This is a genomic window from Streptococcus suis, from assembly GCA_022354845.1.
Lineage (GTDB): Bacteria > Bacillota > Bacilli > Lactobacillales > Streptococcaceae > Streptococcus > Streptococcus suis_AA.
The window spans coordinates 1,614,543-1,672,213 of the sequence record CP031970.1 but is presented as its reverse complement, the minus strand read 5'-3'; the positions used below and the strand labels follow the sequence as shown (position 1 = coordinate 1,672,213).

41 protein-coding genes and 7 pseudogenes (1 of these 48 only partly in view) are annotated in these 57,671 nt (G+C 38.0%); 35 read left to right on the top strand and 13 right to left on the bottom strand.

The annotated features are described in order from the left end of the window. The first annotated feature begins 160 nt into the window (after positions 1 to 160). The 4 genes and pseudogenes from D2A30_08660 (at position 161) to D2A30_08645 (ending at position 10,487) form a co-directional block, all read left to right on the top strand. Entirely contained in the window at positions 161 to 856 is a 696-nt protein-coding gene (locus D2A30_08660; protein ID ULL21634.1) for a methylase, read from the top strand. Between the two features lie 3 nt (positions 857 to 859). Further along, a complete protein-coding gene (locus tag D2A30_08655; protein ID ULL21633.1) occupies positions 860 to 5,242 on the top strand; it encodes a restriction endonuclease in 4,383 nt (1,460 codons plus the stop codon). A gap of 21 nt (positions 5,243 to 5,263) precedes the next feature. Continuing rightward, positions 5,264 to 9,019, top strand: coding sequence for a DNA-binding protein (locus D2A30_08650; protein ULL21632.1), 3,756 nt, complete (start codon positions 5,264 to 5,266; stop codon positions 9,017 to 9,019). A 15-nt stretch (positions 9,020 to 9,034) separates the two neighbouring features. Next, positions 9,035 to 10,487, top strand: a pseudogene (locus D2A30_08645) (ATP-dependent DNA helicase). 136 nt (positions 10,488 to 10,623) lie between these two features. Here D2A30_08645 and D2A30_08640 read toward each other — a convergent pair. The 3 genes and pseudogenes from D2A30_08640 to D2A30_08630 form a co-directional block, all read right to left on the bottom strand. Beyond that, a pseudogene (locus D2A30_08640) lies at positions 10,624 to 10,719 on the bottom strand (AbrB/MazE/SpoVT family DNA-binding domain-containing protein). A gap of 693 nt (positions 10,720 to 11,412) precedes the next feature. Continuing rightward, positions 11,413 to 11,637, bottom strand: a complete 225-nt coding sequence (locus D2A30_08635; GenBank protein ULL21631.1) for a transcriptional regulator — start codon at positions 11,635 to 11,637, stop codon at positions 11,413 to 11,415. 2 nt (positions 11,638 to 11,639) lie between these two features. After that, positions 11,640 to 12,236 (bottom strand): DUF3796 domain-containing protein, encoded by a 597-nt coding sequence (locus D2A30_08630; protein ID ULL21630.1) that lies wholly within the window; start codon positions 12,234 to 12,236, stop codon positions 11,640 to 11,642. Positions 12,237 to 12,914: 678 nt separating this feature from the next. Here D2A30_08630 and D2A30_08625 point away from each other — a divergent pair. After that, a pseudogene (locus tag D2A30_08625) lies at positions 12,915 to 13,930 on the top strand (ISL3 family transposase). Positions 13,931 to 14,100: 170 nt separating this feature from the next. Here the strand turns inward: D2A30_08625 and D2A30_08620 are convergent. Beyond that, positions 14,101 to 14,667, bottom strand: coding sequence for a dTDP-4-keto-6-deoxy-D-glucose epimerase (locus D2A30_08620; GenBank protein ID ULL21629.1), 567 nt, complete (start codon positions 14,665 to 14,667; stop codon positions 14,101 to 14,103). Between the two features lie 405 nt (positions 14,668 to 15,072). Between D2A30_08620 and D2A30_08615 the strand changes: the two genes are divergently transcribed. Both D2A30_08615 and D2A30_08610 read left to right on the top strand, forming a co-directional pair. Further along, positions 15,073 to 16,122 carry a DUF389 domain-containing protein gene (locus tag D2A30_08615; protein ULL21628.1) on the top strand — a complete coding sequence of 350 codons (1,050 nt, stop codon included), beginning with the start codon at positions 15,073 to 15,075 and terminating at the stop codon, positions 16,120 to 16,122. Positions 16,123 to 16,541: 419 nt separating this feature from the next. After that, a pseudogene (locus tag D2A30_08610) lies at positions 16,542 to 16,740 on the top strand (hypothetical protein). On the opposite strand, the pseudogene D2A30_08605 reads toward D2A30_08610, so the two are convergent. Beyond that, positions 16,727 to 16,855: pseudogene (locus D2A30_08605) on the bottom strand (site-specific integrase). The pseudogenes D2A30_08610 and D2A30_08605 overlap by 14 nt on opposite strands. Positions 16,856 to 16,916: 61 nt before the next feature. Here D2A30_08605 and D2A30_08600 point away from each other — a divergent pair. From D2A30_08600 to D2A30_08590, 3 genes and pseudogenes are all read left to right on the top strand, one after another. Continuing rightward, a pseudogene (locus D2A30_08600) lies at positions 16,917 to 17,348 on the top strand (ATP-dependent DNA helicase). A 708-nt stretch (positions 17,349 to 18,056) separates the two neighbouring features. Then, positions 18,057 to 18,506, top strand: a complete 450-nt coding sequence (locus D2A30_08595) for a pyridoxamine 5'-phosphate oxidase family protein (protein ULL21627.1) — start codon at positions 18,057 to 18,059, stop codon at positions 18,504 to 18,506. Between the two features lie 90 nt (positions 18,507 to 18,596). Then, positions 18,597 to 18,938, top strand: coding sequence for a DUF59 domain-containing protein (locus tag D2A30_08590; protein ULL21626.1), 342 nt, complete (start codon positions 18,597 to 18,599; stop codon positions 18,936 to 18,938). A gap of 18 nt (positions 18,939 to 18,956) precedes the next feature. Here D2A30_08590 and D2A30_08585 read toward each other — a convergent pair. From D2A30_08585 to D2A30_08565, 5 genes and pseudogenes are all read right to left on the bottom strand, one after another. Then, positions 18,957 to 19,352, bottom strand: a pseudogene (locus D2A30_08585) (hypothetical protein). 55 nt (positions 19,353 to 19,407) lie between these two features. Then, entirely contained in the window at positions 19,408 to 21,123 is a 1,716-nt protein-coding gene (gene ilvD, locus D2A30_08580) for a dihydroxy-acid dehydratase (protein ID ULL21625.1), read from the bottom strand. Positions 21,124 to 21,291: 168 nt separating this feature from the next. Beyond that, positions 21,292 to 21,705: a hypothetical protein gene (locus D2A30_08575; protein ID ULL21624.1), complete on the bottom strand. Its 414-nt coding sequence runs from the start codon at positions 21,703 to 21,705 to the stop codon at positions 21,292 to 21,294. Beyond that, positions 21,683 to 22,618 carry a phosphodiester glycosidase family protein gene (locus D2A30_08570; protein ID ULL21623.1) on the bottom strand — a complete coding sequence of 312 codons (936 nt, stop codon included), beginning with the start codon at positions 22,616 to 22,618 and terminating at the stop codon, positions 21,683 to 21,685. The genes D2A30_08575 and D2A30_08570 overlap by 23 nt, the downstream gene beginning before the upstream one ends. After that, the gene (locus D2A30_08565; protein ID ULL22023.1) at positions 22,605 to 23,657 is read right to left on the bottom strand and encodes a glycosyltransferase; all 1,053 of its coding nucleotides are present in this window, start codon (positions 23,655 to 23,657) and stop codon (positions 22,605 to 22,607) included. Before D2A30_08565 ends, D2A30_08570 begins: the two co-directional genes overlap by 14 nt. A 238-nt stretch (positions 23,658 to 23,895) precedes the next feature. Between D2A30_08565 and D2A30_08560 the strand changes: the two genes are divergently transcribed. From D2A30_08560 to D2A30_08535, 6 genes are all read left to right on the top strand, one after another. Further along, positions 23,896 to 25,599, top strand: a complete 1,704-nt coding sequence (locus D2A30_08560) for an acetolactate synthase large subunit (GenBank protein ULL21622.1) — start codon at positions 23,896 to 23,898, stop codon at positions 25,597 to 25,599. Then, entirely contained in the window at positions 25,592 to 26,068 is a 477-nt protein-coding gene (locus tag D2A30_08555) for an acetolactate synthase small subunit (protein ULL21621.1), read from the top strand. The genes D2A30_08560 and D2A30_08555 overlap by 8 nt, the downstream gene beginning before the upstream one ends. A gap of 141 nt (positions 26,069 to 26,209) precedes the next feature. After that, positions 26,210 to 27,232 carry a ketol-acid reductoisomerase gene (locus D2A30_08550; GenBank protein ULL21620.1) on the top strand — a complete coding sequence of 341 codons (1,023 nt, stop codon included), beginning with the start codon at positions 26,210 to 26,212 and terminating at the stop codon, positions 27,230 to 27,232. 771 nt (positions 27,233 to 28,003) lie between these two features. Further along, positions 28,004 to 29,254 (top strand): threonine dehydratase, encoded by a 1,251-nt coding sequence (locus D2A30_08545; GenBank protein ID ULL21619.1) that lies wholly within the window; start codon positions 28,004 to 28,006, stop codon positions 29,252 to 29,254. Positions 29,255 to 29,263: 9 nt separating this feature from the next. Next, positions 29,264 to 30,166: an SPFH domain-containing protein gene (locus tag D2A30_08540; GenBank protein ID ULL21618.1), complete on the top strand. Its 903-nt coding sequence runs from the start codon at positions 29,264 to 29,266 to the stop codon at positions 30,164 to 30,166. Between the two features lie 89 nt (positions 30,167 to 30,255). Further along, on the top strand, positions 30,256 to 30,465 hold the full coding sequence (locus D2A30_08535; protein ULL21617.1) for a hypothetical protein: 210 nt from the start codon (positions 30,256 to 30,258) through the stop codon (positions 30,463 to 30,465). A 108-nt stretch (positions 30,466 to 30,573) separates the two neighbouring features. On the opposite strand, the gene D2A30_08530 is transcribed toward D2A30_08535, so the two are convergent. After that, positions 30,574 to 31,317, bottom strand: coding sequence for an amino acid ABC transporter ATP-binding protein (locus D2A30_08530; protein ULL21616.1), 744 nt, complete (start codon positions 31,315 to 31,317; stop codon positions 30,574 to 30,576). Then, complete coding sequence (locus D2A30_08525) at positions 31,310 to 32,872, bottom strand: ABC transporter permease subunit (GenBank protein ULL21615.1); 1,563 nt, start codon at positions 32,870 to 32,872, stop codon at positions 31,310 to 31,312. The genes D2A30_08530 and D2A30_08525 overlap by 8 nt, the downstream gene beginning before the upstream one ends. Positions 32,873 to 33,150: 278 nt before the next feature. Here D2A30_08525 and D2A30_08520 point away from each other — a divergent pair, with 278 nt between their 5' ends. From D2A30_08520 to sufB, 8 genes are all read left to right on the top strand, one after another. Further along, positions 33,151 to 33,987 (top strand): undecaprenyl-diphosphate phosphatase, encoded by an 837-nt coding sequence (locus tag D2A30_08520; GenBank protein ID ULL21614.1) that lies wholly within the window; start codon positions 33,151 to 33,153, stop codon positions 33,985 to 33,987. A gap of 205 nt (positions 33,988 to 34,192) precedes the next feature. Continuing rightward, a complete protein-coding gene (gene mecA / locus D2A30_08515; GenBank protein ULL21613.1) occupies positions 34,193 to 34,909 on the top strand; it encodes an adaptor protein MecA in 717 nt (238 codons plus the stop codon). Continuing rightward, a complete protein-coding gene (locus tag D2A30_08510; GenBank protein ULL21612.1) occupies positions 34,906 to 36,090 on the top strand; it encodes an undecaprenyl/decaprenyl-phosphate alpha-N-acetylglucosaminyl 1-phosphate transferase in 1,185 nt (394 codons plus the stop codon). The genes mecA and D2A30_08510 overlap by 4 nt, the downstream gene beginning before the upstream one ends. 171 nt (positions 36,091 to 36,261) lie before the next feature. After that, positions 36,262 to 37,035, top strand: coding sequence for a Fe-S cluster assembly ATPase SufC (sufC, locus tag D2A30_08505; GenBank protein ULL21611.1), 774 nt, complete (start codon positions 36,262 to 36,264; stop codon positions 37,033 to 37,035). Between the two features lie 16 nt (positions 37,036 to 37,051). Further along, complete coding sequence (gene sufD / locus D2A30_08500) at positions 37,052 to 38,314, top strand: Fe-S cluster assembly protein SufD (GenBank protein ID ULL21610.1); 1,263 nt, start codon at positions 37,052 to 37,054, stop codon at positions 38,312 to 38,314. Between the two features lie 4 nt (positions 38,315 to 38,318). Further along, entirely contained in the window at positions 38,319 to 39,545 is a 1,227-nt protein-coding gene (locus D2A30_08495; GenBank protein ID ULL21609.1) for a cysteine desulfurase, read from the top strand. Further along, positions 39,532 to 39,972, top strand: coding sequence for an SUF system NifU family Fe-S cluster assembly protein (locus tag D2A30_08490; GenBank protein ULL21608.1), 441 nt, complete (start codon positions 39,532 to 39,534; stop codon positions 39,970 to 39,972). Before D2A30_08495 ends, D2A30_08490 begins: the two co-directional genes overlap by 14 nt. 401 nt (positions 39,973 to 40,373) lie before the next feature. Further along, positions 40,374 to 41,789 (top strand): Fe-S cluster assembly protein SufB, encoded by a 1,416-nt coding sequence (gene sufB, locus D2A30_08485; protein ULL21607.1) that lies wholly within the window; start codon positions 40,374 to 40,376, stop codon positions 41,787 to 41,789. Positions 41,790 to 42,366: 577 nt separating this feature from the next. Here sufB and D2A30_08480 read toward each other — a convergent pair. Continuing rightward, a complete protein-coding gene (locus tag D2A30_08480; protein ID ULL21606.1) occupies positions 42,367 to 43,608 on the bottom strand; it encodes a D-alanyl-D-alanine carboxypeptidase in 1,242 nt (413 codons plus the stop codon). A gap of 215 nt (positions 43,609 to 43,823) precedes the next feature. Between D2A30_08480 and D2A30_08475 the strand changes: the two genes are divergently transcribed. The 11 genes from D2A30_08475 to D2A30_08425 all read left to right on the top strand — a co-directional run. Then, positions 43,824 to 45,791 (top strand): peptide ABC transporter substrate-binding protein, encoded by a 1,968-nt coding sequence (locus tag D2A30_08475; protein ULL21605.1) that lies wholly within the window; start codon positions 43,824 to 43,826, stop codon positions 45,789 to 45,791. A 77-nt stretch (positions 45,792 to 45,868) separates the two neighbouring features. Further along, the gene (locus D2A30_08470) at positions 45,869 to 47,368 is read left to right on the top strand and encodes an ABC transporter permease (protein ID ULL21604.1); all 1,500 of its coding nucleotides are present in this window, start codon (positions 45,869 to 45,871) and stop codon (positions 47,366 to 47,368) included. Then, positions 47,368 to 48,294, top strand: a complete 927-nt coding sequence (locus tag D2A30_08465; GenBank protein ULL21603.1) for an ABC transporter permease — start codon at positions 47,368 to 47,370, stop codon at positions 48,292 to 48,294. Before D2A30_08470 ends, D2A30_08465 begins: the two co-directional genes overlap by 1 nt. 9 nt (positions 48,295 to 48,303) lie before the next feature. Then, on the top strand, positions 48,304 to 49,368 hold the full coding sequence (locus D2A30_08460; GenBank protein ID ULL21602.1) for an ABC transporter ATP-binding protein: 1,065 nt from the start codon (positions 48,304 to 48,306) through the stop codon (positions 49,366 to 49,368). A gap of 9 nt (positions 49,369 to 49,377) precedes the next feature. Beyond that, positions 49,378 to 50,301, top strand: a complete 924-nt coding sequence (locus D2A30_08455) for an ATP-binding cassette domain-containing protein (protein ID ULL21601.1) — start codon at positions 49,378 to 49,380, stop codon at positions 50,299 to 50,301. Positions 50,302 to 50,513: 212 nt separating this feature from the next. Continuing rightward, the gene (locus D2A30_08450; protein ULL21600.1) at positions 50,514 to 51,998 is read left to right on the top strand and encodes a threonine synthase; all 1,485 of its coding nucleotides are present in this window, start codon (positions 50,514 to 50,516) and stop codon (positions 51,996 to 51,998) included. A gap of 103 nt (positions 51,999 to 52,101) precedes the next feature. Next, positions 52,102 to 53,370: an MATE family efflux transporter gene (locus D2A30_08445; GenBank protein ID ULL21599.1), complete on the top strand. Its 1,269-nt coding sequence runs from the start codon at positions 52,102 to 52,104 to the stop codon at positions 53,368 to 53,370. Positions 53,371 to 53,856: 486 nt separating this feature from the next. Next, complete coding sequence (gene mvk, locus D2A30_08440) at positions 53,857 to 54,792, top strand: mevalonate kinase (protein ID ULL21598.1); 936 nt, start codon at positions 53,857 to 53,859, stop codon at positions 54,790 to 54,792. After that, positions 54,785 to 55,840, top strand: a complete 1,056-nt coding sequence (mvaD, locus tag D2A30_08435) for a diphosphomevalonate decarboxylase (protein ULL21597.1) — start codon at positions 54,785 to 54,787, stop codon at positions 55,838 to 55,840. Before mvk ends, mvaD begins: the two co-directional genes overlap by 8 nt. Then, positions 55,812 to 56,903, top strand: a complete 1,092-nt coding sequence (locus D2A30_08430) for a phosphomevalonate kinase (GenBank protein ID ULL21596.1) — start codon at positions 55,812 to 55,814, stop codon at positions 56,901 to 56,903. Before mvaD ends, D2A30_08430 begins: the two co-directional genes overlap by 29 nt. Beyond that, positions 56,900 to 57,671: the 5' portion of a type 2 isopentenyl-diphosphate Delta-isomerase gene (locus tag D2A30_08425; protein ID ULL21595.1), read on the top strand. It continues 320 nt past the right edge of the window; the window shows 772 of its 1,092 coding nt (coding positions 1-772); its start codon is at positions 56,900 to 56,902; the stop codon falls past the right edge of the window. The genes D2A30_08430 and D2A30_08425 overlap by 4 nt, the downstream gene beginning before the upstream one ends.

The following is a 57,671-nucleotide window of genomic DNA, read 5'->3' as shown; positions in this document are numbered from 1 at the left end:
TGTATTGTAAATGAAATTTAAGTTCTGTTCATGTTTTGCCTTTTTTTGAGAGCTAACTTACATTATTTCAGGGAACTTCAAACACTCTCAGAAATAGTTAAAGTTAGGCATAGAAAATGGTATAATAGGTGGAGATATAAACGTTTTCAAGGAGTAGGTTTTGGAAGAGAGCTTAATTAAATCAAAACAACGTGTTCAAAAACATGGAGAAGTCTTTACACCTGCTTGGATGGTTCAGAAAATGCTGGATACTCCTGGAGTGAAAGAAGCTTGTGAAAGTGTATATAAGACCTTTTTAGAGCCATCTGCAGGCGATGGAAATTTTTTGCAAGCAATTTTAGAGAGAAAGCTAGAGGCTGTGGTCAGACAGTATGACAAACGAAATTGGAAAACAAAGTCTTTATTCGCTCTCTCGTCCATCTATGGCATAGAGTTTTTAGAAGATAATTTGGAAGTGGCACGTTCACGGATGTTTCTTTGTTATTTAGACTGGTACGAGCAAGCTTTTGGAACTAGACTAAATAGCAAAAATGATATCTATCAATCAGCACACTATCTTATTCATAAAAATATTGTGAGAGGAAATACCTTGACTCAGCAGCATCCAGTTACAGGGGAGCCTATTAGGTTCAATGAGTGGCAACTGGTCAAAGGTCATCCAAGTTTGGTAAGAAAAATTCCTTTTGCACTTTCAGAACTTTTGGGTATGGAAGTAGAAGACGATCGGACAGTCGTGGAAGGACAACTGAGTTTTTTTGATATAGATGATGAATTTATTATTGAGAATGAATCTGTTAAAAAAGCAGATACGATAAAAGAGATAACTATTCAAAAAGTGTATTTACTAGGAGATTAGGCTATGATTTCAAATTTTGAATTTTTGGCAATTGATTTAGATACAGCCGAGCTTTTTAGAACCATAAATATGGCTGAAGAAAATTATACACATGGGGACTATGAAGGCACGCTGACTAAGGTGAGAAAAGTTGCTGAGAATACAGCGAGGTTGGTTGCCGATAGAGAATATTTAGATATTAGTGAGCGCGCCACCCTTAATGACGTACTAAGAGAGATAAGAGACTTTATTCCTAATAAAACAATCGTCGATCACTTTTATGATATCAAGGGGAAGGGGAATAATTCTGCCCATGTCCTTAATCCAGAAGATGCGACAAAAGAAAATGCCTTAAAATCACTAAAACAAGTCTTTGACATACTAGCTTGGGTCATGCTGACCTATATTGAACCGGATATTAAAGCCAGTGCAATCGGTCAGTTTTTAGAACCGAGAGCACAAGAAATGTACACTACGGCTGAGCGGAAGTTTATCTATATTCAAACAGTTAACAATGAAAGTGGACTATTTAATGCCTTCGAAGGAACTCAAAAAATTGGTGAGGGTAGCGTTTCTTCGGATGATATTGAGACAGATTGGTCACCAAATAGTGACTTTTTACGTACTGTTGCCCCAAAACGTATTAATCAATACATGAAAACATCTGGTCTGCCTTACACGCTTGGTTGGGTAGAGCTTGCTTACAAAAAGGCGACCAAGTCCTGGTTCCATGATTATGATGTGCATAATGTCTTGAAGCGTTCAGGGATTAAACAGGCTGAACAACTGGAAGGAACAGAGTGGTTCAAGACGGATTTAGAGACAGCTAAGGCTGCTATTAAAGCTGTTAAAGAAGGTAGAAATTATCTAAATATTACTGCCAAAGAATCATTTATTGAAGAACCAGTTATCACCCTTCGTCCAGAACAAGAGACAGCGGTCGAGCAGACGCAAAAAGTCTTTAAGAAAAAAGACCGAATGCTCTGGAATGCTAAAATGCGTTTTGGTAAAACCTTGACGTCCTTGCAATTGGTCAAGAATGAAGCCTTTCAAAGAGTGCTCATCATGACTCATCGTCCTGTTGTGGCGGATTCTTGGTTTGATGATTTCAAGAAAATGAAGATGAGCGCCGATGGGTATGATTATGGCTCAGTCTATCAAGGAGAAACGCTTGAAAACCTGAAGCGAGGAGAAAAACCTTTTGTGTATTTTGCTTCAATCCAATTGCTTCGGTACAATGGCGGACAAACCAATCTGAAAGATTTTGCAGATGTGGATTGGGATTTGATTATCATTGATGAGGCGCACGAGGGAACGCAAACCGAGCTCAGTGACACCGTTATGAAAGAATTGGTCAAAGAGCATACAAAGATACTTGAACTATCTGGGACACCTTTCAATCTTTTGGATCAATTTGACGAGGAGCAAGTCTATACTTGGGACTATGTCATGGAACAACAGGCTAAGAAGAAGTGGGAATTAGAACGACCAAGTGAGCCAAATCCTTATGAAACTTTGCCAAAAGTATCGATGTACACTTTTGAAATGAAGCATAAGGAACGTTTTTCTGATGAGAGTAAATCGTTCAACTTTAGGGAATTTTTCCGTGTGGCTGAGGATGGTCAACTTGTTTATAAGCAAGAGGTTCGCCAATTCTTAGATAATATCACACATCCAGATAGTCGTACGAACTACCCTTTTTCAACGAAGTCTTATCGTGAAGAGTTGCGTCATACGCTTTGGCTTATGCCAGGTGTTAAGGAAGCTAATGCTTTTGAGGACTTGCTTAAAGAACACCCTATTTTCGGGAAAGAATATAAAATTGTTAATGTTGTTCGAGGAGCAAGTAGCGATGATGGAATTGCTAATGATGCGGACATAGAGAAAGTTCGTTCTGCTATTGGTAAAGACCCTTCGCAGACAAAAACTATTACCCTGACGGTTCGTAAACTAACTACAGGTGTAAATATCCCAGAGTGGACAGCAGTCCTATTTTTGTCAAATACCAATAGTGCCATGAACTACCTACAAGCTGCCTTTCGTGCTCAGACGCCTTTTTCTCATGAGAAATTGGGAATGAAGACAAATTGTTATGTCTTTGATTTTGCTCCTGATAGAGCCTTGACTGTCATGGCGGAGAGTGCTCAGATTAACTCAGGTGTAGGGAAGAAAAATACGCAAGCGCAAAAGCAAGCTATGGCTCGTCTGTTAAACTTTATGCCAATTTTAGGGGCTTCTGAGCATGGGATGAAGACTTATGATGTCGATAGAATGTTGACACAGCTCAAGAAAGTTTATGCTGAAAAGGCAGTGCGGTCAGGTTTCGAAGACGACAGTCTCTATAATGATAATCTTCTAACTTTAACCGCTGATGATGCAAGTATGTTTACCAAACTCAATGCTATCGTTGGTAAGACGCAGAGTCAAAAAACACCTAAGAAAGTTGTGATTAACGAAAATGGTTTGACAGATGAAGAACATGAGCAAGCTGAAAAAGCTAAAAAGAAACCAAAAGCTAAACGAACAGCAGAAGATCTAGAGGTTATCGAAAAGCAAAAAGAAGCGAAGAAACAGCGGAAAAATATGATTTCTATTTTACGCGGGGTTTCTATCCGTATTCCGATGATGATTTACGGCATGGCGGTCGATTTATCAAAAGATATCACCATTCAAGACTTTATCAAGCAGGTGGATGATGAATCGTGGAAAGAGTTCATGCCAAAAGGTTTCACCAAGGGAATGTTTAGTGAGATTACCAAGTATTATGATGCTGAGGTCTTTATTGAAGCTGGACGCATCATCCGTCAACGTGCCAAATCTTTTGATGGTTTGGACTTTATCGAACGAGCAGAGAATATTGCAGAGTTGTTTAGTACCTTTAAAAACCCTGACAAGGAAACGATATTGACACCTTGGCGCGTTGTCAATATCCAAGTATCTAAGTCTGTCGGCGGTTTGAACTTCTATGATGATAACTTTGAGTCGGTGACAGATGGTGCGACGTCAAATCTTCACTGGGTGTCTAATGAAGTGACTTCATCAATCTATCAACGAGATACGAAAATCTTAGACATTAACTCAAAGACAGGTCTCTACCCTCTTCATAGTGCTATTAGCTTGTATTATCAAAGAGTGGCAGAAAATGATGACAACCATTTTGAAGCTGACCAAGTCTATCAAGAGATTTTAGCGAATAATATCTACGCTATTGCCAAAACACCAATGGCAAAAACCATTACTGAACGTACACTGACAGGCTATCGGAAGTACAAAACCAATGTGACTTATATAGAAAGCCTGACAGATACCCTAAAAACAGATAGTGAACAAGGTAAAAAACTAGTTGAGGAGGCATTTAACAAGGTGAAATTTGATGTAGTGATAGGAAATCCTCCGTATCAGGAGTCAGATAATCAATCAGGAAATGGAAGTGCTCGACCAATCTATGATAAGTTTATTAATTTGGCAGTAGATTTGAAACCAACCTATATTACATTAATAACTCCTAGTGTATGGTTTCTCGGCGGAAAAGGATTGGATGATTTTAGAAAGCGTGCTTTAGAAGATTCACATTTTAAAGAATTTCATAATTACGTAACTCCAAATGATGTCTTTGTAAATGTGAGTCTTAGAGGGGGCGTAAACTTCTTCTTGTGGGATGACAATTTTGATAATAGAAAAAATGATATATTAGTGAATACTTATAAGGATAATCAGTTAATTGATACTGGCTATCGACCATACAGACTAAAAAATATTAATATTTTTATTTCAGAAACAACATCATATAGATTACTTGAAAAATTAATTAACAAAGGATTTGTCGATGTTGAATACGAAAATAATCAACGTATGTTGTATAATCATGTTTCAGAGCGTAATCCATTTGGTTTTTCAACTACAACAAAATTGAATACTAATGAATTTAAAGGAGCAATTAAGATTTATGCAAGTAAGGGAAAGCTTGGATATTGTTTGCCAGGTGATATAAAGAGAAATTCAACTATTATTGATTGTTACAAGGTATTAACTGCGTTTGCTAATAATATTGGAACGGATTTAGCAGATGACAATTTAAACACAATAATTGCTTCTCCAGGAAGTATTTGTACGGAGACGTATTTAGTAGTTGGGGCGGATTTGCAACTTAATGAGAAGAGTGCTATTAATCTGTCAAACTATTTAAAAACAAAATTTGTAAGGTTTCTCATTAGTTTAGCAAAGGCAAATCAAAATGGAACTCGAAAAACATATAGGTTTGTCCCTCTCCAAAATTTTACATCCCACTCGGATATTGATTGGTCACAATCCATCGCTGAGTTAGACGCACAACTCTATCGAAAATATGGGCTTTCTGAGGACGAAATCGCCTTTATTGAAAGTAAAGTGAAGGAGATGGTGGAATGACATTGGTGTGTAGAGGTGTAGATGACAGAATTTAAATTCAATAAATTAACGCCATTAAACGACGTTAAAATCGACCCATCGCATGATGCAGCGATGAAATATGCGTTAGAAGATAAAGGTATTAAAAATGTAGCAATATCTGGGAATTATGGTTCAGGTAAAAGTAGTTTTATAGAAACTTATAAGAGTCAAAATAGCAACTTTAAACCATTACATATCTCGCTGGCTCACTTTTTTTCTCATAATAATTTTGAAAATGAAAAAAACGTTTTCTCAGATATGACTCAAGGCCAAACTGAAGAGAGGGATGCAAATGAACAAATTAATATCATTGAAGGAAAAATAATCAATCAATTGTTGCATCAGATTGATTCGAAATATATTCCAATGACCATTTTTAAGTCCAAGAAAAACCCAGAATTATCTGAAATTCTTAAATTATCTACTGCATTTCTGCTATTCTTATTGCCGATTATGTTTCTGTGGAATTATGCTCAATTAGCGATTTTGGTTAGAGGATTGTTCCCAGATTTTCCTCATATTGGAAAGTCTGTTCGTATTGTAGCTTATCTAATTTTGATGAGTAATCTTGTTTTTTCGGTGTACAGACTATCTGCATTACAGTTAAAAAGACGATTAATAAAAACTATTTCTTTTCGTGGGGCAAATATCTCTGGAGATGTTGAAGTGTTCCAAAATGAAGATGATTCATATTTTGATAAATACTTAGATGATGTTTTGTATCTTTTTGATAATTGTCAAAGTGATGTTATTATTTTTGAGGATATTGACCGATTTGAAACAAATCTTATCTTTGAAAAGTTAAAAGAAATAAATACGCTTGTTAACAATAAGAGAGATGCTGGGCAAAAACTTCTATTTATCTATCTGGTTAAAGATGACATGTTCATTTCGCAAGATAGAACTAAATTTTTTGATTTCATTATTCCGATTATTCCAGTCATTACGTCATCTAACTCAGGTGAAAAACTAGGAGAAATATTATCAAATTTAGGTGAAGCAAGCAGTGTTAGTAAATCATTGTTAAAACAAGTGGCAATTTACATTGATGATATGAGATTGACGTATAATATCTGTAATGAATTTGTTCTATATAAGCATAATTTATTTAGCCAAAAGGAAAATGATAATAATAAGCTAAATCTTTCATCAGATAAGATTTTTGCAATCATTGTGTATAAGAATACTTTTCCTAAAGATTTTTCATTACTCCAAAAAGATTCAGGATTCGTTCATCAACTATTTAGTAGAATTGATGATTTAAAACGGAGCAGTCTAGATAAAAAATCAGCAGAAATTGAGAAAATAGAAGAAAAGATAATTTCTTCTGAGCAAGAATTTTCTAGGAATAAACTTGAACTCTATTCAACGTATTTAAAGGTTCCTGAGGGAAGAGTGGCTATTCGAGTAAATGGTAAAACCGAGAGTCAATTTCCTCATAGATTGGATTTTATACGTGAGATTCTATCGGAAGATGCGAAAATTACTTCCATCGTACCAGATTATTATAACCGAGAGAGTAGCAGAGAAGAAACGATTAATAGTATTTTTGCTATAGATGATATTAATTTTCAGGAACGGATGAATGCTATAGAAAATAGAGACCGTCTTAAAGAGTTAAATTCTAGATTAGAAAAATTACGTGAAGAGTATGAAAGTGTTAAATCAGAAAGGCTGTCTGTCCTCATTAATCGTAATTTTTTCGATACTGTAATGGCAGAATATCCTTACCTAAAGAGAGATAAAAACTCTCTAATCATGTATTTATTGAGAAATGGTTATATAGATGAGAGTTATCCAGACTATATTACTTATTTTTATCCTAACAGCCTGAAGAAGCAAGATAAAGAGTTTTTAAATGCGGCTCAAGGAGAGATTGAACTTGGTTGGGATTACCAATTAGTAGAAATTGCAGAAGTTAATGATAGACTTAACGATTCTGATTTTACAAGAAGTTACGCTTTAAATTTTGATTTATTTGAATATCTTTTATTTGAGAACGATAAAAAGAGATTGGAAAGTTACCTATCAGAAAGGAATGTCGAATTTGTTAATCGGTTTTTACAACAAAGTTCACGACATCTTGCTGCAAAGATTACTGTACTTTTATATTTAATCGATTTAAATCAGAGAACATTGAGATTGCTTTTGACTGCTGATGATATTCTCAAAAAAGAAAAAATGCAGACGCTTGTTTTATTGATATCATTTGTCAATTTTGCTAGTTCTAATTGGCAAGAAGAACTTCAGGAGAACCTTCTCGATTTGATGAATGATAACTGGACAGCTATCCAAGAAATAATTGATAATTTTAATGACCCTATCAACATGACTCAGATTCAAGATAATTTGAAGTTTATGGAGGTTAAAATAAAAGATTTTAATTTCGAAGATAAACATAAAGAAATAAGTGATTTTGTTTATGACAATAATCTTTATGACGTTAATGTTAAAAACGTTCGAAGTTTATCTTTTTATTTGGATGGTAATTTTAAAGAAGACAGTTTGATAAAACAACCAATTACGACTGTTAGAAAGTTTGATAAGCTCTTTAGTTATATTGAAAAAAATATTGACCGATTTGTAACAGAGTTTATACTCTATATGAGCGATAATTTATGTGATAAGTGGCTAGATATGTATTATTTACTTAATCATAACGAAGTAACCAGTGATAATAGAATAGAGTATTTAAAGAGAGTCCAAAATAATATTTTGGATTTTGAACAATTGGATGATGTTATAATCAAGGACGCAGCTATTGCATTCAATAAAGCAAGATTTAGTACGAAAAATATTCTAGATTACTTCTGTGAATATCATAGTTGGAATGATCGATTGATTGAATTTGTAAATCATGGCGAGTGTTTAGAATTTTCACAGTCAGAGTTCAAGGGATTTTCAGATAAACTTCAAGAAGAATTTTTTGAAGAAACAGTTAAATGCAATCAGCTGGATAATGATAAATACAGAGAAATTATTTCTAAATTAGGATGGCATTACACTGAATTTGAATTGGAAAATATTGCAGATGAAAAAATGTCTATTCTAATTGGGACAAGATGTATATCGGAAAAATTTTCAGTAGACACATTGAATTTCCTCAGAGATAATTATCAAAATCATGTTATTGAATATTTGATAGAATATATCGATGGATACCTTTTAGAAAGCGGGGGGGATACGGAGATTTATCACGAACGTGAAATGATGAGTCTTCTTGATGAAGTGCTAACTGATGAAGATAAATTTAAAGTTATTGATAAATTTCCTAGTAGCATATCCCTATCGGATAAGAACTATTCTACAGCGGTGATTGACTATATCTTGCAAAATAAATTTGATGAAGAAGATTTGCAATTTTTTATCTCTAATTATAAAATTTTATCGATGAGTACGAAATCAATATTTAGAAAAATATTTGCTGATTATATTTCTGAGTTTTTAGAGGAAATCGATTCAGTTGATAAAAGTTTGCTCTATGAAGTCATCGAGGATACAGCCATAGATATTGAACACCGTCGACTTGTATTGGCGAACTATATTGATGATTTTAGTTATCCTGAACTTTTAACTTTATTGAATAGTGTCAGACTAACGGAAATTATTACCTCTTTAACTGATAATAAAAAACCGAAAGTAGAAATAACCGGCTATAATGAATTGATTCTTGAATACCTTAAGACAAACAAAAAAATTGCATCCTATCATCAAGAAGGAGATAGCTATAGAATTTATAGTCGGAAACATAGGTAAGGAGGTGCTTTTATATTGAAAGATAAAGATGAATTATTTTGTAAACTATCTCACTACCAATTTTTTCCAGAAAGTCAATATCTAGACAGAAAATCAGCCAGAAAGAAACCGTCGGAACTTCTCAAACACCTGATTGCTTTTGCTAATGCAGATGGCGGTCAGCTGGTTATTGGTATTGAAGATGAGAAGCAGGATAACATTATCACTGGTTTCAAGGACGGCAGAGCTTATCCCATAGACGATTTCAAAAAGATTGACCGTGAGATGCGTGAAACACCTTTAGATTTATCTTTTGAAGAAATCCCTGTGGTTAATCATAAGGGTGAAGAAGATCTCATTTTAGTTATCTCTGTGGAATTGTAGTCAAATCGTGTGATTGCAGCACCAAATGATGAGGTTTATCTTCGTCAGGGTGATGAAACAGTCAAGTTGAGCTACGAGCAACGCACTCAGCTCAGTTATGACAAGGGACAACGTTTCTTTGAGGATGAAGTTGCACCTGATGCGACCTTGGAAGATATTGATGACCACCTGGTTCAGGATTTTAAAAATCGTTTTGATATTTCAGATCGTTCTACAGAAGAAATTCTCAAAGCTCGGCGTTTTTTGGTCAATGGAAAATTAACCAAGGCAGCCATTTTACTTTTTGGTAAATATCCGTCAGCATTCTTTCCTCAATCCCGTGTTCGTTTTCAGCGATTTGATGGTACCGATATGGGGACTGGAAGTAGTTTTAATGTTATCAAGGAAGTGACCTTTGATGATGCTTTGCCTACCTTGATTATCAAGGTTCGAGATTTTATTCGTACTCAGCTTCGCGAGTTTCAATATCTTGATAATGATGGTCAATTTCAGATTTTGCCTGAATATCCTGAATTTGCTTGGTTTGAAGGTGTTGTCAATGCCGTAACTCACCGTGATTATTCTGTCTATGGAGATCATATTCGTGTATTGATGTTTGATGATCGTTTAGAAATTCACAGTCCAGGGAAATTACCTAATATTGTAACAGTTGAAAACATCAAATATGAACGTTTTTCAAGAACCCCCCCGCATTGCCAGAACTCTGACAGAGTTTGGCTGGGTACGCGAGATGAATGAAGGTGTTAAACGGATCTACTCGGAAATGGAATCTGCTTTTCTCCATGAACCTAAGTATTCAGAACCTGGGAATAAGGTTGTCCTGACGCTTGAGAATAATATTGTCAGCCGTCATTTGCGCACACGAGACAGCTTGGAAAAACAGTTCTCTGATTTTGGTGAGTTAACAGCAGACGAGCAATTAATTGTCCACTATATATATAATTCAGGCGAGAGAATGACAACGGCAAAAGCTGTTGAATTGACTGGTAGAAGCAGACGTCATATAGGAAAAGTGTTGCAAAAATTGACGGATCAAGGACTCTTGAAATGGTATGGCAATAGTAAAAATGACAAAAATCAATACTACACTCTTGCTTCAAAATAGATTTTACTTTATACTGAGAACGCAGTAGAATACAGAAAAGTGGCTATCAACAATCAAGTCGATAACCACTTTTTTCATTTTAGGCTTTATTTCAAGGCTCGGCTGTGAATCTGTCAAATGTGCTTAGGTGGAAATATTATTTATCCACCAATTCTTTCAATAGTTCATCATATTGGTTCATAGCAGTTTCTAATTCTTTGTCAAAGTCAAAAGTTGGCTCAGTTTTGAGAATGCTAGTTTCTTCATTAAGTTCCCCTTTAAAAACTTGGTTGGTACTGATATTCAGTGTAAAATTCATTGGATATGCCTCCCAATTTTGTAACTATATTATACATGGTATGTGTGAAAATTAAAAGCGAATACTTCTATTTGACACATTTTCTAGAATCAAGAATAAGGTAAACTTTTATATTTTCTGGTCCGATTTTGCTTATTTTGATTGAAAATTTACCTTATTTTGATGAAATTAGTTGAAATTGGATGAAATTTCTAGTTTTGAAAATCCGTAAAAACATTGATTCTAAAGGATTTTGAAATTAGTTGAAATAAACGATGCTCCAACCAGGTCTTACGAAAAAAGGTAGAGAAAAAGGTAGAGTTTGAATTGAAATATAATGCAATATACTGCATTTTGCAAAAAGAAAAAACGCTTGAAATCAGCGTTTTTCTTATGTATTGATTCGTATTGAATGCTTACTTCACTTCAGTAAAAATGAAGTTTGAATGCTTAATTTAATAGGCTTTTACAGATATTTGATTTTTGTTACCCAAAACCAGGCTTGAAAAAAGCTCGTAAAGCATCACAATTAGTAAACGCTACTTCGAAAGAATTACTATATTTTAAAAGAGTACATTTTCAAAGGATTTTTCCTTTGGCTTCAATTCCTAATTAATCAATGAACTTAATACTAGGTCTCGAAAAGAATTATGCTTCCTCTTTCTGTCTGAGTTCAAAGAGGTCTTCTATTTTCAGATTAAAAACTTGAGCAATTTTAAGAGCCATTTCCAGCGAAGGATTGTAACGGTTATTTTCCAAGTGCAGAATTGTCTCGCGTCGCATGCCGATGATGTCGGCTAACTCCTGCTGGGTCATGCCTGTGGACTCACGAACAGATTTTAGATTAGTAATAATCTTGCTTTCTTTGGCCATGCTTATCCTCTCCGTTCCAAGATAAGATAGACAACCGAAAAGATGAAAATCAAGGCAGCTATGCTAATAAAGATCTGGCCCATGTAAAGAGTGAGAGACCCCATATACCCAATGATAACTGCTAGGATCATCAGTGCGCCTAGTATAAAAACAAACATCAAGCTAGCTGCCTTTGCTAAATTAGCATAAAAGCGTTCGTCCGGAGTTTCCTTGACATTTTTCAAACAGAAAAAACCAAATACAATCACTTCAATAACTATGCCAATCCCCAAAATCCATTCTTTAATACCAGAACTTTCGCTTGGGGTCGCAACCCAAATCCCTACTGTATAAAAAATGCTTGCTGCAAACAAAAGTATCGTGTAAAGCTTAGCAGACAAGTCAAAAATAATCTTTCCTTTACCTTTCTGACTCTTATGAGGCCATGATTTCATATGTAGCCAGCCCCAAATAGCTGCAATCTGTCCTAACACTGAAATACCAACAATAACTAACTTGGGTCCCAAACTAAGATTAGAACCAAATAAAACAGTAAAATCAATAAAGAGAGCTAAGGCAACCATTGCAATGAGGAAACCCATTTTTTGACTTTTTTCCATGATAGACTCCTTCTTTATGTTATAAATATATAACAATTAAATTTTATGTTATAAATATATCACACTTAAATTTGGAAAGCAAGAATTTATGTGCCAAAGTGGCAATTATTTGAAATAATTTTTAATTAAAGACCTCGCTAGTCAAACAACTAAAGAATTCTTTGAAGCAATGCAACATATTTGGTTTGGATAGTTTTGAATAATATTTGATGATAAAGAATTTTTGGAAAATCTAGATACTGTATGAATCTTTACTTTTTTCTTAGACAGTTATAAAGTCGATCAGAATGAACCTTGTAAATGTATAAGTTAATTCTTACAGACCTAAACTATTCCCCTGTTTAAAAAATACTGATTCAAATTTTATGAAATTAATCAGTAGATCCCGTTCTGAAAAGCCTTGATACTACGCTATTTTTAATCCAACTGAAACCCAAACTTTCCAAACCAGGTCTTACGAAAAAAGGTAGGGAAAAAGGTAGAGTTTGAATTGAAATATAGTGCTATATACTGCATTTGATAAAAAGAAAAAACGCTTAAAATCAGCGTTTTTTGGCTCTATAATTTCTGTATTGGGTAAATCCACTGTAGAGATTATGGAGCCTTTTTTAGTGTAGAAAAAAAGTCCCATATGACCTATAATGAAAAGCGACGAAACTCACATTAGAAAGGGTTCATATGGAACAACTAAATCTTATCACAAATTTTCTCAGAATTAAAGACAAAAATATCACTATCACTGATGAATATGATATGGGAACTCACTTAGAACTCCACGGTCACTTGGATTACACAGCCCCTAAATGTCCTTCTTGTAAGGGACTAATGGCTAAATATGATTTCCAGAAAGCCTCTAAGATCCCCTACCTAGAAACAGCTGGCTATCCCTTACTTATCCGCCTTAGAAAGCGTCGGTTCAAGTGTAAAGAATGTGGGGAAATGGCGGTCGCTGAAACTCCTCTTGTCAAGAAAAACCACCAAATCTCTGTCGCTGTTAACCAGAAAATCGCACAATTACTCATTGAAAATCAAGCAATGCAACATATTGCACACAGGCTATCTATCTCAACATCGTCAGTTATGAGAAAGCTCAGTGAGTTCAAGTTTGAAACGGATTGGAATATCCTACCTGAGGTGATGAGTTGGGACGAGTATGCCTTCAAGAAGGGGAAAATGAGCTTCATCGCTCAAGATTTCGACTCCCTAAATGTCATCGCCATTCTCGACGGAAGAACTCAAGCAACCATCCGAAACCACTTTCTTCGCTATCCTAGAAAGGTTAGAAATCGGGTCAAAGTGATTACCATGGATATGTTTAGTCCCTATTATCAACTTGCTAAACAGCTTTTTCCGAATGCAAAAATTGTACTCGATCGCTTTCATATCGTGCAACACCTTAGTTGTGCTATGAACCGTGTCCGTATTCAAATTTTGACCTCATCGAACAGGAAATGGCCACCGTTAATCCTGTTTTCCAGACGGTATTGAAGACATTTCTAAAGGATAAAGATAAGGTTGTAAACGCCATGGAATTGCCTTATTCCAACGCCAAACTGGAAGCTACCAATAATCTCATCAAAGTCATTAAGAGAAATGCCTTTGGTTTCAGGAACTTTGAAAACTTTAAAAAACGGATTTTGATTGCATTGAACATAAAGAAAGAGAGGACGAAGTTCGTCCTCTCTAGGTGTTAGCTTTTCATCTACCCACTACAGTTGACAAAGAGCCGAAAAAAATCTCAAATCCGATACAATGTGTTTGTAGTGAACGACATTATAACAGATTTGGGACGCAAGATCATTATCCTCAAAAGGAAATATAGTATAGTAAGTCAAATAAAATACAGTAAATAATTTAAGGTAGATTAATTATTTTGGTCAATAATATCCTGTAAGGTAGGAGCCTTTAAGTCCTTCTCAGAAATTTGTTCAAGGTTATTTGGATTAATTGGTATTGGCCACTCAATTTTCAGGTCAGATGCTAAAGGAGAAAGTGCTTGCCCTGACATACCAGGAATCCATTCACTATCAAAAAAGTAAAGGTATTCTGTATTGTTTTCTAAAGCTTGAAAACCGTTACAAACGCCGTTAGGAACAAAAACTTGAACTCCAGGATATAAATCTACTGTTACAATTTTACCAAAACTGGTACTGTCATTTCTGATATCAACATAGACACCGAAAGCTGCTCCTTTGGCTACAGTTACTAATTTAGACATTGACTCAGCATGTAACCCTCTTACAGCACCTTTTTTCGTTTGAGTCAGATTAATCTGAGACCAAGTTGTAGAGGATAAAATATCAGAATAAGCACTAAAACGAAACAGTTCGCGTACTGTTCCTCTCTCGTCTGTCACTGTCTTTGGATGGATAATATAGAGTCCATCAATCTCAGAAGTCGAAGTTAACATATTATTATTTTTTAAAATCATAAAGCCCCCTCATTCACATTGAATTGTATCATAATATTCAAATTTGCACCAGTTGCAACTTTTGCTTTTACGTGTTTTGCCATCTCCAGTTCATAGAAGAGAACTGCAAAAATCAATCTACAATCTGATATTATTACTATTTTTATAGTATAAAATATAGACTTTTTAAACCAGGTCTTAAGAAAGCACGTAAAGCATCACAATTCTCTATCATTTAAATTAATTGATTTCTTCAGAGAAAGACTGTAAAATTTTTGATATAATGTCAAGGATGGTCTGATAGATATTTAAAAGATAATGTTCAAAAGAATTACAGGTGAAAATTAAAAATATGTAAGATTGGACAGAAGTCTTTCTACGATCATCCATGTGGAAACAAATTATATGAAATAAAAGGAATAACCAATGACCGGAAACTATTCAACACGTGAATACCGAGAGAAATTATATGATGACCTTCATGTTCGATTAAGTGATACAGTGATTTTGATGTGTGCGATTTTTATTGCCTCTATAGGTCTAAATATGAATTCAACAGCTGTCATTGTTGGAGCCATGCTGATTTCCCCTCTTATGACACCGATTGTTGGACTGGGATTCGGTTTAGCAATTTTTGATACACGTTTAATCAAACAATCTCTAGAGGTTTTATTTACTGAAGTATTGGTCAGTTTGCTTGTATCGACTCTGTATTTCTGGATTTCTCCCTTATCTTACGCAAGTAGCGAGTTGATTGCACGAACCTCTCCAACCATTTGGGATGTTGTCATTGCTATTGCTGGTGGGATAGCAGGTGTCATTGGTTCAAGGAAAAAAGAAGCAAACAATATCGTGCCAGGAGTAGCCATCGCAACAGCTCTAATGCCACCTATCTGTACTGCGGGGTATGGTTTAGCTAATGGAAATGTACGATATTTATTTGGGGCTCTCTATCTTTTCTTGATCAACTGTGTCTTTATCATGCTAACCAATATTATTGGAACAAGAATTTTGATGAGAAAATCTCCCTTAAGTTCATTTAAAGAGCTAAACATTAAAATGAGAATTGGGTTGATATTCTTGATTGTATTATTGGTCCTTCCAGCAAGCTATTCAGCAGTCACTCTGACGATGGATCAAGCGCGAAAAGAAGGGATCAAACAGTTTGTAGGAAAAGAGTTCGCCAATTATACGGTCATTAATCAAGTCTACAAGTCAAGGAATAATGAATTGGTCTTGACGGTTGTTGGAGATCCAATTTCAAAAGAAGAATTAGAAACAATTCGCCAAAAACAAGCCTCTTACGGTATTCAATCTGTTCAATTGAAAGTCAATCAAATCCATAATTCGACAAAATTAGATAGTGAGACGACCAAGGAATTTTACGAAAACATTGACAAGTATATCGATCAAAAACTCTCTGAAAAAAATTCACAAAACGATCTCGTAAAAGAAATTGAAGCAGACAAGGATTGAGGACGATGAACTGAATAGGTTTTTATGCCGTGTTTTTCTTGTTTGTTCTTCTTTCTTACCTATAACAAAATAAAATTGATGAATACGAGATTTTTCTTTAGATGAAAGAAAGTACATTAAAGTATTTTACTGCAAATTCAATTTATAAAATAACAACAAGAAAGAAAATATAAATTTTGCAGTTTTTCTTTCTGGTTGTTTTCTGATAACGGAGGTTTGCTCAAATGCTATAAGAAATAAATTAGGAGGTCTATCATCTAAAAAAATGTATGTAACAAAAAATAATTTAACTAATGGTGTGAACTTTTAGTATTTATCAGCTCAATTCGTGTATTTTTAGGATAAAGTTCACACCATTCAGATGAAATTAGTTGGAATTGGATGAATTGTGAGTTTTGAAAACTTGTGGAAACATTGATATTACAAGCTTTTGAAATTTATTCAAAGAAATATCTTTCCAACCAGGTCTTAAGAAAGCACGTAAAGCTTCACAATTCAGTAAACGTTAATATACCGCTATATATCAACGTTTCAAGGCATTCAAGAGTTATCTCTTGGGTGTCTTTTTTTGTTCAAAAATCAAAAGTTTCCACCAAAATTTCCCTCAACGTTTTTTGACAATTCGAAATGCTGTTTCTCTAGCAGTTTGTTTAAGTGTGTTTTTGGTATTGATATAGATCTTAGTGATGGATTGGTCACTATGTGTCAGAGCTTCTGAAATGGCTTCTAAGCTCATCATCAAAGAGATTGATTTTAAATTTTTGGCAAATGGTCAATGAAAATGCTTTGACTGCTTTTCACGAAACCCTCGCATTGCCCGAACCTTGACAGAGTTGGGTTGGGTACGTGAGATGAATGAAGGTGTTAAACGTATCTACTCGGAGATGGAATCTGCCTTTCTCCATGAACCTAAATTCTCAGAACCTGGGAATAAGGTTGTCCTGACGCTTGAGAACAACATTGTCAGCTGACATCTCCGTACAAGAGTCAGCTTGGAAAAACAGTTCCATGATTTTGATGAATTAACAGGAGATGAGCAATTAATTGTCCACTATATGTATAATTCTGGCGAGAGAATGACAACGGCAAAAGCCATTGAGCTTACAGGCAGGAGTCGATCATTTGTTGTTAAAATGTTACATAAACTTCGTGATTTAGAAATCATTACTTGGTTTGGTTCAAGTAAAAACGACCGCAATCAATATTATCTTTTAGTTGATAAATGATTGCAGTCAGGATACTTATTAGTAATAAGAATACAGTAGAATATAGAAAAGTGTCTATTAACAATCAGGTCGATAACCACTTTGTTTTTATTATAGACTTTATTTCAAGAATTAGTTGTGAATATGTCAAATTTGTTTAGATAGGGATTTCAATTATCTATCAATTCTTTCAATAATTCTTCGTATTTATTCTTGGCTTTTTCCAATTCTTTGTCAAAGTTAATTGTTGCCCCATCTTTGAGAATGCTAGTTTCTATACTCAATCCTTCTTTACTAACTTCTGTAATACTGATATTTAGTGGAGAATTCATTGGATACGCCTCCCATTTTGTTAAATATAGTTTTTCTGATAAGGACAAATAATACAAGTGACTAACTTTTTTGACTAACTTTTTAGAAAGATATCTATCCATCTCAGTTTGTGAAATCTGGCTATTTTACAAATATTAATTACAGACGTTTTTTATCTAGTTACCCAATGTATTATTCGAAGTGCTAGGTATAAGCAAGTTTATACTTTATTGACACAAAGGCTCATTTAGCCCTCCCTTTTTATCTTCATACTCATGGAAAGCTACCTTCTTAAATGGTTCTGTCAGTAAGGAGTTGTTCATGCAACACTTTCACCATTTCTATCAATATTCCACTTAACATTTTCGCTTGTTTTTGATATACTTTAGAAAACAGGTGTTTTCAAGGGGTGATACCATGGAACTAAAAGATATTATGCATATTTTGGAAGATATGAAGGTTGGGGTTTTTGCTACTATGGATGAGTATGGAAATCCACATGCTCGTCATGCTCATATCACTGCAGCAAACGAAGAAGGGATTTTCTTTATGACAAGCCCAGAAACGCATTTCTATGATCAATTGATGGGGGATCAAAGAGTTGCGATGACGGCTATTTCTGAGGAAGGGTACCTTATCCAGGTAGTGCGTGTAGAAGGGACTGCCAGACCTGTGGAGAACGACTATCTAAAGACAGTTTTTGCGGATAATCCTTATTATCAACATATCTATAAAGATGAGTCTAGTGATACAATGCAAGTATTTCAGATTTATGCTGGTCATGGCTTCTATCATAGCTTGACTCAAGGTCATAAGTATATCTTTTCTATTGGTCAAGGTGAGCATTCAGAGGTTCGTGCACTTTGAAAACTAGATGAAAACATTTGATAAGACAAGTATATTTCAAATAATTATGATACAATACTTTTTATAAATGTTTTAGGAGTGTTTGGATAAATGAGAGAAGATATTCAAGTCAATGAGCGAGCCCTTGTTTTGTCAGATCAATTGGTGGAGGTGTTGGAATCCATTTACGATCCCGAGATTGAGTTAGATATATACAATTTAGGACTTGTCTATGAAATTCATCTAGATGAAACCGGGTTTTGTAAAGTAGTGATGACCTTTACTGATGCAGGTTGCTCATGTGCAGATACGATGCCTGGAGAGTTAGTAGCAGCTTTAAAGACTATTGATGGAATAGAAGATGCTCAAGTCGAGATTGTTTGGTCTCCCGCTTGGAAAATGACAAGAATTAGTCGCTTAGGTCGAATTACTCTGGGGATAAGTCCAAAATAAAAGAGTTGCAGTTTTATTTTACTGCAGCTCTTTTTTAAATGTGTCATCGTATTGTCTGTCTAATTCTTCCATCGTTTCATAAATGGGCTTGGGAATCATAAGGACTTGAGGATCCAGATCGACCATGCCATAGCTTGGATCAATGCATTCTTCTCAGTATTCTAAATGTCTTTTGTCGATGTATGATTCCGAATCTGTGACTTCGATCCCTCCTTCGGCTTGAAAAGAATACCAGTAGAGGTATTCACATCCATCTAGTATTTCACGGAAAATTGTTTCGACATACATTTTTTCATTTTCGAGTCTCAATAATGTGTCTTTCATGTGATTGTTGAGAAAGGCCATCCATTCGTCTACTTTTGCAGTCTTACCCTCTTTTACACGAAAACGAGATAATTCAACATTTAATTTCAACTTCGTTTTCACCTTATAAAAGCCCAGTCGGTTAGACAAGGCTTTGTGATATGATTTATTGTTTACCAGTACGTTCAGGTCTCCAGAAGTCTGTAACAGCTCCTTTAGAGGCTGATGACACTGTATGGGCATATTTCCCGAGCACGCCACGAGAGTAGAGTGGTGGAATCACTGTTGTTTGCTTGCGTTCTTCAATTTCTTGATCAGATACATGCATGGTGATTTCTTTGGTATCCTGATCAACTGTTACCAAATCGCCAGTGCGGAGGAAGGCGATTGGGCCACCATCCTGAGCTTCAGGAGCGATATGACCAACAACCAGTCCATAGGTGCCGCCAGAGAAACGACCGTCTGTTAGTAGGGCTACCTTGTCACCTTGGCCTTTTCCGACAATCATAGAAGAAAGGGACAGCATTTCAGGCATACCAGGTCCACCTTTTGGACCAACAAAACGGACAACGACCACATCTCCGTCGACAATTTCATCGGTCAATACAGCCTCAATTGCTTCTTCTTCGGAATTAAAGACTTTCGCAGGTCCAGTATGATTACGTACTTTTACACCAGAAACTTTAGCGACAGCACCTTCAGGAGCTAGGTTTCCTTTGAGGATAATCAGTGGTCCATCAGCACGTTTTGGATTTTCAAGCGGCATGATGACATCTTGACCGGGTATCAAATCGGTAAAATTTTCCAAGTTTTCAGCCACTGTTTTACCAGTACATGTGATGCGGTCACCATGAAGGAAACCGTTCTTCAACAAGTATTTCATAACGGCAGGTACACCACCAACGTTATATAAATCTTGGAAGACATATTTTCCAGATGGTTTTAAGTCTGCCAAATGAGGTACTCGTTCTTGGAAATCGTTGAAATCTTCAAGAGTTAGATCGACATTTGCGGCATGAGCAATAGCAAGGAGATGGAGGGTGGCGTTAGTTGAGCCCCCTAGAGCCATCGTAACAGTTATCGCATCTTCAAAAGCTTCACGTGTCAGAATGTCAGATGGTTTGAGTCCGAGTTCTAACATACGAACAACTGCACGACCAGCTTCTTCGATGTCAGCCTTTTTCTCAGGAGATTCCGCTGGATGAGATGAGGAACCCGGGATAGACATACCTAAAACTTCGATGGCTGTTGCCATTGTATTAGCAGTGTACATACCGCCACAACCACCAGGTCCAGGACATGCATTGCATTCAATTTCGCGGACTTCCTCCGCGGTTAGATCTCCGTGGTTCCACTTACCAATTCCCTCAAAAACTGAAACGAGATCAATATCTTTGCCATTTAATTTTCCTGGAGCAATGGTTCCACCATAGGCGAATATTGCAGGAATATCCATATTGGCAATTGCAATCATAGAGCCAGGCATATTCTTATCGCATCCACCGATTGCTACAAAGGCATCTACGTTATGTCCACCCATTGCAGCTTCAATAGAGTCAGCAATGATATCACGTGACGTGAGTGAGTAGCGCATGCCGGGTGTTCCCATAGCAATCCCGTCAGCAACGGTAATGGTTCCATATTGGACAGGCCAAGCGCCAGCATCTTTTACACCTTTTTTAGCTAATTTTCCAAAGTCATGTAGATGGATATTACAGGGTGTATTTTCAGCCCAACTAGAAATAACCCCTATGATAGGTTTTTCAAAACTATCATCAGTCATTCCAGTTGCACGAAGCATAGCTCGGTTAGGTGATTTGACCATCGAATCGTAGACAGAACTACGGTGACGGAGATTTTTTAGTGTGTCTTTTTCGGTCATTTCTCTTCTCCCTATCTTATTTTACCCATTATATCACAGAAATAGCGGAATCGATAAGAGAATGGATAAAGAAATGTAAATTTCTGAATATTCTGTAAAAATAACCCTCGATGAAATACAAAAAAGACAGATGGTTTATACCAAATGTCTTAAAAGTCGGTGTGTCAGTTAAGCTGTCGATTTTTGACGAGTTCTTCTTGTGTCACTGATGAATAGTGTGATGAGTGAAAGTGCCAGGAAACCAGCACCAACATACCAGTAAGGTTGATCTAAGGTGGTTGAGCGACCGGATAGATTTATGATACCTCGGAGGAGACATCCGGCTGTAATGGTAGCAATGCCTGAGTTCCACAAGTTATAAGTTATTCGTGATAAGTTGGGCTTGACTTGCAGAAGGCCCAATAGCAGAATGCCTCCCACTAAAGTTGCGCAGAACATATAGTGCATAAAGACTGAAACTTCTCCATAACTTAGGCTTTCGTAAATACGACTGAAGATGAATAGGAAGGCTGTCATAGCTAAGTAGGAGATAAATGTTCTTGAGAATTTCGTTGTTGAATTAGTAACCGATGTAGACAATATCGCTCACCGCCCTTTCTGAATTAGTGTTTCCGTTTGTAGTTGGATTGTTAATAACTTGACCATTGAAGTAAAGAGTTGATGAGCCGCCACCATCAAGGTTATAGGCAGTAGTTGCGCCATACTCTTTCATAATTTCAGCCATTTGATAAAGTGACAATCCTTCGCTTTCGGTAGTTCGTCCATCTGCAACAACGATGATATAGTGATTTTCGTCAATGATTCCAATAGCAGTACGCGGGTTGGAGGCCATTGCTCGTCCGACCTCAGTTGATGTATCTACAACTATTTCACCATCTTCAACCAACGAAGGGCCAAAAGCTAGTAGGTTGACAACACCCTTGTCAATCAATTCTTGTGCAGTAACCTCGTCCTCGTAGACGATTTCAAATGAGCCGTCTGCATAGATTGCAAGGTCTCCATAAGAGGCATTGTCGCGGACTGCATCGCGGTAAAGGATACCATTTTTGATAACGTAACCTGTTGAATTTGCCCCGTAATAATCCCCGTTAATCGCCAAAATGGCATTGTTTGCTGCGGCTGTTTCAGAGGTTTTAGCCGTTATGTTGGTTCCATATGTATTTTGAGCAAGAGCTGTTTTCAAATATTCAGCAGAACTAACTTGAATATCTGCGACGTAAACGGTTGTGTTATTTGTAGTGATTGTCTCTAGATTAATCTGGATATTGTCATCTGAGTAGCTCGTATCGGTTGTAGATACATTGGTTGCAATTGTTGCAGCAGTAGATGATGATACGGTGGTAGTATTTTGACTACTCGTAGTAGTATTGCTTGCTGAGGCAGTTGAGATGGCTTCGGAAATCACAAAGGTTTTTAACATGGAATAAGTAAATCCTCCTGTTAAGAGCATTCCGAAGATTGTGGCGTAGGCAAAGGGCTTTTTAAGCAATTTCATGTGATAATGATTTCCTTTCTTTAAAAATAATATTCTTTTGAATAAACCAAGATACTAGAAATAGAAGGAGTCCAACTGCTAATTTAACCAGATAAAAATTTAGACCTAACAGTTGATTGAATAAGTAAAGGAGAGTAGTATCGCATAAGAAGAGAATGAATGCGAGTGTGAAATAGCCTACTCCCGTTCTTGTAACACTGTCCTTATTATGAAAAACCAATTTTTTATTCAAAGTAAAGTTACAAATGGCGCTACAAATTCGAGCGATGGTATTAGCTAAAAGTAACCGTAGGGCGGTCGGAAAAGTTGTAAAAACCAGTAAGGCTAAGGCATATACACCATAGTCAACTAGAAATCCCCCAAAGGATGCGAGGGCGAATTTAAATAAGTTTTTATAAATTAATAAACCATCTTTGATTGGTCGAAAGTGTGAGCTAGCATTATCATCAATGTAAATTGTTTGGATAGGAACTTCTGTAATCTGATAACGCTGACTCGCTTGCGTAAGCATGTTCATTTCATATTCATATCGATCACCTTCTATTTCTAACATAAAAGGAATTAGGTCGGAATGAAAACCACGTAAACCAGTTTGTGTATCGCTAACGGTAACACCGGTTTGGAGTTTGAATAAGACCCGGGTCAGCTTGTTTCCAAAGCGACTGCGCAAGGGAATATCATTTGTAAATTGGCGAACACCTAGTATTAATCGGCTTGGGAGATTCATTGCAGCGCGTTCAACTCGATCAATATCATTAATGGCATGCTGCCCATCAGCGTCCGCAGTGACAACCACTCCTGGTTTGTTTAATTCATAAATGTATTGGAAGGCAGTACGCAATGCCTGGCCTTTTCCTTTATTGACCTCATGATGGAGGACTGTTGCGTATTGTCTAGCTGCTTCTAGGATTTCTACAGATTCACCGCTACTCCCATCATCGACAACGATCACTTGACAATTTAGCCTGTTTTTTATCCCTTTTAGTAATTGGATTAATTTTTCATCTGGCTGATAAGCCGGTATCGTAACGTAATACATATCCATAAACCTCATTTATTTTCTTGATGGTTATACTATACGGGAGTTTTCTAAAACCAAGCTGAAAGCAAGCTAGTACTGGGTTTTGCTTAAGTTTTCCTTAAGAAAATATTAGGGAATCGTTAAGAATTCAGGCAAAAAGGTAGAACAAATGTAGGAATTTTCAGAATATTCCTTGACATTCTAACACTGTGTGTTATTATATTAGATACCACGTTTGTAGGGAGGAGGAATATTTGTGCAAGAAATTCAATTGAATCAACCGTGTTCGGGATCATTTCTAATCTTAGATACCTTGCATCAACTTGGAGTGGACCTTGTTTTTGGTTATCCAGGTGGAGCAGTATTGCCACTGTATGATGCTATACATCAGTATGATGGCATTCAGCATATTTTGGCTCGTCATGAGCAAGGTGCCGTTCACGAAGCAGAAGGCTACGCTAAATCATCAGGAAAGGTGGGCGTAGCGATTGTCACTTCAGGACCGGGGGCTACAAACGCCATTACAGGGATTGCTGATGCCATGGGCGATAGTGTGCCACTGTTGGTATTTAGTGGACAAGTAGCAACAAGAGGGATTGGTAAAGATGCCTTTCAGGAAGCGGATGTATTAGGTATGACCATGCCGATTACCAAGTATAATTATCAGATCCGTGACACGGCAGATATTCCTCGAGTGATTACAGAAGCGCTACATATTGCGACTACAGGTCGTCCTGGACCAGTTGTGATTGATGTTCCGAAAGATATTCAAGAGAAGATCGTAGAATCTTACCATGATCCTGCTCTGCATTTACCAAGTTACCAACCGACAGTTGAACCAAATGGTTTGCAGGTTAAGAAAATTTTGAAACAGCTTAGCCAAGCTCAGAAACCAGTTATATTGGCTGGTGGTGGTGTCAACTATGCAGATGCCAATAAAGAATTAGTTGCCTTTGCAGAACGTTACCGTATTCCAGTTGTTTCAACCCTTCTAGGGTTGGGGGCGATGCCAATTGAGCACGAACTGTCTTTAGCCATGGGTGGTATGCACGGTTCTTACGCTGCCAATATGGCTATGGATCAGGCTGATTACATTATCAATATTGGAGCGCGATTCGATGACCGCCTAACAGGCAATCCAACAACCTATGCGCCAAATGCGACGGTAGCACATATTGATATTGATCCCGCTGAAATTGGTAAAGTTGTCAAAACCGCTATTCCAGTAGTGGGCGATGCTAAGGCAACCTTGAAAGCTCTGCTTGCTTTAGAAACAGTTGAAACAGGCTATGCTGATTGGACGGCACAAGTATTGGAAAACAAACGTCGGGCGCCATTTTGGTATGATGAAGATGAAAAGGTTATTAAGCCACAGGCGGCAATTGAATTAATTGGTCAGTTGACGCAAGGGGATGCCATTGTCGTGACAGACGTTGGTCAGCATCAAATGTGGGCTGCCCAATTTTATCCTTACAAACATGCTCGACAGCTGATAACATCAGGTGGTATGGGTACCATGGGATTTGGTATTCCGGCAGCTATCGGTGCCAAATTAGCTAATCCAGATAAAGAAGTAATTGTCTTTGTTGGTGATGGAGGATTCCAAATGACCAACCAAGAATTGGCTATTTTGAATGGCTATGGCGTAACGATAAAGGTTGTATTGATCAATAACCATTCTCTTGGAATGGTTCGGCAATGGCAGGAATCATTCTATGAAAAACGCCGCAGTCAATCAGTCTTTGATGATGAACCAAATTTCCAATTGTTGGCAGAAGCTTATGGCATCAGTCATTATAGTTTTGACAATCCAGCGACACTGAGCGAAGATATGAAAGTTATTCTAGAAGATAAGCCAATGTTGATTGAAATACATATTTCCAATCAGGAGCATGTTCAACCGATGGTGCCAGCTGGTAAGGGTAATGCGGAAATGTTGGGGGTGAAGTTCAATGCGTAGAATGTTAACAGCTAAATTGCGAAATTCATCTGGTGTTCTTAACCGCTTTACAGGTGTTCTCTCTCGCCGTCAAATCAATATTGAGTCCATATCTGTTGGACCGACAGAGGTAAAAGATGTCTCCCGAGTGACGGTGATAGTGGATGTTGAAAATCTTGACGAAGTCGAACAAATTATTAAGCAATTGAATCGTTTAATTGATGTAGTCCGTGTCCGCGACTTGACCGAAATACCTCACCTAGAGCGCGAAGTGATACTTGTTAAGATTTCAGCTCCACCTACAAAACGAGCAGAAATTTTAGCAATTATTCAGCCTTTTAGAGCAAATGTTGTAGATGTAGCACCGCATTCTATTACCATCCAAATGACTGGTGATGGAGATAAGATAGAAGCACTCTTACGGGTGATTCAACCCTATGGAATCAAGAATATTGCACGGACCGGGGCAACTGGTTTCAGCAGAGACTGATGCTCACCGATAATAAACACTATACTTCGTTGACTTGGCTTGATGAACATTCGTTCTATCTTCTCCTTCGTCGCCTAATCTAGCGTTTATTTTCTTTGAGCATCCAAAACTTCAAATAAAATATAGAAAAGAGTAAGAATTATGACAGTAGAAATGCAATATGAAAAAGATGTAACAGTAGCAGCACTTGATGGCAAACGTATCGCGGTTATCGGTTATGGTTCGCAAGGTCATGCACATGCACAAAACTTGCGTGATACAGGCCATGATGTCATCATCGGTGTTCGTGCAGGTAAGTCATTTGACAAAGCAAAAGAAGATGGTTTTGAAACATTTGAAGTTGCAGAAGCAACAAAACAAGCTGATGTCATTATGATTTTGGCTCCAGACGAAATTCAAGCAGATTTGTATGCGAACGAAGTTGCTCCAAACTTGGAAGCTGGAAATGCGCTAGGTTTTGCTCATGGTTTTAATATTCATTTTGAATTTATCAAAGTACCTGCTGATGTCGACGTCTTTATGTGTGCACCGAAAGGTCCAGGTCACTTAGTTCGTCGTACATTTGAGGAAGGCTTTGGTGTGCCAGCGCTTTATGCAGTGTATCAAGATGCTACTGGAAACGCGAAACATATTGCGATGGACTGGGCAAAAGGAGTTGGTTCAGCACGTGTAGGTCTTTTGGAAACGACTTTCAAGGAAGAAACCGAAGAAGACTTGTTTGGTGAACAAGCTGTTCTCTGCGGTGGTTTAACTGCTTTGATGGAAGCAGGGTTTGAAGTATTGACAGAAGCTGGCTATGCACCAGAATTAGCTTACTTTGAAGTATTGCATGAAATGAAACTGATTGTTGACCTTGTTTATGAAGGTGGTTTCAAGAAAATGCGTCAATCTATTTCAAACACTGCTGAGTTTGGTGACTATGTATCAGGTCCGCGAGTGATTACTGATCAAGTGAAAGAAAACATGAAAGCTGTTCTTGCGGATATCCAGTCAGGTAAATTCGCAAATGACTTTGTAAACGACTATAAAGCAGGTCGCCCACGTATGGAAGCATATCGTAAAGAAGCAGAAAATCTTGAAATTGAAAAAGTTGGTGCAGAACTCCGCAAAGCAATGCCATTTGTCGGACGCAACGACGACGACGCCTTCAAGATTTATAACTAGAATAGCCTACGGATAGGCTATTCTAGCCCTCGCCCAGAAACTGAAAAGCGAGGAATAGCCTACGGATAGGCTATTCTAGCCCTCGCCTGAAAACGAGAGAGCGAGGAAGTCCAGTGGACTGTTTTAGCCCTCGCCCAGAAACTGAAAAGCGAGGAAGTCCAGTGGACTGTTTTAGCCCTCACCCAGAAATTGAAAAGCGAGGCAAGGGAAGGATATTATTTCAACCCTCGCCTGAAAATGAAAGAGCGAGGAAACCTATGGCTATGCAAAAGAGAGACTTGCCTATCGTCTAGCCCTATATCTCCCCTCTGACAGTTTCTCAAACTGTCAGATTCCAATCCTCTGTTTAATTGATAGAACTACAAGAGCTGGCTTGCCTGGCTCTTTTAGTCATTGTTGGAAAGTTGTTTAGAAAATTAAAAGAATGTTTTCAGTATATTTCCGAGACTTAACTCAACATTGTAATGAAAATAAATAAATGAAAAGTAGTTTGTATAGTTGAATGAATTAGTTTCCAGACAAGGAACTGAGGTGCAGGCAATACTAGATTAGGGCAAGCCGAAAGTGACGGTGTATCAAAGCTAATTCAAGTAACTAGGTCATTTATTGGATGCAATGTCATCCTCTCTATGGCGGTTCATTGATTTGGAAATTTATTTTTGAAGTGAATAAAAAACTGGTATAATAAAAATAGAATATTTAAGTATAAATACTATATTTATTTTTGTATTATTGGTACAATAGATATAAATAGAAAGAAAAAAGTGCATTATGATTTCAGCAAGAGATATTAAGCAAGCGTATTCAGTTCTGAAAGACGTTGTCGTCCGGACTCCATTGGATTTTAACCGCTATTTATCTGAAAGATATGGAGCAAGCATCTATATCAAGAGAGAAAATGAACAGCGGGTTCGCTCGTTTAAAATTCGCGGTGCTTATTATGCCATTTCACAATTGACAGATGCAGACAAAGCGAATGGAGTTGTTTGCGCATCTGCTGGTAACCATGCCCAAGGGGTAGCGTATACCTGTAAAGAAATGCAGATTCCAGCAACAATTTTTATGCCAATAACGACACCTCAACAAAAAATTGGACAAGTTAAGTTTTTTGGTGGAGAGTTTGTCGAGATTCGTTTGGTTGGGGATACCTTTGATGAGTCGGCTACAGCGGCGATGAAGTATACTAAGGAAACGGGAAAAACATTTATTGACCCCTTTGATGATCCAAATGTACAAGCAGGCCAAGGTACTGTTGCTTATGAAATTCTTGAGGAAGCTGAAGATCAGTCTGTGAGTTTTGATCAGCTACTTGTCCCAGTTGGTGGAGGAGGTCTAATTGCTGGGGTCTCTGCCTATCTGAAAGACCAAGCACCTGAGATTAAAATTGTTGGTGTAGAGGCGAGTGGTGCAAGGTCAATGAAGGCTGCTTTTGATAAAGGTCGCCCTGTTAAGTTGGAGCATATTGATAAATTCGCAGATGGTATTGCAGTTCAAAAAGTTGGAAAAACAACTTATGAGGTGGCTCGCAAAAATGTTGATCAACTGATTGCCGTTGACGAGGGTCGGATTTCGGAAACCATTTTGGATCTATATTCAAAATTGGGAATTGTTGCGGAACCTGCTGGCGCAGCAACCATTGCGGCACTTGAAGTTATCAAGGATCAAATAAAGGGTCAAACGATTTGCTGTATCATTTCTGGAGGAAATAATGATATTAACCGTATGCCAGAAATGGAAGAGCGTGCTCTAATTTATGAGGGGATTAAACATTATTTTGTGGTCAATTTTCCTCAAAGACCGGGAGCTCTTCGTGAATTTGTTAACCACATTTTAGGTCCGAATGATGATATTACACGGTTTGAATACATAAAACGTGCGAATAAAGGAACGGGTCCGGTTTTAATTGGGATTGCATTGGGTGATAAGAGGGATTACGCTGAGTTTATTGCACGACTAGAACAATTTGATCCTCAATATATCAATTTGCATGAGAATGATTCGCTTTATAAAATGCTAGTTTAGGAGGCTACTATGTCTACTGGTTTAATTATTTTTATTGTTGTGGTGCTGTTTGTATTATTTATCGCTTTGATTTTGATCTTTTCAGGTTTGTATGTGGTTAAGCAACAGACTGTCGCTATCATTGAACGATTCGGTAAGTATCAAAAAACATCAACATCTGGGATTAACTTTAAAATTCCATTTGGTGTAGATGTGATTGCGGCCCGAATTCAGTTACGGATGCTACAAAGTGAAATTATTGTTGAAACAAAAACACAGGACAATGTTTTTGTGACAATGAATGTAGCAACTCAGTACCGAGTTAATGAGAATAATGTGACGGATGCTTACTATAAACTCATGCATCCAGAGGCACAAATTAAATCGTATATTGAAGATGCCTTACGCTCATCAGTTCCTAAATTGACTTTGGATGAATTGTTTGAAAAGAAAGATGAAATTGCCCTAGAAGTTCAAAGGCAAGTAGCTGAAGAGATGTCAACCTATGGTTATGTTATTGTAAAAACCTTGATTACAAAGGTTGAACCGGATGCAGAAGTGAAACAATCAATGAATGAAATCAACGCAGCTCAGCGCAAACGGGTTGCAGCTCAGGAATTGGCGGAAGCAGATAAAATTAAAATTGTTACTGCTGCAGAGGCAGAAGCTGAAAAAGATCGCCTACATGGTGTGGGGATTGCTCATCAACGTAAAGCCATAGTGGATGGATTAGCAGATTCGATTCGTGAATTGAAGGAATCCAATGTCAGTTTGACGGAAGAACAAATCATGTCGATTCTGTTGACTAACCAATATTTGGACACTTTAAATAATTTTGCACAAGGGGGTAATAATACAATTTTCCTTCCTGGGAATCCAGAAGGAGTTGAGGACATTCGGACTCAGATACTATCCGCTCTGAAAGTGAAGTAATTTTTGGCAAAAGCCGAATATTTTGCTTGACAAAATGTGCAAGGCTGTATTATACTAAGTTGCACGAATAAAATGGAAAGGGGTTTCTCATGACAAGTTACGAAAAAGTTGCTGCAGTTGTTAACTGGGTACGTGAAAAGAAAATCACTGGCTACCGTATTAGTAAAGAAACTAATGCTCGTGAAATGTCAGTCATCGCTCTTGCACAAGGCCGTGCTAAGATTGATAACATCTCATTTGCAACTGCATTGGGTTTGATTGACTTTTACGATAAAAACCACAAAAAATTTGAAAACTAATCTATGTAGTTTTAAAAAAGAGGTTCCGATGAGGAGCCTCTTTTTTTCCATAAAAAAGATACCAGAGTGACCTGGTATCGTGAATGTGTTCCTATTCAAAAATCTCAATTATCCTAAGAAACGTTTGAGGAATTCTTTGGTACGCTCTTCTTGTGGATTCTCAAAAATTTGTTTTGGACTACCTTCTTCAGCAATAATCCCTTTATCCATGAAAATGACACGATCGGAAACCTCACGCGCAAATTCCATTTCATGAGTTACGATAATCATGGTTAGACCAGATTTTGCTAGGTCTTTCATCGTTTTGAGAACTTCACCAACCATTTCAGGATCGAGAGCAGAGGTTGGTTCGTCAAATAGAATCAATTCGGGATCAATAGAAAGAGCACGAGCAATAGCAACACGCTGTTTTTGACCGCCAGACAATTGACTTGGCTTAGCTGTCCAGTACTGCTCAGTCATCCCTACCTTGTTAAGGTTTTCCTTAGCAAGGCGTTCAGCTTCTGACCGTTCACGTTTTAGGACGGTTGTTTGAGCTACAATCGCATTTTCTAAGACATTCAAATTGTTGAAGAGGTTAAAGGATTGAAACACCATACCAAGTTTTTCTCGGTAATAAGGTAGGTTATAACCCTTTGCCAAAACATCTTGTCCGTGGTAAAGGATTTGTCCATCAGTTGGTGTTTCTAAGAGATTGATAGAACGTAAGAAAGTAGACTTTCCAGAACCAGAAGAGCCGATGATAGAGATAACTTCGCCCTTTTCAACTGTAATAGAAATATCTTTAAGTACTTGATTTTGTCCGTATGACTTTTTAAGATTTTTAATTTCCAAGATAGTATTATTAGTCATTGAGGACCCCCGTATGCATTTGATTTGCGCCTGTTGTATACTTATCCATGTCAAAGCTTTTTTCAAATATGCGTAGAATACGTGTTACAGTAAAGGTTAGAATAAAGTAGATAATAGCAATAACAGTAAATGTTTGGAAATATTGATAGGTTTGGGTTGCAACCGTGTTTCCAGAGAAGTATAATTCTACCACAGAGATTACATTTAAAACAGAAGTATCTTTGATATTGATAACGAACTCATTACCAGTAGCCGGTAAAATGTTACGAACAACTTGAGGGAGTACGATTTTACGCATGGTTTGATTATGGGTAAATCCAAGAGCTGTTGCCGCTTCAAATTGCCCCTTATCAACAGCAAAGATACCACCACGTACAATTTCACTCATGTAAGCACCGGTATTGATAGAAACGATAAAGATAGCCGCTAAGGTACGGTCAAGGTTGAGACCAAAAGCCTGGGCAGTACCATAGTAGATAACCATTGATTGTACAATCATTGGGGTGCCGCGGAACACTTCAATATATACATTGATAATCCAACCTAAGAGTTTCTGTCCGATTGCTAAAACTTTATTAGCTACTTTTGGTGCGGTACGGAATACACCGATGAGAAGACCAATAATTGTACCTATAATTGTACCAAGTATTGAGATTAGTAGGGTCATTCCTGTTCCGCGTAATAACTGTTGCCAGTTGTTAACAATAATTTTCCAAACTTGAGAAAAGAAATTTGGATTTTCAGCTGACGCTTCTTCAACAGGTTGGTTTTCAATCATGTTATCCATGAGTGCGATTTGATTTGCTTCAGAAAAAGCTGCTAACACTTCATTTACTTGTGTGATACGAGTATCATCTTTTCTCATACCAACTGCAATCGTAACGTCTTCGGCATTTGTTTCAAAGCCATCTGTCAATTCAACCATTTTGAAAGCTTTGTTAGCAGCCTCAGCGGTACGTCCTTCTGGTCGCTCAGAAACATAGGCATCAATCACACCAGCTTCAAGTGCTTGGCGAATTTGGGAGAAATCGCCCATCGCAGTTTGTTTATCAGCCCCTTCAATTTGATCAATCAAATCATAAAGATAGACACCCTGCTGAGCTGTAATTTTGGCACCAGCAAAATCTGATAAGCTAGTTGCATCTGCATATTGACTATCTGAACGGACAACAAGGGTTGGTATAGAAGTATAATAGCTATCTGAGAAGGCAATTTCTTTTTTTCGCTCTTCAGTTGGACTCATACCAGCGATAATCATGTCAATTTTTCCAGATGTTAAGGCAGGAACCAAGCCTTCCCATTTGGTTTTGACAACAAGCAATTCTTTATTCATCGATTCAGCAATCTTTTTCGCTACTTGGACATCGTATCCGTTGGCAAATTGATTGGTTCCTTCGATTGGAACTGCACCGTTGCTATCATCTTCCTGTGTCCAGTTAAAAGGAGCATATGCAGCTTCCATTCCGACACGAAGGTATTCATCTGCTTTTACTCCAGTTGTTATCGAAAAAACAGCTAATAAGCTTAGCAGGAGTATACTAATTTTATGTTTCATAAAATCTCCTTAGTAAAATGTATTATACTATTGTATAAAAAATTCTGAAAAATTTCAATATGCTTGTTTTTTTTATTCACTCAAAATGTATGAAAAATTCGTATGAAAATGTTTGAAATTAGCAAATTTGAATACTTATCTGATACTGACTCAGCTGGCTGTGAGAGATAGTTTTTTACAAATTTTTTACTAAGTGCATGATAATTTTTAATTGGGGATATTTATTTATATGGTATAATTTGTGGTATAATAAGTAGAATTTATCTTAAGGAGTTATCATGATAATAGAGATTTTGAAAGCCATCTTTTTGGGTATTATTGAGGGGATAACTGAGTGGTTGCCAGTTTCATCTACTGGCCATTTGATATTAGTGCAAGAATTTATTCAATTAAAACAAAGTGCTGGTTTTATTGAGATGTTTAATATTGTGATCCAATTGGGAGCAATACTAGCGGTTATTACAATTTACTTCCAAAGACTTAATCCATTTCAACCTGGAAAAACGCAGAAAGAAATTCGTTTAACTTGGCAATTGTGGGCAAAGGTAGTACTTGCTTGTATTCCGTCCATTATCATTGCAGTTCCCTTAGATAATTGGTTTGAAGCGCATTTCAATTTTATGGTGCCGATTGCGATTGCTCTGATTGTTTATGGTATTGCCTTTATTTGGATTGAGAAACGTAACAAAGATGTTGAGCCACAAGTGACGAATTTGGCAAAAATGTCCTATAAAACAGCTTTACTGATTGGATGTTTTCAAGTCTTAAGTATTGTACCGGGTACAAGTAGGTCTGGTGCAACTATTCTGGGCGCAATTATTCTTGGGACAAGTCGTTCTGTTGCCGCGGACTTTACTTTCTTTTTGGGAATTCCAACGATGTTTGGCTACAGTGGATTAAAAGCTGTAAAATACTTTTTAGATGGTAATAGTTTGTCACTTGAACAAGTTGTGATATTATTGGTAGCTAGTGTGACTGCTTACATAGTTTCATTAGTTGTCATTCGAATGTTGACAGATTTCGTGAAAAAACATGATTTTACAGTCTTTGGTTACTACCGGATTGTTTTGGGGGCTATCTTACTGATTTATTCATTTTTCACATTCATTTTATAAGATAATTTAGTTGTTAAATCGGCAAAAAAGTCTAGATTGTAGTTCTAGGCTTTTCTTGTGCCGTTTTTCTATAGTTGAGGCAGAAAGTTTAGAAACTTGCTTTTTTTTTGTTTTTCGAGAGGCATTTTAGTATAATGGGAAGAGATTTGTATGAGAATTAATATTATCTAGGCTAGAAGTATCGTACTAGATGAATGAGGTAGTTATGAAAGTAAAACAAATAAGTGATTCGACTCTAAAAATCACTATCCAATTAGAGGATTTAGAGGAGCGCGGGATGGAAATTGCGGATTTCCTTATCCCTCAAGAAAAGACGGAAGAGTTTTTTTATACAGTATTGGATGAATTGGATTTGCCAATGACTTTCCGAGAAAGTGGAATGCTTAGTTTTAGAGTTACTCCAAAACCGGATAAAGTGGATATTTTTGTCACAAAATCTGAAATGGATCAAAGTTTAAATTTTGATGAATTTACAGATTTATCGGAATTAGGCGATGTATCAAGAATGACTCCAGATGAATTGCTGAAAAGTTTGGAACGTACAGTTCGTGAACGAAGCACGCATGACTCAAAAGCAGTTCGTCAATTAGAAGATGCTGAAAAAGAAGATAGTGATGAATACCAAGAACCGTATATTTACTATATCTTAGAATTTCCTGCTTTGATTGATGCGGTAAATTTTGTTCAAACAGTGGATTATCCAGTTGAAGAATCTGAGCTCTACAAAGTGGAGCAAACCTATTATATGACAGTATTGATTAATGTTGCAGAGCGTTCAAAGCAGTATCCAGAGTATATTCTATCTCGCATGCTTGAATTTACAAACGATACCAAATTGACACGACCATTTCTTCAAGAGCACGGAATCTTGATGTTGGGAAATGGGGCCATTGATGAGTTGAAAAAGGTGCAAACGGTATGATTCCATTTGCGCTTAAGTATGTTATGGTCTTAATAGCGACAATCTTCATGGCTGTTGTGCTTACTCCCTTGGTTCGTTTCTTTGCATTACGAATTGGAGCTGTCGATAACCCGAATGCAAGACGAATCAACAAAGTTCCAATGCCATCTGCTGGTGGTCTAGCAATATTTATTTCTTTTGCAATATCCAGTTTGGTGTTCTTGCCCCTTATTGTTACACGCGTTCACTTTTTCGGAACCTATTTTGAATATGTATTTCCTATCGTGGTTGCGGGTGCTGTGATTATCCTGACGGGATTAATTGATGATGTCAGAGAACTAGCGCCGCTACCTAAACTTTTAGGTATCTTATTTGCTGCTCTTATCATTTGGTTTTTCACAGATTTTCATTTTGATAGTTTTAAAATTCCATTTGGGGGACCGTTACTCGTGTTCCCAACTTGGCTAGCATTTTGTTTAACTGTTTTATGGATTGTTGCGATTACAAATGCAATTAATCTGATAGATGGGCTGGATGGTTTGGTTGCAGGGGTATCCATTATTTCCCTCTTAACGATGGGGATAGTATCCTATTTCTTTTTGTATGATAGTAATATTTTTTTAAGTTTGACGATTTTTGTTTTGGTTGCGGCGATTGCAGGCTTTCTCCCCTATAATTACCATCCGGCTATTATTTATCTGGGAGACACAGGTGCGCTTTTTATTGGATTTATGATTGGCGTCTTCTCCTTGCAGGGATTAAAAAACTCAACAGCGGTTGCGGTTGTAACACCAATTATTATACTTGGAGTTCCAATCACTGATACTGTGGTGGCAATTATTCGTCGAAAATTGTCTGGACAAAAGATTTATGAAGCTGACCGGATGCATTTGCATCACCGATTACTCTCACTAGGGCTGACGCATCGTGGAACTGTGTTAGTCATTTATGCGATTTCATTTATTTTTTCCTTAACGTCCTTGCTTTTGAATATTTCCAGTCAAGCAGGGGGAGTCTTGTTGGTGGTTTCACTTGCCTTGGGCGTGGAAATTTTGTGTGAATTGATTGGAATTTTTGGTGAAAATAGGACACCTGTCCTAAATCTATTGCGTTTTATTGGAAACAGTTCATATCGGCAAGAAATGATTGCAAAGAGAAAAACAAAACGTTCAGATTCGCAGGATACTAAGGAAAAGAATTAATCTTCTGAAGACAAAGAAAGAGCCCTTTGGCTCTTTTTTTGATATAATGTAAAAGATATGATTTATTAAAATTGTCAGAAAAGACTATAAAAATAAATCCATGCCCGATAAAAACACAATGTAAAAATACGTATAGTTTTTAACGAGGATAAACAATATAAGGAGTGTAGTATGTCAGTATTAGAAATCAAAGACCTTCATGTGGAAATTGAAGGCAAAGAGATCCTAAAAGGTGTGAATTTGACCTTGAAAACAGGTGAAATTGCAGCTATCATGGGACCTAACGGAACAGGAAAATCCACCCTTTCAGCAGCGATTATGGGTAATCCAAGCTATGAAGTTACCCAAGGTGAGATTCTTTTTGATGGTGTAAACATTTTGGAATTAGAAGTTGATGAACGTGCCCGTATGGGACTCTTCTTGGCTATGCAATACCCATCAGAAATTCCAGGCATCACTAATGCAGAGTTCCTCCGAGCAGCTATGAATGCTGGTAAGGAAGATGAGGACAAGATTTCAGTTCGTGATTTCATCACTAAGCTGGATGAAAAAATGGAACTTTTAAACATGAAAGAAGAAATGGCAGAGCGTTACCTCAATGAAGGTTTCTCAGGTGGTGAAAAGAAACGTAACGAAATTTTGCAATTGCTTATGTTGGAACCGACTTTTGCACTTCTTGATGAGATTGACTCAGGGTTGGATATTGATGCGCTTAAAGTGGTTTCAAAAGGAATCAATGCTATGCGTGGCGAAGGCTTTGGTGCAATGATCATTACCCACTACCAACGATTGTTGAACTACATTACACCTGACGTTGTTCATGTCATGATGGAAGGACGTGTTGTTCTTTCAGGCGGACCAGAATTGGCACAACGTTTGGAAAATGAAGGTTACGTACAAGTAGCTGCCGAACTTGGCATTGACTACAAAGAAGATGACATTTAGGTCTTTGGAGGGATATATGACCAAAGATAGAATTCAAGAATTTTCATTAGAACAGGCAGAGCCAGTTTGGTTGACAGATCTCCGTCTCAAGGCCTTTGAAAAAGTATCCGAACTAGACTTGCCAGTTGTTGAGCGCGTTAAATTTCACCGTTGGAATTTAGGAGATGGACGTTTGGAAACCAATGATGCAATTGGTTCAGTTCCAGATTTTACAGAGCTTGGTGATAATCCAAAATTGGTGCAAGTTGGTAGTCAAACTGTTTTAGAGCAGTTACCGATGGATTTGGTGGAACAGGGCGTCGTCTTTACAGATTTTGCATCTGCCATGGATGTGATTCCAGATGTCATTGAGAAATACTTAGGTGCAGCTGCTGCCTATGATGAACACAAACTTTCAGCTTACAATACAGCCTATTTTAATGCAACTGCAATACTCTATGTTCCAGACCATGTTGAAATTGAGCAACCTGTTGAAGCTTTATTCTACCAAGACAGCACCAGTCCGGTTGCCTTTAACAAGCGGGTTTTAATCATTGCTGGGAAAAATACCAAGCTCAATTATTTAGAACGTTTTGAAAGTTTGGGCGATGGAAATGTGGCTAGTTCCGCCAACATTGTTGTTGAAATCATTGCACAAGCGGGGAGTCAAATTAAATTTGCTGCGATTGATCGCTTAGGAAAGCATTTAGATACCTATATCGCACGTCGCGGTTTACTTGGTAATGATGCAAGTATTGATTGGGCAATCGGCTTAATGAACCAAGGAAATGTCGTCGCCGATTTTGATAGTGACTTAAAAGGAAATGGAAGTCATGCGAACCTCAAAGTGGTAGCTTTATCATCTGGTCGTCAAGTGCAAGGTGTGGATACACGGGTAACCAACTTTGGCCATAATTCGGTGGGACATATTCTTCAACATGGTGTTATTTTAGAGAGTGGAACGTTAACCTTTAATGGGATTGGCCACATTATTCGTGGTGCCAAAGGTGCTGATGCTCAACAAGAAAGCCGTGTGTTGATGTTGTCGGATAAGGCGCGATCAGATGCTAATCCAATACTCCTTATTGATGAGAATGAAGTAACTGCGGGTCACGCGGCCTCCATTGGTCAGGTTGATCCAGAGGACATGTATTATCTCATGAGTCGCGGTTTGGATCGTGCAACAGCGGAGCGTTTAGTTGTTCGTGGTTTCCTTGGGTCTGTTATTACAGAAATTCCGGTGAAGGAAGTTCGTGATGAACTAGTCGCAGTAATTGATGAAATATTAACAAAGAGATAAGTTTATGAACGAATTGAATAGTATTAGCAAGGATTTTCCAATTTTAGACCAGTTTGTCAATGATGAGCCCTTGGTTTATTTGGATAATGCTGCGACCACCCAAAAACCTCAGCAGGTTCTAGATGTACTTGCTGACTACTATCAACAGGATAATGCCAATGTTCACCGAGGGGTGCATACCCTTTCAGAGCGGGCAACAGCTCGGTATGAAGCTGCTCGTCAAACGGTTGCAGATTTTATTCATGCAAAATCAAGCAAGGAAATTCTCTTTACTCGCGGAACAACAACGAGTTTAAACTGGGTTGCTCAGTTTGCTAGAGAAATTCTACAGCCAGACGATGAAGTAATCATTTCCGTCCAGGAGCATCATTCAAATATCATTCCTTGGCAACAAGCCTGTCAACAAACCGGTGCACATCTCCGATATGTTTATCTACGAGATGGTGAAATTGATGTAGAACACTTGAAATCACTTTTGTCTTCTAAAACTAAGTTTGTCTCCATTGCCCATATTTCCAATGTTTTGGGGGTAATTGCACCCATTAAGCAAATCGCAACTTTGGTACACGAAGTAGGAGCTTATGTGGTAGTGGATGGAGCACAATCAGCTCCACACATAGCTATTGATGTTCATGATTTAGATGTTGATTTCTTTGCTTTTTCAGGCCACAAGATGTTAGGGCCAACTGGAATAGGGGTACTTTATGGTAAGGAAGAGATTTTGAACCAGATGTCTCCTGTTAAATTTGGTGGTGAGATGATTGACTTTGTCTATGAGCAATCAGCTACGTGGAAAGAATTACCATGGAAGTTTGAGGCAGGAACTCCGAATATAGCAGGTGCGATTGGTCTTGCAGCAGCGATTGATTATTTGAATCAAATTGGTATGGATAGAGTTCGTGAGCATGAAGAAGAACTCATTACCTATCTTTGGCCGAAACTAAAGGCCATTCCTGGTTTAACAATATATGGAAGTCAGGATGTAGCCAAAAGAACTGGACTTGTTGCCTTTAACTTAGATCATCTACATCCTCACGATGTGGCTACGGCTCTGGATTATGAAGGAGTTGCCGTAAGAGCAGGACACCATTGTGCTCAGCCTCTCCTCAAGTATTTGCAGGTACCTGCTACAGTTCGAGCAAGTTTCTACATATACAATACAAAGGCTGATTGCGACAAGTTGGTCGAGGCTTTGATAAAGACGAAGGAGTATTTCAATGGCCTTATCTAGATTAGATTCTCTTTATATGGCAGTTGTTTCAGAACACTCTAAGTCGCCTCATCATCATGGAAGTTTGGACGGAGTGGAAAAGCTAGAACTTCACAATCCAACCTGTGGAGATGTGATCGAATTGTCTGTCAAAGTTGAAGATGGTGTTATAACAGACATTGCGTTTGATGGAGAAGGGTGCACTATTTCAACTGCATCGGCTTCAATGATGACGGATGCCGTTATTGGAAAAGAAAAGATACACGTGCAAGAATTAGCAGAAGTCTTTTCACAAATGGTCCAAGGTCAAAAAGATGAACGCCAAAAGGAACTGCAAGATGCCTCATTATTAGCTGGTGTCGCAAAATTCCCTCAACGCATCAAATGTGCTACTTTACCATGGAATGCCCTGGAGAAAGCACTGGAACGTAGTGAGAGTGCTGACTGAAGGGGGACTGCGACATGAGCGATTTTGGTCGATAATACCAAAATCAGCGAATTAGCTCCAAAGGTTCGGAGAACCTTTGGAAGTTGGAAATGAAGCGAACGTAGTTCGTGTCATTGATAAAACCTAACATTCTCTTTGCGAAACATGGATTCAAATAGCAAGTCCCAACCAAGTTTAGTGTCTTGAAGAAAGCACTGGAACGTAGTGAGAGTGCTGACTGAAAAACAATAAAATAACAAAAACGAAAATCATACAGAAAGGATTGTTCAGTTTCTGATTGGAAATGAAATTGAACTCGCCCTAAGAGCTCATGAAAAAAGATAAATCTCCTCGTGTGTTTGCACACGAAATCGATTCTCTATATTTCATTTGCTTTCTTAACGGGCTTAGTATCTTAAATTATGTCAGAAGAAAGAATTGAACCAACCCCGATTGATCTTGGGGAATACAAATTTGGATTCCATGATGAAAACGTGGAACTGGTGGCTTCGACTGGTAAGGGTTTGAACGAAGAAGTCATTCGTGAAATGTCCCGTATCAAAGACGAGCCTGAATGGATGTTGGAATTCCGTTTGAAATCCTATGAAACCTTCAAGAAAATGCCTATGCAGACTTGGGGAGCCGATCTATCCGAACTAGATTTTGATGATATTGTTTACTATCAAAAACCGTCGGATAAGCCAGCACGTAGCTGGGATGATGTGCCAGACAAAATCAAGGAAACCTTTGAACGCATTGGTATTCCAGAAGCTGAGCGCACTTACCTGGCAGGTGCTTCTGCCCAGTACGAATCAGAAGTAGTCTACCACAACATGAAGGAAGAGTACGACAAGCACGGCATTATCTTTACAGATACAGATACAGCGCTTAAGGAACACCCTGAACTCTTCAAAAAATACTTTGGAAAACTCGTTCCACCGTCAGACAATAAACTAGCCGCCCTCAACTCAGCGGTTTGGTCAGGCGGGACCTTCATCTATGTACCAAAAGGCGTTAAGTTAGATATTCCACTCCAAACCTACTTCCGTATTAACAATGAAGGAACAGGTCAGTTTGAACGTACCCTCATCATCGTAGATGAAGGTGCAAGCGTTCACTACGTAGAAGGCTGTACCGCTCCGACTTACTCAACGGCCAGCCTCCACGCTGCCATTGTGGAAATCATTGCCCATGAAGGTGCCTATATGCGGTACACGACCATTCAAAACTGGTCTGACAACGTTTATAATTTGGTAACCAAGCGTGCCCGTGCCGAAAAAAATGCCACAGTTGAGTGGATTGACGGTAACCTTGGTGCCAAGACGACCATGAAATACCCTGCGGTATACTTGGAAGGCGAAGGTGCCCGTGGAACTATGCTGTCAATAGCTTTTGCCAATAAAGGACAAGTCCAAGATACAGGTGCTAAGATGATTCACAACGCACCACGGACTTCATCTTCTATCGTATCTAAATCTATTGCCCGTGGCGGTGGCGAAGTAAATTATCGTGGTCAAGTAACTTTTGCTAAAAATTCAGCCAAGTCGATTAGCCACATTGAATGTGATACCATTATTATGGATGGAATTTCTAAATCAGATACAATCCCATTCAATGAAATTCACAACTCGCAGGTGGCCCTCGAACACGAAGCCAAAGTATCAAAAATCTCAGAAGAACAGCTTTACTACCTCATGAGCCGAGGTCTATCCGAATCCGAAGCCACAGAGATGATTGTCATGGGCTTTGTCGAACCATTCACCAAAGAACTCCCAATGGAATACGCAGTTGAACTCAACAGACTGATTGCCTATGAAATGGAGGGGTCGGTTGGTTAGATTTTTGGCAATTTAGCAAACATGAGTTTGCTAAAAGCCAAAAAATCTCCAACCGAGGTTGGAGATAAGGAGCGACGGAAGTCGCTCTTCTTTGTAATTCAGATAACCTTGTGACTCAAACAGCTTTAAAGCTGTTCAAGCCCGTCAAACTCCCCACTGAAGTAGGAAATAGGGAGCGACGGCAGTCGCTCTTCTTTATAAATTGACGAATGGAATTGTTACCTTCCACGCTCGTCGTTTTCTGTAAGAAAACGATATGTAGCTAGGAGTTTCGTAGAAACTCTCTCCAACCGAGGTGGGAGATAGGGAGCGATGGAAATCGCTCTTCTCTATAAATAACATAGTCTGGGAGACTATGTTATCCTACTGACGTCGCTTCCTGTAAGGAAGCGATATGTAATAATGAGTTCCGCAGGAACTCCCGCCAAGGAAGTAGGAAATATGGAGCGACGGGAGTCGCTCATAATAAAAAAACGCATAAAATCACCTGTTCTATGAAAGAACGATGGTTTATGCGTTTTTTTATACGAATTGTTTCAAAGTATGTTGAAAAATGAGCATCCCCATTTTAAAATGATTATAATTTTTCATTGACATATCTCACAAATTGATTCCACCAAGAGACTGGCCAAGGAGCTGTCTTGATTGTAGTTGGTATTGCCATATCAATTTGGGCTATGTTGTCAAGATAGCCTACACCTATTAAATCGTTATCAACAATTTTTAGTTGCCCCACAACAGTTCCAGACGTGATAGGTGCATCAAATTCAGTCTGATTAGAGGTGAAAGTGGCAGTAACAGGTTGTTCAGAGGTATTCTTTTGAATAGCAAGTAAGTCGGCGGTTGCAACGGCAGGACTGGATGCTTTAGTACCATTGAATAGTTTAACAGAGCTATTCTCAAAAGCTTCCCCTTTTTTTACGAGAGTAATAGCTGAGTAATTATTATAGACATAATTCATCAGGTTATTTGTTTCTACAAAGCGATTATCTGAATTTGTCAACCCATCAGTAGCATTTAGTACCACTGTAATAATTCTCATATTGGCTTGAGTTGTCGTGGCTACAAAACTTGATCCAGCTGAATTAGAAGTACCAGTTTTCAAACCATCAACACCACCACGAGCGTGAGTCCCCTCGCTAAGCATTTGATTTGTACTATAGTAGGTATATCCACCAAAATCGTAGGCATTCAATGAAGTGATATTTAAGACTTGGGGATAGTCCAGAATTAGACGTCTTGCAATAATTGCTACGTCTAAAGCTGAAAATTGATTGGAGTCATCAGGTTTTGAACCAGGGTAGATATTCTCCCCTAAGTCAGAATTGTCAAGACCAGAAGTATTGACTATCGTTGCATCAGTGATTCCCCATTCGGCAACTTTGGCTTTCATTTTATCAACAAACGCAGCTTCGCTACCAGCAATTTTCTCAGCTAAAGCAATAATCGCACTATTAGAAGAAGTAATCAGAGATGCATTCAGCAAATCGCTGACAGAATAAGAGCGGGCATCAAGGTTTACATTACTCAATTCTGTATTGGCAGTTAAGCTATATGGATAGTCTGATATATCCACCATAGTATCTAATTGAATCTCCCCTTTTTCTAAAGCCTCATAAACCAAGTAAACACTCAGCAACTTACTGATGGAAGCAATACTAGCAGGTGTTTGGGAATCTTGTTCATATAAAACCTTGCCTGTTGAAACTTCTACTGCAATAGCATGTTTGGCAGCTACTGAAAAATCCTCAGCAAGTACAGGGGTGATGCCAAGAAAAAGAGTGAACATAGTTAGCAGTGTTAAAAATAATTTACGCATTATGAATCCTTTAACCTCATTTCTTTACCATTATATCACAAGAATTGTGAGAAAAAATCTGAAAATATATAGAAAAAGATTAGAAAATACTGAAAACTCTTTTTTTTGTAAAATTTTCAAAAAAAAAAGACTTTCTTTTTAGTGAAAAAAATGGTATTATATTCTGTATAATAATAGGCGTAAGCTTATTAAATAATACAAAATGGAGTGTGTATATGAAACGAAATAAATTGTTTGCATTAGCAGGAATCACTCTGCTGTCAGCCTCGTTCTTGGTTGCATGTGGTTCAAATTCTAACTCAAATTCTGAAACTAGTACAACTTATTCTTATGTTTATACTGAAGATCCAACTTCTTTAGATTACATTGCTTTTAACCGTCAGCAAGTTTCTGATATTGTTACTAATATGGTGGATGGTTTGTTAGAGAATGACAAGTTCGGTAACATAATCCCCTCTCTTGCTGAAGATTGGAAGGTTTCAAAAGATGGTTTAACATATACTTATACTCTTCGTGAGGGCGTAAAATGGTATACAGCTGAAGGTGAAGAATATGCTGACGTGACAGCAAATGACTTTGTAACAGCTATTAAACATGCTGTGGATACACAGTCTGAAGGTTTATATATTATCCAAGATTCAATTGCAGGTTTAGATGACTATGTTAACGGTAAAACAAGTGACTTTGAAACTGTTGGTGTTAAGGCTTTAGATGACCGTACTGTTGAGTATACTTTGAGCCATCCAGAACCATATTGGAACTCAAAGTTAACCATGTCAATCATGTTGCCTGTAAATGCGGAATTCTTAGAATCAAAAGGTGAGGACTTTGGTAAAGTAGAGCCAGATGGAATTCTTTACAATGGTGCATACTTTATTAGTGCAATGACATCTAAATCTTCACTTGAATATACAAAGAATGAAAACTACTGGGATGCTGACAATGTTAAAATTGAGAATGTTAAGTTAACATATTATGATGGGCAAGATCCAGAATCTTTGGTAAGGGGCTTCACGGATGGAATCTATTCTAATGCTCGAGTATATCCAAATTCTTCTAGCTATTCATCTGTTAAAGAGCAATATGCTGATAACATCACTTATAGCCTTCAAGATGCAGTAGTATATTTCACTACTTTGAACTTAAATCGTTCAAACTATGGTCATACTGCAAAAACAACAGATGTTCAGAAAGAATCAGCTAGAAAAGCATTATTAAATAAAGATTTTCGTCAAGCCTTAACTTTCGCATTTAACCGCCAAGATTACTTAGCACAATCAGTTGGTGAGGACGCTGCAGATAAGCCATTACGCAACTTGATGGTTCCTCCTACTTTTGTAAGTGCAGGCGAAAAATCATTTGGTGATTTAGTAAGTGAAAAAGTAATTTCATATGGAGATGAGTGGGCAGATGTAGATTTTTCTGACGCTCAAAATGGTCTTTACAATGTTGATAAGGCAAAAGTTGAATTTGAAAAAGCAAAACAAACTCTTTCTGCTGAAGGTGTTGAATTCCCTATTCACTTAGATATGCCGGTTAACCAAAGTAGTGAGGTTAGTACACAACAAGCTGCTTCTTTGAAACAGTCTGTTGAAGCAGCATTGGGCACTGAAAATATTGTAATTGATCTTCAGATGATGGATACAGATACGTTTACAAACGCAGCTTTCTACACTGAAACACCGGATCAAAATGATTATGACATTACATACAGTGGATGGGGTCCTGACTACCAAGATCCGTCTACCTACCTTGATATATTAGAAACAACATCTGGTGCGATGACTAGCAAGTTGGGTGTTGATTCAAGTACGACTGATGTGATTAAAACAGTTGGGCTAGACAAATACGACGCGCTTCTTAAAGAAGCTTCTGATGAAAAACTTGATGTTGTAAAACGATATGAAAAATATGCCGAAGCTCAAGCTTGGTTAACTGATAGCGCGATTGTAATCCCGTATATGTCATTAGGCGGTTCTCCTAGTGTATCTAAGGTTATTCCTTACACAGCATCTGTGTCTGATATTGGTATCAAAGGCGGTGGCTCATTCTACAAATATATGGAAGTGGGCACTGAAGTAAACAAGGCAGAAGATGTTTATGCTAAGCGTGAAAAATGGTTAAAAGAAAAAGCTGAGTCAAATGCTAAAGCGCAAGAAAAACTTGCTAACCATGTAGAATAATAAAGAACTTTTTCAAGAGGACTTTCTCTACTGTGTTTGGAGAAGGTTCTTTTGAAATTTGGAGAGGAAAAAACTAAATGAAAAAGTATGTTTTCAAACGTGTCCTACGTTCGTTATTCTCTCTTTTTATGGTTACCACTTTGATCTATTCGATCATTTATACAATGGTTCCTAGAAAGAAAATTTTTGAAAAGGATGCGACATACACTAAAATGGCTAAGGATCCGGACAGTAAGACTGACTATGTCAATACTGTCTATGAGAAAATGGGTTATATTGAATATCTAAATCCTAAAGAGTTACAAGAAGCAACTGTTGAGGTTGATAGTAGTGTGACTGTAGAACCTACAGATACTAATAAAAAAATATACGAAGAGTATGTCGTCGAGCTAGGAAAAAACTGGGTACTTCATCAATTTGAGGGAAGCCAGTCTTTTTATGCGACTCGAGAAATACCGATTTATGAGCGAGTAATTGATTTCTATGGAAATATGTTCGAGTTTGATCATATCAATAAGGTTCAAGACCCGGAAAATCCTGATTTAGAACGTTACATTCGCTTTGAAAATGATCCTGCAATTGGTTGGTCACTTGTGGGTTCTGGGACTGAACATAAGTATCTGCTTTACTTTAACTCACAATTTCCATTTATTCATCAAAATTTTGTCAATCTAAACCTTGGTGTATCCTATCCAACATATGCAAATGTTGAAGTACTTGACGTTTTAACAAATGGTCAGGGGAAAACAAACTCAACAGATGTGACTTTCCCAACTGGTGAAGTAAAGAAATCGTCTATTAATATCTATAGCAGAACCTATAAGTCACCGAGTGTTGCAGATGCCAAGGATAAAGCAAATTTTGGAGATGATCCATATACTGCAACAAAGAGTCGATATAAAGATCCATCTATGATAGTCAACTCTTCAATAATTGGGCTAATTAGTGTATTTATAACATATATACTTGGTATTCCATTGGGAATACTTATGGCAAGATTTAAAAATAGAGGTTTTGATGTTGTTACAACAGCGATTTTTAGTTTCCTAATGGCACTTCCTAGTCTTGCATTCATTTATATATTCAGATTTGCTTTTGGTCAGATTTTTAATCTACCTGATACTTTTCCAGTCCTTGGTGCTTCTGATCCGAGGTCATACCTATTTCCTGCTGTTTTATTAGGATTATTAAGTACACCTTGGACAGCAATTTGGATACGTCGTTACTTTATTGATTTACAAAATAGCGATTATGTGCGTTTTGCAAGAGCGAAAGGATTATCTGAATCTGAAATTTCACGAACACATATTTTTAGAAATGCGATGGTCCCAGTTATTCATAGTGTACCAGCAGCGATTGTTGGTGTAATTGTTGGGGCAACACTTACTGAATCAGTATTTGCATTTCCTGGGATGGGTAAAATGTTGATTGATTCAATTAACGTTAGCAATAATAGCATGGTAGTTGCATTATCATTTATATTTGCAGGTATCAATATTTTTGCGCTATTATTGGGTGATATATTAATGACTTTAGTTGATCCACGAATAAAACTTGATGTGAAAGGGGGCAAATGATGTCAACAATTGATAAAAGTAAATTTCAATTTGTAAAACGTGATGATTTTGCCGCGGAGGTAATTGACACACCTGCCTACTCATATTGGAATTCTGTATTTCGACAGTTTCTAAAGAAAAAATCAACCATTGTAATGTTAATTATTTTGGTAGCCATCGTCCTTATGAGTTTTATTTATCCCATTTTTGCAAATTATGATTTCAATGATGTAAGTAAAATTAATGATTTCAGCGCTCGTTATAATTGGCCAAATGCCGAGTATTGGTTCGGAACTGATGCAAATGGACAGTCTCTATTTGATGGGGTTTGGTATGGAGCAAGAAATTCAATTTTGATTGCACTTATTGCGACTGTTATTAACCTTGTTGTTGGTGTCATCCTTGGGGGAATCTGGGGTGTATCAAAGACTTTTGATAAAATAATGATGGAAATTTACAATGTCATATCAAATATTCCATCACTAATGATTTTTATTGTAATGTCATATGCTCTTGGAGCTGGCTTCTGGAATTTGATATTAGCATTTTGTTTAACAGGATGGATTGGTGTAGCGTTTTCAATCCGGATCCAGATTATGAGATATCGGGATTTGGAATATAATTTGGCTAGTCGCACGCTCGGTACTCCAACTTTTAAATTAGTAGTAAAAAACCTATTGCCACAATTGGTATCTGTGATAGTAACACAAGCCTCACAAAGTTTACCAAGCTATATTTCAATGGAGGCCTTCCTTTCATACTTTGGAATAGGGCTCCCTGTGACAACACCAAGTTTAGGTCGACTGCTTTCTAAATATGCTCAAAATGTGACAACCAAACCATACTTGTTTTGGATTCCTTTAACAGCGTTAATCTTAGTTTCGCTATCACTCTTCATTGTTGGACAAAATTTGTCTGATGCAAGTGACCCACGTACACATAGATAAGGAGAAAATATGGCAGAAAAAAACAATGTAATATTATCCGCAAAAGATGTGGTCGTGGAATTTGAAGTTCGTGACCGTGTTTTGACAGCTATACGTAATGTCTCTATTGATTTAATCGAGGGAGAGGTTCTCGCAATTGTAGGGGAGTCTGGTTCTGGAAAGTCAGTTTTGACAAAAACTTTCACAGGGATGCTGGAAGAGAATGGTCGAATTGCTTCAGGAAGTATTATTTATCGTGGAGAAGAATTAACTGATATAAAAAAACATGAAGAATGGGAAAAAATACGTGGTGCAAAAATTGCAACTATTTTCCAGGATCCAATGACAAGTCTTAATCCTTTGGTTACAATTGGCCGCCAAATTACCGAAGTTATCATTAAACATCAAGGAAAATCAATTTCTGAGGCAAAAGAACTTGCGGTTAATTATATGGAACGAGTGGGTATTCCAGATGCAAAAAAACGTTTCAATGAATACCCGTTTCAATATTCAGGTGGTATGCGACAAAGAATTGTTATTGCAATTGCCTTAGCATGCCGTCCAGATGTATTAATTTGTGATGAACCAACAACAGCATTAGATGTAACAATACAAGCTCAAATTTTAGACTTATTAAAAGAATTACAAAAAGAATACAATTTTACAACAATTTTCATCACGCATGATTTGGGTGTTGTTGCAAGCATCGCTGACAAAGTTGCTGTTATGTATGCTGGCGAAGTTATTGAATTTGGAACCGTAGAAGACATCTTTTATGACCCTCGACATCCATATACATGGAGTCTACTTTCAAGTCTTCCTCAGTTAGCCAATTCTAATGGAGAACTCTTTTCAATTCCAGGAACACCTCCTTCACTTTTCACTCCGGTCTTAGGAGATGCATTTGCACCTCGTTCTGAATTCGCGATGCAGGTTGATTTTGAAGAATCTCCACCTATTTTTCAAGTTACAGAAAATCATTGGGCTAAAACTTGGTTATTACACCCTGAAGCTCCTAAAGCGGCCAAACCAGAAGTGATTCAGGATTTACATTCAAAAATTAAATCTAAGATGTCGGTAGAAGATATTAAATAGGAGGAAGAAATGACTGAAAAATTAGTTGAAATCAAAGATTTAGAAATTTCTTTCGGTGAAGGGCGCAAAAAATTTGTAGCTGTCAAAAATGCTAATTTCTTTATTAATCGTGGAGAAACATTCTCCTTAGTTGGAGAATCGGGGTCTGGTAAGACAACGATTGGTCGTGCGATAATTGGACTAAATGAAACAAGTGGTGGAGATATTCTTTACAATGGAGAGAAAATAAATGGGAAAATTTCTCATGAGAAGTCTCGAGAATTAATTAAGAAAATTCAAATGATTTTTCAAGATCCAGCTGCGAGTTTGAATGAACGTGCAACAGTAGACTATATTATCTCTGAGGGCTTGTACAATTTTAAATTGTTTAATAATGAAGAAGAGCGGCAAGCAAAAGTTCGGTCAATGATGACAGAAGTGGGGCTACTTGCGGAACACTTAACACGCTTTCCTCATGAGTTCTCAGGAGGCCAACGCCAGAGGATAGGTATAGCTCGAGCACTTGTGATGAATCCTGAATTGGTGATTGCCGATGAACCGATTTCTGCATTAGATGTGTCTGTTAGAGCTCAAGTCTTAAATTTATTGAAGAGATTGCAAAAAGAACTGGGCTTAACTTATCTCTTTATTGCACATGATTTGTCAGTTGTTCGGTTTATTTCTGATAGGATTGCAGTGATTCATAAAGGTGTTATTGTAGAAGTGGCAGAGACAGAGGAATTGTTTAAGAATCCTTTGCATCCATACACTCGTTCCTTACTATCTGCTGTTCCTATTCCGGATCCAATTTTAGAAAGACAAAAAACTTTAGTAGTATATGACCCAAATATGCATGATTATTCTGTAGATAGGCCAGAAATGCATGAAATCAAGCCAGGCCATTTTGTATGGTCAAATAAAGCAGAATTTGCAAAATATTCAGAAGGCATATAAACTAGAAGATAATCGAGAGATAAACATACTTTTATAGATCCTAAAAAAAGTCTTGGAACTATCTGTTTCAAGTCTTTTTGGTATAATACGTGTTACGCTACTCTCACAATGTTAAGAAATTCTAGTAAATGAAGGAACTATTTCTCATATCTTGCCAATTTTCTGTCAATTTATGGTAGAATAGAAAAAATAGATTTTTTACGAGGGATGCCATGACATTAGTATATCAATCAACACGTGATGCCAAGAATACCGTATCAGCAAGTCAAGCCATTTTACAAGGGTTGGCAACTGATGGTGGGTTGTTTACTCCTATTTCCATGCCAAGGGTTGAGTTGGATTTTTCTGTACTCAAAGATGCTTCTTATCAAGAAATTGCCAAGTTGATTTTGTCGGCTTTTTTGGATGATTTTACGGCAGATGAGCTGGACTACTGTATCAACAATGCCTACGATAGCAAGTTTGACACGCCAGCTATTGCCCCAGTTATCAAACTAAAAGGTCAGTACAACTTGGAACTTTTCCGTGGCTCAACCATTGCCTTTAAGGACATGGCCCTGTCTATCTTGCCTTATTTGATGACGACAGCGGCTAAAAAACATGGTCTGGAAAATGAGATTGTCATTTTAACTGCAACGTCAGGTGATACAGGTAAGGCTGCTATGGCCGGCTTTGCGGATGTACCAGGTACACAAATCATCGTCTTCTACCCACGCGACGGGGTATCTAAAGTCCAAGAATTGCAGATGACTACGCAAACGGGGTCTAATACTCACGTGGTGGCTATTGATGGTAACTTTGACGATGCTCAGACTAATGTGAAGCACATGTTCAATGACGAGAATCTTCGTGCCAAGTTGGCGGCTAAAAAACTCCAGTTTTCATCAGCCAACTCCATGAACATCGGTCGCTTAGTGCCACAGATTGTTTACTATGTTTATGCCTACGCTCAGCTGGTTAAGACTGGTGAGATTGCGGCGGGCGACAAGGTCAATTTCACTGTTCCGACAGGGAATTTTGGGAATATCTTAGCGGCTTACTACGCTAAACAGATCGGTCTTCCAGTTGGCAAGCTCATCTGTGCTTCCAACGACAATAATGTCCTAACCGACTTCTTCTCAACTGGTGTTTACGACAAGAACCGTACTTTCCGCGTGACCACTAGTCCATCTATGGATATTTTGGTCTCATCAAACTTGGAGCGTTTGATTTTCCACCTCTTTGGTAATGACGCTGTCAAAACAGCGGAGCTGATGGAAGCCTTGAACACAGCTGGTCAGTATGACATTCAAGGAGCTGACGCGGATATTTTATCTTTCTTTGTTGCTGCCTTTGCGACAGAAGAAGAAACTGCTGCAGAAATCAAACGTGTTTATGACGAGTCAGGCTATATTGAAGACCCACATACGGCTGTAGCATCTGCAGTTTATAAGAAATATGCACAGCAAACTGGTGATCAGACTCCAACAGTAATTGCTTCAACAGCTAGTCCGTACAAGTTCCCTGTGGTTGCGGTTGAAGCTGTGACTGGTCAGTCAGGTTTAACTGACTTTGAAGCTCTTGCAAAATTACATGAGATTTCAGGTGTAGCCTTGCCACCAGCTGTAGATGGTTTGGAAACAGCACCGGTTCGCCACAATACCGTTGTTGCAGCTGCAGATATGCAAGCAGAGGTAGAACGATATTTGGGTGTTTAATGCATGGATATTTTTATACAAACTGTTTAAACGACAGTTTGTTTTTTAAAGTAAAAATATTTAATTGAGTTGATGTTTACACCACAAAAATGAATTGGAGAATATGAACAAAAAGATTTGCAAAGAACTAATATCAATTGCCTTTCCTGCAATGGGAGAAAATCTTCTTCAAATGTTGATGGGGATGGTGGATTCCTATTTGGTCGCCAGTCTTGGAATCGTAGCTTTATCTGGCGTATCGATTGCGAATAATCTATTAGCCGTCTATCAGGCGGTTTTTATTGCGTTAGCTGCAGCCGTTTCATCCCAATTGGCCCATGTTGTAGGAAAAGAGAAAGGAATGCAGATTACTGCCATTGTCACCGATAGTGTCAAGTTGACTGTTTATGTAGGCGTATTTCTGGGTATTTTAGCGGTTATACTAGGTCCAACATTGCTGACTAGCTTGGGGGCGGAACGTGAAGTAGCTCAACTTGGTGGTCTCTATTTGATTTTGGTCGGGGGTAGTATTTTGTTACTGGGACTTATGACCTGTTTGGGTGGAATCCTGAGAACTCTTGGTCAACCTCGTTATCCAATGTATATTAGTTTATTTTCAAATCTCCTAAATGCCGTATTTTCGGCCATTGCAGTTTTTGTACTCCATACAGGGGTGGCCGGAGTTGCTTTTGGAACGATATTGTCAAGAATAGTCGGGTGCGGTCTACTTTGGTCACGCCTATCGATCTCTATTAAACCAAGTACTTGGTCTGTTGATAAAGAGTTAGTTAGGCTTGCTCTACCTGCTATTGGCGAACGGTTGATGATGAGAGCAGGTGATGTAGTCATTGTAGGAATGATTACTGGTTTGGGAACGGCTGTTGTTGCTGGAAATGCGATTGGAGAAACCATTACTCAATTTAACTATATGCCCACCTTAGGAATCTCAGTAGCAACGCTTATTATGACTGCAAAGAGTAGGCAAGATTCGTTAGCTGTTCAACGGATTTATCGAGTTGGTCTTGGACTCTCGCTGGTTTTTATGTTCGTAATAGGAGGCATTAGTTACTTAGCAGGACCTTTATTAATTAGTCTTTTCACGATGGATGTTCAAGTGGCACAAGCTAGTCAGACAGTCTTGCTCTATTCTGTCCTTGGGGTACCTTTTACAGCAGCAACTCTTGTCTTTACAGGACTTTGGCAAGGTATGGGTAATTCTCGGCTACCTTTTTATGCGACTGGTATAGGCATGTGGGTGGTTCGAATAGGTCTAGCATATTTTCTAATAAAAAATTTTCAATTAGGCTTGCCTAGCATTTGGCTTGCAACGATAGTAGATAATGCCTTTCGAGCAAGTTTGTTATATGTTTGCTTCAGATACTCCACAGGATGATTTGCTCTTTAAGGTTTACATAAGAAATATTTTAGTTCTGTTTAAGTTATGAGAGCTATACTATCTTCAAGCTAGAAATAGCAAACAACTTACTGAATTATATTCAGTATCGTCATCCGTAAGAGCTAAAGCTCAAACGGATGGCATATCTTTTTCATATAATCTCCTAGAAAGCAGTCGGCAATGGTCGGCTGTTTTCGTGTCTTAGGTTGTTTGAAAATAATCGAGCATTCTTTAAGGTTTGCATAAGAAATATTTTAGCTCTGTTTAAGCTATGGGAGCTATACTATCTTCAAGCTAGAAATAGCAAACAATTTTTACTGAATTACATTCAGTATCGTCATCCGTTTGAGCTTTAGCTCTTACGGATGGCATATCTTTTTCATATAATCTCCTAGAAAGCAGTCGGCAATGGTCGGCTGTTTTCGTGTCTTCAATTCTTTTGTAAAAATGGTATAATAGAAGTGATTGTATAAGGAGAATAAAATGTCGGCAATAGGAAAAGCATCTGGGAAAATTATATTGATGGGCGAACATTCAGTGGTTTATGGACAGCCGGCGATTGCGATGCCTTTTTCTGCTGTAGAAATTATTGCCAAAGTGACAGCTCAGGGAGAGGCTCTGAGTGTCGACTGTGATTTTTATAAGGGCCTTGTCCATAAGATGCCCAAAATATGGGAAAGCCTCAAACATGCTATACGATTTTCACTATATCGTATCGGAGCGCCAACAGATCCGGCCATTCACATTAAAATTAGCTCGACTATTCCTGCTGAAAGAGGAATGGGTTCAAGTGCAGCGGTGGCAGTTGCTGTAGCACGGGCTCTATTTGCGCATTATGAAAAAATATTGACCGATAAGGAGTTGTGGGAAATAGTTCAATCCTCGGAAAAAATAGCTCATGGAAATCCGTCGGGAATAGACGCAGCAACCACAAGTGGTAAGTCACCTGTCTTTTTTATTAAAAATCAGCCTATGGAGCCACTAGAACTCAAACTCAGTGCCTATCTAGTAGTGGCAGATACTGGTGTGACAGGAAATACCTTAGAAGCTATTTCAGATGTCGCGGATTTGTTGGAGAAAAAGCCAGAGGCGATGAAGTTTATTGAGGAACTCGGAAGCTTAGCGAAACAGGCTAAAGAAGACTTAGCCACTGACCAAGCTGAGCTTCTAGGAAGTAAAATGAATCAAGCTCATGTCCTTCTGCAAGAATTAGGTGTATCTGATCCCAGTCTTGATCAGCTAGTACGCATTTCTCAAGAGTCCGGAGCACTTGGAGCTAAATTAACTGGTGGTGGTCGAGGAGGTTGCATGATTGCATTGGCAAAAAATGCAGAAGATGCTCAAAAAATAGCTCAAACATTAGATCAAGCTGGTTCTCGCCAGACATGGATACAATATTTAGGAGAAATCAATGACTAAAAAAATAGGAATTGCCCGCGCCCATACAAATATCGCTTTGATTAAATACTGGGGGAAACGAGATAAGGAGCTATTTTTACCTATGAACTCCAGTTTGTCCTTGACACTTGATGCTTTTTATACGGATACAAAAGTTGTTTTTGACTCAGAATTGACAGGTGACGAATTTTATCTCAATGGAAATGTACAAAATGAAAAAGAAATTTTAAAAATTTCTCGATTTTTGGATTTATTTCGCGAATATATAGGTGAAGGGAATTTTGCTCGAGTTGAAAGTCTAAATTTTGTTCCAACTGCTGCTGGTTTGGCAAGTTCTGCATCGGCCTTTGCGGCTCTAGCACTTGCAACGGCAACTGCTTTACATATCGATTTGTCACCAGCTCAGCTTTCAACCTTTGCACGGAGAGGGTCTGGGTCAAGCACACGTAGCCTATTTGGTGGCTTTGTCGAGTGGGATATGGGTACTGGATCTGAAGATTCCATGGCTCGGCCAATTGATGATGCTGACTGGGACATTGCCATGATTGTCTTAGCTGTAAATACCGGACCTAAAAAAATTGCAAGTCGAGAAGGAATGGACCATACAGTAGCTACTTCGCCTTTCTATTCCGCTTGGGTGGAGACCGCCCAATCAGATTTGGCAGATATCAAAGTGGCCATTGCTAATCGTGATTTTGAGAAACTTGGTCAAATTACAGAACACAATGGTATGAAAATGCATGCAACAACCCTTTCCGCGAATCCCCCTTTTACCTATTGGACGGCAGATAGTTTGCTTGCTCAAGAGACTGTTCGTCAGGTTCGTGAAAAGACTGGTTTGTCAGCATATATGACGATGGATGCTGGACCAAATGTTAAAGTTCTCTGCCGTGAAAGTGAGATGGATGAATTTGTCAATGAACTATCTCAGATTTTTCCAAGAGAAAAAATCATTACCAGTAAGCCAGGTCCTGCTGCCTATATTTTAAGCGAGGAAGAGTGGCACGCATCACAAAAAAAATTTGAAAAGAGTTTAGAACATGAAGGTAGTGACCAAGGTTCCAGGTAAATTATTTTTGGCTGGAGAATATGCGGTGGTGGAGTCAGGAAACCCAGCAGTGATAGCAGCAGTTGACCGTTATTTAACGGTTAGTATTGAGTCGGCTGAAAGTGGAATGATTCACTCTACCCAGCAGTCTGATATGTTTTTAACATGGTATCGCACAAATGAACAGATTCTTGTTTCGGAAGAAAATCCTTATCAGATTGTCTTGACAGCTTTACAAGTATCAGAAGAATTTCTGCGTGAACAAGGGATACCATGTCAAGGCTACTACAGTGTAACGATTCAATCAGAATTGGATGACCAAGATTCTGGGACTAAATATGGTCTAGGTTCATCAGGTGCTGTAACGGTTGCTACTGTTGAAGCTATACTGCTCTATTATAGTTACGAATTGGATCCTTTATTGGTTTTCAAATTGTCTGTTTTGACTCAGGCAAGATTGAATATGACGGGCTCGCATGGAGATTTGGCGGCGTCTAGTTTTCGCGGGCTTGTCGCATACTATTCTCTTGATAAATCCTGGTTGTCGGAGCAGATGTCTGTGCAAGGTTTGAGTAATCTTCTTGCAAGTGATTGGAAAGATTTGCAGATTAAGCAGATTGGGTTGCCTGCACCATTGGAATTACTAGTTGGTTGGACAGGATCTGCTGCATCGACAACGCACCTAGTATCACATATGGAGAGCAAAAAAACGCAGCAGTCTAAGGAAGAAATTTATTCCCAGTTTTTGAATGATTCCAAAGTATGTGTAGAGCAGTTGATATGGGCTTGCCAAAATAAAGATATACCTTGTATAAAACAGGCCGTTACTCGCAATCGCTATTTATTGCGAAAATTTTCGGAAGATATGAGTCTGACCATTGAAACTCCTTTGTTGACGGAACTTTGTGATAGTGCAGAAGCAAATGGTGCCGTAGCAAAGTCATCAGGAGCGGGAGGTGGCGACTGTGGTATTTGTTTAGTTGACAGCCAAGAGCAAAAAGAAGATATCCAAATTATTTGGGAGCAGGCAGGAATTTTTCCACTTCCCTTAACGATTGCAGAAAGAAATAAGGAGAGAATATGATCTATCAACGAATTGAAGGATTAAACCGTAAAGATCAGCATGTTGCATTAGCTGATTTGCAATATAATGATGCATCTGCAGCGGATTTTGCCCAAACACGATTTGTTCACCATTCATTACCTGAAATGGCGATTGAGGATGTTTCAATAAAGACACAGGTAGCAGGCTTAGAGTTTGACAGACCATTTTTTATTAATGCTATGACAGGCGGGAGTGAAAAAACAGGTCAAATCAATCAATTGCTGGGAATTATTGGACATGTCAGTAAAATCGCAATTGCTTCTGGGTCAGTGAGTGCAGCGATTAAGGATCCAAGTGTAGCAAAGACATTTTCGGTCTTGCGTCGTGAAAACCCACATGGTATTATCTTTGCAAATTTAGGTGCTCACCATGATGTTGAAAGTGCTAAACGCGCAATTGATCTCTTAGAAGCTAATGCTATTCAAATTCATATCAATGCTCCTCAAGAGATAATTATGCCAGAAGGTGATCGCGATTTTTCAATGTGGTTGAAGAATATTGAGTCGCTTGTAAGAGGCTTAGAGGTTCCTGTTATTGTTAAAGAAGTTGGTTTCGGTATGAGTCGTGAAACCATAGCGCAATTGAAGTCAGTCGGAGTGGAAACAGTTGACATCTCTGGTACAGGTGGGACAAACTTTGCTAAGATTGAGAATGCGCGCCGCATTTTTCAAGAGTTTACATATTTGGAAGGATGGGGTCAGTCTACGGTTGAATCGTTGATAGAAGCAGCTAGTCTTCCAATCGAAC

Coding starts and splice junctions, on each gene's coding strand:
- D2A30_08655 (ULL21633.1), top strand. CDS start 860: ATGATTTCAAATTTTGAATTTTTGGCAATTGATTTAGATACAGCCGAG.
- D2A30_08650 (ULL21632.1), top strand. CDS start 5,264: ATGACAGAATTTAAATTCAATAAATTAACGCCATTAAACGACGTTAAA.
- D2A30_08635 (ULL21631.1), bottom strand. CDS start 11,637: ATGGCCAAAGAAAGCAAGATTATTACTAATCTAAAATCTGTTCGTGAG.
- D2A30_08630 (ULL21630.1), bottom strand. CDS start 12,236: ATGGAAAAAAGTCAAAAAATGGGTTTCCTCATTGCAATGGTTGCCTTA.
- D2A30_08620 (ULL21629.1), bottom strand. CDS start 14,667: ATGATTTTAAAAAATAATAATATGTTAACTTCGACTTCTGAGATTGAT.
- D2A30_08615 (ULL21628.1), top strand. CDS start 15,073: ATGACCGGAAACTATTCAACACGTGAATACCGAGAGAAATTATATGAT.
- D2A30_08595 (ULL21627.1), top strand. CDS start 18,057: ATGGAACTAAAAGATATTATGCATATTTTGGAAGATATGAAGGTTGGG.
- D2A30_08590 (ULL21626.1), top strand. CDS start 18,597: ATGAGAGAAGATATTCAAGTCAATGAGCGAGCCCTTGTTTTGTCAGAT.
- ilvD (ULL21625.1), bottom strand. CDS start 21,123: ATGACCGAAAAAGACACACTAAAAAATCTCCGTCACCGTAGTTCTGTC.
- D2A30_08570 (ULL21623.1), bottom strand. CDS start 22,618: ATGAAATTGCTTAAAAAGCCCTTTGCCTACGCCACAATCTTCGGAATG.
- D2A30_08565 (ULL22023.1), bottom strand. CDS start 23,657: ATGTATTACGTTACGATACCGGCTTATCAGCCAGATGAAAAATTAATC.
- D2A30_08555 (ULL21621.1), top strand. CDS start 25,592: ATGCGTAGAATGTTAACAGCTAAATTGCGAAATTCATCTGGTGTTCTT.
- D2A30_08550 (ULL21620.1), top strand. CDS start 26,210: ATGACAGTAGAAATGCAATATGAAAAAGATGTAACAGTAGCAGCACTT.
- D2A30_08545 (ULL21619.1), top strand. CDS start 28,004: ATGATTTCAGCAAGAGATATTAAGCAAGCGTATTCAGTTCTGAAAGAC.
- D2A30_08540 (ULL21618.1), top strand. CDS start 29,264: ATGTCTACTGGTTTAATTATTTTTATTGTTGTGGTGCTGTTTGTATTA.
- D2A30_08535 (ULL21617.1), top strand. CDS start 30,256: ATGACAAGTTACGAAAAAGTTGCTGCAGTTGTTAACTGGGTACGTGAA.
- D2A30_08530 (ULL21616.1), bottom strand. CDS start 31,317: ATGACTAATAATACTATCTTGGAAATTAAAAATCTTAAAAAGTCATAC.
- D2A30_08525 (ULL21615.1), bottom strand. CDS start 32,872: ATGAAACATAAAATTAGTATACTCCTGCTAAGCTTATTAGCTGTTTTT.
- D2A30_08520 (ULL21614.1), top strand. CDS start 33,151: ATGATAATAGAGATTTTGAAAGCCATCTTTTTGGGTATTATTGAGGGG.
- mecA (ULL21613.1), top strand. CDS start 34,193: ATGAAAGTAAAACAAATAAGTGATTCGACTCTAAAAATCACTATCCAA.
- D2A30_08510 (ULL21612.1), top strand. CDS start 34,906: ATGATTCCATTTGCGCTTAAGTATGTTATGGTCTTAATAGCGACAATC.
- sufC (ULL21611.1), top strand. CDS start 36,262: ATGTCAGTATTAGAAATCAAAGACCTTCATGTGGAAATTGAAGGCAAA.
- sufD (ULL21610.1), top strand. CDS start 37,052: ATGACCAAAGATAGAATTCAAGAATTTTCATTAGAACAGGCAGAGCCA.
- D2A30_08495 (ULL21609.1), top strand. CDS start 38,319: ATGAACGAATTGAATAGTATTAGCAAGGATTTTCCAATTTTAGACCAG.
- D2A30_08490 (ULL21608.1), top strand. CDS start 39,532: ATGGCCTTATCTAGATTAGATTCTCTTTATATGGCAGTTGTTTCAGAA.
- sufB (ULL21607.1), top strand. CDS start 40,374: ATGTCAGAAGAAAGAATTGAACCAACCCCGATTGATCTTGGGGAATAC.
- D2A30_08480 (ULL21606.1), bottom strand. CDS start 43,608: ATGCGTAAATTATTTTTAACACTGCTAACTATGTTCACTCTTTTTCTT.
- D2A30_08475 (ULL21605.1), top strand. CDS start 43,824: ATGAAACGAAATAAATTGTTTGCATTAGCAGGAATCACTCTGCTGTCA.
- D2A30_08470 (ULL21604.1), top strand. CDS start 45,869: ATGAAAAAGTATGTTTTCAAACGTGTCCTACGTTCGTTATTCTCTCTT.
- D2A30_08465 (ULL21603.1), top strand. CDS start 47,368: ATGTCAACAATTGATAAAAGTAAATTTCAATTTGTAAAACGTGATGAT.
- D2A30_08460 (ULL21602.1), top strand. CDS start 48,304: ATGGCAGAAAAAAACAATGTAATATTATCCGCAAAAGATGTGGTCGTG.
- D2A30_08455 (ULL21601.1), top strand. CDS start 49,378: ATGACTGAAAAATTAGTTGAAATCAAAGATTTAGAAATTTCTTTCGGT.
- D2A30_08450 (ULL21600.1), top strand. CDS start 50,514: ATGACATTAGTATATCAATCAACACGTGATGCCAAGAATACCGTATCA.
- D2A30_08445 (ULL21599.1), top strand. CDS start 52,102: ATGAACAAAAAGATTTGCAAAGAACTAATATCAATTGCCTTTCCTGCA.
- mvk (ULL21598.1), top strand. CDS start 53,857: ATGTCGGCAATAGGAAAAGCATCTGGGAAAATTATATTGATGGGCGAA.
- mvaD (ULL21597.1), top strand. CDS start 54,785: ATGACTAAAAAAATAGGAATTGCCCGCGCCCATACAAATATCGCTTTG.
- D2A30_08430 (ULL21596.1), top strand. CDS start 55,812: ATGAAGGTAGTGACCAAGGTTCCAGGTAAATTATTTTTGGCTGGAGAA.